At 53.2% G+C, this 55,766-nt stretch carries 59 protein-coding genes (1 of these 59 running past the window's edge); 41 read left to right on the forward strand and 18 right to left on the reverse strand.

What is annotated here, in order from left to right; genetic code table 11:
- The 3 genes from IQ22_RS06325 to garD form a co-directional block, all read left to right on the forward strand.
- Positions 1-340, forward strand: a 340-nt coding sequence (locus IQ22_RS06325; protein ID WP_208733610.1) for a dihydrodipicolinate synthase family protein, incomplete at its 5' end; no start/stop codon positions are given.
- Between the two features lie 157 nt (positions 341-497).
- Positions 498-1,538 (forward strand): LacI family DNA-binding transcriptional regulator, encoded by a 1,041-nt coding sequence (locus IQ22_RS06330; protein WP_145139765.1) that lies wholly within the window; start codon positions 498-500, stop codon positions 1,536-1,538.
- A 254-nt stretch (positions 1,539-1,792) separates the two neighbouring features.
- Positions 1,793-3,349: a galactarate dehydratase gene (gene garD / locus IQ22_RS06335; protein WP_145139768.1), complete on the forward strand. Its 1,557-nt coding sequence runs from the start codon at positions 1,793-1,795 to the stop codon at positions 3,347-3,349.
- Between the two features lie 67 nt (positions 3,350-3,416).
- Here the strand turns inward: garD and IQ22_RS06340 are convergent, their stop codons facing one another.
- Genes IQ22_RS06340 through gatC form a run of 4 tightly spaced genes read right to left on the reverse strand, consistent with a single transcriptional unit; the run spans position 3,417 to position 7,127 of the window.
- Positions 3,417-3,854, reverse strand: coding sequence for a septal ring lytic transglycosylase RlpA family protein (locus IQ22_RS06340; protein WP_145139771.1), 438 nt, complete (start codon positions 3,852-3,854; stop codon positions 3,417-3,419).
- A gap of 49 nt (positions 3,855-3,903) precedes the next feature.
- Positions 3,904-5,349 (reverse strand): Asp-tRNA(Asn)/Glu-tRNA(Gln) amidotransferase subunit GatB, encoded by a 1,446-nt coding sequence (gene gatB / locus IQ22_RS06345; RefSeq protein WP_145139774.1) that lies wholly within the window; start codon positions 5,347-5,349, stop codon positions 3,904-3,906.
- Positions 5,350-5,367: 18 nt separating this feature from the next.
- Positions 5,368-6,825, reverse strand: coding sequence for an Asp-tRNA(Asn)/Glu-tRNA(Gln) amidotransferase subunit GatA (gatA, locus tag IQ22_RS06350; protein WP_145140654.1), 1,458 nt, complete (start codon positions 6,823-6,825; stop codon positions 5,368-5,370).
- Between the two features lie 14 nt (positions 6,826-6,839).
- Positions 6,840-7,127, reverse strand: a complete 288-nt coding sequence (gatC, locus tag IQ22_RS06355) for an Asp-tRNA(Asn)/Glu-tRNA(Gln) amidotransferase subunit GatC (RefSeq protein WP_145140655.1) — start codon at positions 7,125-7,127, stop codon at positions 6,840-6,842.
- Positions 7,128-7,350: 223 nt separating this feature from the next.
- On the opposite strand from gatC, the gene mreB reads away from it, so the two are divergent.
- The 8 genes from mreB to tldD all read left to right on the forward strand — a co-directional run bounded on the left by mreB (position 7,351) and on the right by tldD (position 18,583).
- Positions 7,351-8,388 (forward strand): rod shape-determining protein MreB, encoded by a 1,038-nt coding sequence (gene mreB / locus IQ22_RS06360; RefSeq protein WP_145139775.1) that lies wholly within the window; start codon positions 7,351-7,353, stop codon positions 8,386-8,388.
- Positions 8,389-8,505: 117 nt separating this feature from the next.
- A complete protein-coding gene (gene mreC, locus IQ22_RS06365) occupies positions 8,506-9,561 on the forward strand; it encodes a rod shape-determining protein MreC (RefSeq protein ID WP_244309014.1) in 1,056 nt (351 codons plus the stop codon).
- Positions 9,561-10,049 carry a rod shape-determining protein MreD gene (gene mreD / locus IQ22_RS06370; protein ID WP_145139778.1) on the forward strand — a complete coding sequence of 163 codons (489 nt, stop codon included), beginning with the start codon at positions 9,561-9,563 and terminating at the stop codon, positions 10,047-10,049. The genes mreC and mreD overlap by 1 nt, the downstream gene beginning before the upstream one ends.
- A 50-nt stretch (positions 10,050-10,099) precedes the next feature.
- Positions 10,100-10,693 (forward strand): Maf family protein, encoded by a 594-nt coding sequence (locus IQ22_RS06375; protein ID WP_145139781.1) that lies wholly within the window; start codon positions 10,100-10,102, stop codon positions 10,691-10,693.
- 60 nt (positions 10,694-10,753) lie between these two features.
- On the forward strand, positions 10,754-12,211 hold the full coding sequence (gene rng / locus IQ22_RS06380) for a ribonuclease G (RefSeq protein WP_145139784.1): 1,458 nt from the start codon (positions 10,754-10,756) through the stop codon (positions 12,209-12,211).
- A gap of 18 nt (positions 12,212-12,229) precedes the next feature.
- Complete coding sequence (locus IQ22_RS06385; RefSeq protein WP_145139787.1) at positions 12,230-16,096, forward strand: YhdP family protein; 3,867 nt, start codon at positions 12,230-12,232, stop codon at positions 16,094-16,096.
- A 62-nt stretch (positions 16,097-16,158) separates the two neighbouring features.
- Positions 16,159-16,998: a carbon-nitrogen hydrolase family protein gene (locus tag IQ22_RS06390; protein WP_145139790.1), complete on the forward strand. Its 840-nt coding sequence runs from the start codon at positions 16,159-16,161 to the stop codon at positions 16,996-16,998.
- A 142-nt stretch (positions 16,999-17,140) separates the two neighbouring features.
- On the forward strand, positions 17,141-18,583 hold the full coding sequence (gene tldD / locus IQ22_RS06395) for a metalloprotease TldD (protein WP_145139793.1): 1,443 nt from the start codon (positions 17,141-17,143) through the stop codon (positions 18,581-18,583).
- Between the two features lie 33 nt (positions 18,584-18,616).
- Here the strand turns inward: tldD and yjgA are convergent, their stop codons facing one another.
- Complete coding sequence (gene yjgA, locus IQ22_RS06400; protein WP_145139796.1) at positions 18,617-19,141, reverse strand: ribosome biogenesis factor YjgA; 525 nt, start codon at positions 19,139-19,141, stop codon at positions 18,617-18,619.
- Positions 19,142-19,233: 92 nt separating this feature from the next.
- Between yjgA and pmbA the strand changes: the two genes are divergently transcribed.
- From pmbA to IQ22_RS06415, 3 genes are all read left to right on the forward strand, one after another.
- Positions 19,234-20,583 (forward strand): metalloprotease PmbA, encoded by a 1,350-nt coding sequence (gene pmbA, locus IQ22_RS06405; RefSeq protein WP_145139799.1) that lies wholly within the window; start codon positions 19,234-19,236, stop codon positions 20,581-20,583.
- 303 nt (positions 20,584-20,886) lie between these two features.
- Complete coding sequence (locus IQ22_RS06410) at positions 20,887-21,507, forward strand: superoxide dismutase (RefSeq protein ID WP_145139801.1); 621 nt, start codon at positions 20,887-20,889, stop codon at positions 21,505-21,507.
- Positions 21,508-21,581: 74 nt separating this feature from the next.
- Positions 21,582-22,463, forward strand: coding sequence for a ZIP family metal transporter (locus tag IQ22_RS06415; RefSeq protein WP_244308992.1), 882 nt, complete (start codon positions 21,582-21,584; stop codon positions 22,461-22,463).
- A gap of 4 nt (positions 22,464-22,467) precedes the next feature.
- On the opposite strand, the gene IQ22_RS06420 is transcribed toward IQ22_RS06415, so the two are convergent.
- The 9 genes from IQ22_RS06420 to IQ22_RS06460 all read right to left on the reverse strand — a co-directional run bounded on the left by IQ22_RS06420 (position 22,468) and on the right by IQ22_RS06460 (position 29,049).
- A complete protein-coding gene (locus tag IQ22_RS06420; RefSeq protein ID WP_145139804.1) occupies positions 22,468-22,740 on the reverse strand; it encodes an HPr family phosphocarrier protein in 273 nt (90 codons plus the stop codon).
- 14 nt (positions 22,741-22,754) lie between these two features.
- On the reverse strand, positions 22,755-23,624 hold the full coding sequence (gene rapZ, locus IQ22_RS06425; RefSeq protein WP_145139808.1) for an RNase adapter RapZ: 870 nt from the start codon (positions 23,622-23,624) through the stop codon (positions 22,755-22,757).
- 1 nt (position 23,625) lies between these two features.
- On the reverse strand, positions 23,626-24,090 hold the full coding sequence (gene ptsN, locus IQ22_RS06430) for a PTS IIA-like nitrogen regulatory protein PtsN (RefSeq protein WP_145139813.1): 465 nt from the start codon (positions 24,088-24,090) through the stop codon (positions 23,626-23,628).
- A 16-nt stretch (positions 24,091-24,106) separates the two neighbouring features.
- Positions 24,107-24,415: a ribosome hibernation-promoting factor, HPF/YfiA family gene (gene hpf, locus IQ22_RS06435; RefSeq protein WP_145139815.1), complete on the reverse strand. Its 309-nt coding sequence runs from the start codon at positions 24,413-24,415 to the stop codon at positions 24,107-24,109.
- Positions 24,416-24,536: 121 nt separating this feature from the next.
- The gene (locus tag IQ22_RS06440) at positions 24,537-26,033 is read right to left on the reverse strand and encodes an RNA polymerase factor sigma-54 (protein ID WP_145139818.1); all 1,497 of its coding nucleotides are present in this window, start codon (positions 26,031-26,033) and stop codon (positions 24,537-24,539) included.
- A 106-nt stretch (positions 26,034-26,139) separates the two neighbouring features.
- Complete coding sequence (gene lptB / locus IQ22_RS06445) at positions 26,140-26,868, reverse strand: LPS export ABC transporter ATP-binding protein (RefSeq protein ID WP_145139821.1); 729 nt, start codon at positions 26,866-26,868, stop codon at positions 26,140-26,142.
- A complete protein-coding gene (lptA, locus tag IQ22_RS06450; RefSeq protein ID WP_145139824.1) occupies positions 26,865-27,410 on the reverse strand; it encodes a lipopolysaccharide transport periplasmic protein LptA in 546 nt (181 codons plus the stop codon). The genes lptB and lptA overlap by 4 nt, the downstream gene beginning before the upstream one ends.
- Positions 27,397-27,969, reverse strand: a complete 573-nt coding sequence (gene lptC / locus IQ22_RS06455) for an LPS export ABC transporter periplasmic protein LptC (RefSeq protein WP_145139827.1) — start codon at positions 27,967-27,969, stop codon at positions 27,397-27,399. Before lptC ends, lptA begins: the two co-directional genes overlap by 14 nt.
- Positions 27,970-28,074: 105 nt before the next feature.
- Positions 28,075-29,049 carry a KpsF/GutQ family sugar-phosphate isomerase gene (locus IQ22_RS06460; protein ID WP_145139830.1) on the reverse strand — a complete coding sequence of 325 codons (975 nt, stop codon included), beginning with the start codon at positions 29,047-29,049 and terminating at the stop codon, positions 28,075-28,077.
- 206 nt (positions 29,050-29,255) lie between these two features.
- Here IQ22_RS06460 and IQ22_RS06465 point away from each other — a divergent pair, with 206 nt between their 5' ends.
- The 10 genes from IQ22_RS06465 to hisC all read left to right on the forward strand — a co-directional run bounded on the left by IQ22_RS06465 (position 29,256) and on the right by hisC (position 37,068).
- Positions 29,256-30,065: an ATP-binding cassette domain-containing protein gene (locus tag IQ22_RS06465; RefSeq protein WP_145139832.1), complete on the forward strand. Its 810-nt coding sequence runs from the start codon at positions 29,256-29,258 to the stop codon at positions 30,063-30,065.
- Entirely contained in the window at positions 30,065-30,859 is a 795-nt protein-coding gene (gene mlaE, locus IQ22_RS06470) for a lipid asymmetry maintenance ABC transporter permease subunit MlaE (protein WP_145139835.1), read from the forward strand. The genes IQ22_RS06465 and mlaE overlap by 1 nt, the downstream gene beginning before the upstream one ends.
- On the forward strand, positions 30,859-31,332 hold the full coding sequence (mlaD, locus tag IQ22_RS06475; protein WP_145139838.1) for an outer membrane lipid asymmetry maintenance protein MlaD: 474 nt from the start codon (positions 30,859-30,861) through the stop codon (positions 31,330-31,332). Before mlaE ends, mlaD begins: the two co-directional genes overlap by 1 nt.
- Positions 31,333-31,342: 10 nt before the next feature.
- Entirely contained in the window at positions 31,343-31,990 is a 648-nt protein-coding gene (locus tag IQ22_RS06480; RefSeq protein WP_145139842.1) for an MlaC/ttg2D family ABC transporter substrate-binding protein, read from the forward strand.
- Positions 31,987-32,295, forward strand: a complete 309-nt coding sequence (locus IQ22_RS06485; protein WP_145139845.1) for an STAS domain-containing protein — start codon at positions 31,987-31,989, stop codon at positions 32,293-32,295. The genes IQ22_RS06480 and IQ22_RS06485 overlap by 4 nt, the downstream gene beginning before the upstream one ends.
- 99 nt (positions 32,296-32,394) lie before the next feature.
- A complete protein-coding gene (locus IQ22_RS06490; protein WP_145139848.1) occupies positions 32,395-32,634 on the forward strand; it encodes a BolA family protein in 240 nt (79 codons plus the stop codon).
- Between the two features lie 22 nt (positions 32,635-32,656).
- On the forward strand, positions 32,657-33,922 hold the full coding sequence (gene murA, locus IQ22_RS06495) for a UDP-N-acetylglucosamine 1-carboxyvinyltransferase (RefSeq protein ID WP_145139851.1): 1,266 nt from the start codon (positions 32,657-32,659) through the stop codon (positions 33,920-33,922).
- A gap of 6 nt (positions 33,923-33,928) precedes the next feature.
- Complete coding sequence (hisG, locus tag IQ22_RS06500) at positions 33,929-34,564, forward strand: ATP phosphoribosyltransferase (protein WP_145139854.1); 636 nt, start codon at positions 33,929-33,931, stop codon at positions 34,562-34,564.
- A 124-nt stretch (positions 34,565-34,688) separates the two neighbouring features.
- Positions 34,689-35,999 (forward strand): histidinol dehydrogenase, encoded by a 1,311-nt coding sequence (hisD, locus tag IQ22_RS06505; protein WP_145139857.1) that lies wholly within the window; start codon positions 34,689-34,691, stop codon positions 35,997-35,999.
- Between the two features lie 4 nt (positions 36,000-36,003).
- Positions 36,004-37,068, forward strand: a complete 1,065-nt coding sequence (hisC, locus tag IQ22_RS06510; protein ID WP_145139860.1) for a histidinol-phosphate transaminase — start codon at positions 36,004-36,006, stop codon at positions 37,066-37,068.
- A gap of 21 nt (positions 37,069-37,089) precedes the next feature.
- On the opposite strand, the gene IQ22_RS06515 is transcribed toward hisC, so the two are convergent.
- Positions 37,090-38,262, reverse strand: coding sequence for a S1C family serine protease (locus IQ22_RS06515; RefSeq protein ID WP_145139863.1), 1,173 nt, complete (start codon positions 38,260-38,262; stop codon positions 37,090-37,092).
- A gap of 128 nt (positions 38,263-38,390) precedes the next feature.
- On the opposite strand from IQ22_RS06515, the gene IQ22_RS06520 reads away from it, so the two are divergent.
- The 3 genes from IQ22_RS06520 to cysN all read left to right on the forward strand — a co-directional run bounded on the left by IQ22_RS06520 (position 38,391) and on the right by cysN (position 42,084).
- The gene (locus tag IQ22_RS06520; RefSeq protein WP_145139865.1) at positions 38,391-39,149 is read left to right on the forward strand and encodes a Nif3-like dinuclear metal center hexameric protein; all 759 of its coding nucleotides are present in this window, start codon (positions 38,391-38,393) and stop codon (positions 39,147-39,149) included.
- Positions 39,150-39,266: 117 nt separating this feature from the next.
- The gene (cysD, locus tag IQ22_RS06525; RefSeq protein ID WP_145139868.1) at positions 39,267-40,184 is read left to right on the forward strand and encodes a sulfate adenylyltransferase subunit CysD; all 918 of its coding nucleotides are present in this window, start codon (positions 39,267-39,269) and stop codon (positions 40,182-40,184) included.
- 1 nt (position 40,185) lies between these two features.
- Entirely contained in the window at positions 40,186-42,084 is a 1,899-nt protein-coding gene (cysN, locus tag IQ22_RS06530; RefSeq protein ID WP_145139871.1) for a sulfate adenylyltransferase subunit CysN, read from the forward strand.
- Positions 42,085-42,145: 61 nt separating this feature from the next.
- Here cysN and IQ22_RS06535 read toward each other — a convergent pair whose 3' ends face one another.
- Positions 42,146-42,583, reverse strand: a complete 438-nt coding sequence (locus tag IQ22_RS06535) for a Z-ring associated ZapG family protein (RefSeq protein ID WP_145139874.1) — start codon at positions 42,581-42,583, stop codon at positions 42,146-42,148.
- Between the two features lie 135 nt (positions 42,584-42,718).
- On the opposite strand from IQ22_RS06535, the gene IQ22_RS06540 reads away from it, so the two are divergent.
- The 4 genes from IQ22_RS06540 (at position 42,719) to nfi (ending at position 46,765) form a co-directional block, all read left to right on the forward strand.
- Complete coding sequence (locus tag IQ22_RS06540; RefSeq protein WP_145139877.1) at positions 42,719-43,351, forward strand: alpha/beta hydrolase; 633 nt, start codon at positions 42,719-42,721, stop codon at positions 43,349-43,351.
- Positions 43,352-43,441: 90 nt separating this feature from the next.
- Positions 43,442-44,794, forward strand: a complete 1,353-nt coding sequence (locus IQ22_RS06545; protein WP_145139880.1) for a tryptophan--tRNA ligase — start codon at positions 43,442-43,444, stop codon at positions 44,792-44,794.
- Between the two features lie 105 nt (positions 44,795-44,899).
- Complete coding sequence (gene zapE, locus IQ22_RS06550) at positions 44,900-45,994, forward strand: cell division protein ZapE (RefSeq protein ID WP_145139883.1); 1,095 nt, start codon at positions 44,900-44,902, stop codon at positions 45,992-45,994.
- A gap of 90 nt (positions 45,995-46,084) precedes the next feature.
- Positions 46,085-46,765, forward strand: coding sequence for a deoxyribonuclease V (gene nfi, locus IQ22_RS06555; RefSeq protein WP_145139885.1), 681 nt, complete (start codon positions 46,085-46,087; stop codon positions 46,763-46,765).
- 151 nt (positions 46,766-46,916) lie between these two features.
- Here the strand turns inward: nfi and IQ22_RS06560 are convergent, their stop codons facing one another.
- A complete protein-coding gene (locus IQ22_RS06560) occupies positions 46,917-47,954 on the reverse strand; it encodes an NADP(H)-dependent aldo-keto reductase (RefSeq protein ID WP_145139888.1) in 1,038 nt (345 codons plus the stop codon).
- A 223-nt stretch (positions 47,955-48,177) separates the two neighbouring features.
- Between IQ22_RS06560 and rplM the strand changes: the two genes are divergently transcribed.
- The 7 genes from rplM to IQ22_RS06595 all read left to right on the forward strand — a co-directional run bounded on the left by rplM (position 48,178) and on the right by IQ22_RS06595 (position 52,832).
- A complete protein-coding gene (gene rplM / locus IQ22_RS06565) occupies positions 48,178-48,606 on the forward strand; it encodes a 50S ribosomal protein L13 (protein ID WP_145139891.1) in 429 nt (142 codons plus the stop codon).
- 15 nt (positions 48,607-48,621) lie between these two features.
- The gene (gene rpsI, locus IQ22_RS06570) at positions 48,622-49,014 is read left to right on the forward strand and encodes a 30S ribosomal protein S9 (RefSeq protein ID WP_145139894.1); all 393 of its coding nucleotides are present in this window, start codon (positions 48,622-48,624) and stop codon (positions 49,012-49,014) included.
- A gap of 132 nt (positions 49,015-49,146) precedes the next feature.
- Positions 49,147-49,785, forward strand: a complete 639-nt coding sequence (gene petA, locus IQ22_RS06575) for a ubiquinol-cytochrome c reductase iron-sulfur subunit (RefSeq protein WP_145139896.1) — start codon at positions 49,147-49,149, stop codon at positions 49,783-49,785.
- The gene (locus IQ22_RS06580; RefSeq protein WP_145139899.1) at positions 49,782-50,993 is read left to right on the forward strand and encodes a cytochrome b; all 1,212 of its coding nucleotides are present in this window, start codon (positions 49,782-49,784) and stop codon (positions 50,991-50,993) included. The genes petA and IQ22_RS06580 overlap by 4 nt, the downstream gene beginning before the upstream one ends.
- A complete protein-coding gene (locus IQ22_RS06585) occupies positions 50,993-51,715 on the forward strand; it encodes a cytochrome c1 (protein ID WP_145139902.1) in 723 nt (240 codons plus the stop codon). The genes IQ22_RS06580 and IQ22_RS06585 overlap by 1 nt, the downstream gene beginning before the upstream one ends.
- 79 nt (positions 51,716-51,794) lie before the next feature.
- Positions 51,795-52,412 carry a glutathione S-transferase N-terminal domain-containing protein gene (locus tag IQ22_RS06590; protein ID WP_145139905.1) on the forward strand — a complete coding sequence of 206 codons (618 nt, stop codon included), beginning with the start codon at positions 51,795-51,797 and terminating at the stop codon, positions 52,410-52,412.
- Positions 52,413-52,424: 12 nt separating this feature from the next.
- Entirely contained in the window at positions 52,425-52,832 is a 408-nt protein-coding gene (locus IQ22_RS06595; RefSeq protein ID WP_145139908.1) for a ClpXP protease specificity-enhancing factor, read from the forward strand.
- Positions 52,833-52,870: 38 nt separating this feature from the next.
- Here the strand turns inward: IQ22_RS06595 and suhB are convergent, their stop codons facing one another.
- A complete protein-coding gene (suhB, locus tag IQ22_RS06600; protein WP_145139911.1) occupies positions 52,871-53,686 on the reverse strand; it encodes a type III secretion system regulator SuhB in 816 nt (271 codons plus the stop codon).
- A 136-nt stretch (positions 53,687-53,822) separates the two neighbouring features.
- On the opposite strand from suhB, the gene trmJ reads away from it, so the two are divergent.
- The 3 genes from trmJ to IQ22_RS06615 form a co-directional block, all read left to right on the forward strand.
- The gene (gene trmJ / locus IQ22_RS06605; protein ID WP_145139915.1) at positions 53,823-54,596 is read left to right on the forward strand and encodes a tRNA (cytosine(32)/uridine(32)-2'-O)-methyltransferase TrmJ; all 774 of its coding nucleotides are present in this window, start codon (positions 53,823-53,825) and stop codon (positions 54,594-54,596) included.
- A 121-nt stretch (positions 54,597-54,717) separates the two neighbouring features.
- Positions 54,718-55,215 carry a Fe-S cluster assembly transcriptional regulator IscR gene (gene iscR / locus IQ22_RS06610; RefSeq protein WP_145139918.1) on the forward strand — a complete coding sequence of 166 codons (498 nt, stop codon included), beginning with the start codon at positions 54,718-54,720 and terminating at the stop codon, positions 55,213-55,215.
- 29 nt (positions 55,216-55,244) lie between these two features.
- Positions 55,245-55,766 carry the beginning of an IscS subfamily cysteine desulfurase gene (locus tag IQ22_RS06615; RefSeq protein ID WP_145139921.1) on the forward strand. Its footprint extends 693 nt past the window's final position, so only the first 522 of its 1,215 coding nucleotides appear in the window; its start codon is at positions 55,245-55,247; the stop codon falls past the right edge of the window.

The following is a 55,766-nucleotide window of genomic DNA, read 5'->3' on the forward strand; positions in this document are numbered from 1 at the left end:
CGGCCTGCCGACCGCTGAAGTTTATGCTGCAGCCTACAAGGCCCTGGGCGTACCGGTGTATTCCTCGGCAGTGTTTAACTTTATTCCCAAGACCGCTATGGACTTCTACAAGGCCATCGCCGCGGACGACCACGAGACCGTGGGCAAGTTGATTGATGACTTCTTCCTGCCGTATCTGGACATCCGCAACCGCTGCTCCGGTTATGCCGTAAGCATTGTCAAAGCCGGTGCGAAGATCGTAGGCCATGATGCCGGCCCGGTGCGTGCACCGCTGACCGATCTCAAGCCGGACGAGTATGAGCGCCTGGCGGCTCTGATCGATAAGCTCGGCCCGCAGTAATTTTTGGGCTCGGCGACAGCCCCCATGCAAACTGTCATTTACGCTGAGCCATTTTATCCTCAGGGGTAGCAACCGCTACCCCTGATGCTTTTCGTTGGATGCACGAGTGGGTCAGGGTCGGTAAGATGATGACATTCATTGACCACTGCGGCTCTCCATGGCGAAAAAGTCCAGTTCAACCGTTGACCGCTCTACGGCCGGTATTTCCAATCCAACCCTGATCGATGTTGCCAAAGTGGCTGGCGTATCGCCGATTACTGTGTCGCGCGCCTTGCATCGCCCCGAAGTTGTTAGCGAAAAAGCCCGAGAGAAAGTGCTGGAGGCGGTACGGCTGACAGGCTATGTACCTAATATGCTGGCTGGAGGCCTGGCTTCTAATAAAAGCCGTCTTGTCGCTATTTTCGTCCCTACAATTGCGCATTCGATCTTTGCCGATACCATTCAGGCTCTTATGGACCGGCTGGCAGCTGCTGGCTATCAGGCTTTGATCGGCCTGACCGGTTATTCGGCAGAGCAGGAGGAGCAATTGCTTGGCGCTGTCCTGGGACGTCGTCCGGACGGTATCGTACTTACTGGAACGCTGCACACCGAGCAAAGCAGGCAGCGCTTGCTGCAGGCAGGCGTGCCTGTGGTCGAGGCATGGGACCTCAGTGATAGCCCCATCGACATGCAGGTGGGCTTCTCACACGAAAAGGTTGGTCAGGCCATGGCCAGGCATCTACATGACCGAGGCTACCGACACGTCTCCGTTATATCCGTAGACGATCCACGGGCGTTGCGGCGCAGCCGTGCCGTAGTGGCTGAACTGGAAAAGCTTGGTATAACCAAGGCTCCCCTTGAAGCATTAAGCGCGCCAGCCACGTTACTGAGCGGGCGCACGGGCCTGAAACAGTTACTGGCTAAGGGCATACAGCCGGACGCGATTGTTTGTAGCTCGGATACGGTGGCCCAGGGCGTATTGGCCGAGGCAGCCAGTCAGGGGATCGCTGTACCAGAGGCGCTAGCTGTGCTGGGCTTCGGTAATCTCTCTGCAGCTGCCCACGTCTATCCCCCATTGTCTACTGTAAGCGTCGATGGCACCCGAATAGGGACTCTGGTAGCCGAAGCGTTACTACAGCGATTCCAAGGGAAAGAACCGTTGCGTGAATCCATATGCATCGATACAGGGTTCAAGATCATCGACCGCTCGACAACCTGATAAGAAGATTGAGATGAGTAGATGCTTGGCCGCTTGAATGATTGCGCAATCAGAGTAAGCTGCATGAGTCATGCAGTTTCCTGTACACAGCTATTTATTTTTGATTGCGCAATCATTGGTAGGTGAGTGTATAGGGCAACATAAAAAGGCGTAAAGCATGAGCGGTTGTCGGTTATGGCTGTGATTTCTCAGACATAGGCCTTTGCTAAGCCAGAACATCGTGATCAGTCTGAATATAAAAAAGGGTTAACCTCATGCACTTGATCGAACACCAGGATTCGCCGCGTTATATCCGACTACATGCTGACGATAACGTCGCTATTGTCATCAACGAGCAAGGAGTTGCAGTGGGTGGGCAATTTCCAGATGGCCTTGTAACCGTTGAAGCCATACCGCAGAGTCATAAAGTGACACTGGTCGATATTCCAGAAGGTGGTGCCGTACTGCGTTATGGCACAGTCATTGGTTACGCGCTCAAGCCTATTGCACGTGGCTCCTGGGTGAAGGAAGAGTTGCTCAGCCTGCCTTCGCCACCACCGCTGGATGACTTGCCGTTGGCGACCGATGTTCCGCCCATGCAGCCACCGCTGGAAGGATATACCTTTGACGGCTTTCGTAATCCTGATGGCAGTGTAGGGACGCGCAATATTCTGGGCGTAACCACAACGGTACAGTGCGTAACCGGCGTGCTTGATCACTGTATCGAGCGAGCCCGCAAGGAGCTGTTGCCTAAGTATCCGAATGTAGACGATGTGATTGCGCTAACGCATAGCTACGGATGTGGCGTTGCGATCAATGCGCCGGATGCCATCGTGCCTATTCGTACGCTACGAAATATCAGTCGTAACCCCAATCTGGGCGGGCAGGCCTTGGTTATTAGCTTGGGTTGCGAAAAGCTCCAGGCCGGGCAAGTTATGCCAGACGATGAGTTGCCTGCCGGTATTGCTGAGGAGGACTGGCTGTTCCGTCTGCAGGACTCCAGCAACGGTTTCACTGGTATGGTCGAGCAGATCCTCGAAATGATCGAAGATCGTCTGATGGTATTGAACGAGCGTCGCCGGGAGCCCTGTCCGGCTTCCGAGCTGGTAGTGGGAATGCAGTGCGGGGGCAGTGATGCCTTTTCTGGCGTGACGGCCAACCCGGCGTTAGGTGTCGCAGCGGACCTGCTGGTCCGAGCCGGTGCTACTGTGATGTTTTCCGAAAACACGGAAGTGCGTGATGGTATCCATCTGCTGACGTCTCGTTCTGCAACACCTGAGGTGGCAAAAGCATTGATTCATGAAATGGATTGGTATGATCGTTACTTGGATCGCGGGATGGCTGATCGTAGTGCCAATACCACGCCAGGCAACAAAAAGGGTGGTCTGAACAATATCGTCGAAAAGGCAATGGGCTCGATTGCCAAGTCAGGCTCTAGTGCCATTTCCGGCGTGGTTGCACCAGGTGAGCGGGTGAAAGGTAAAGGCTTGTACTACTGCGCCACACCTGCCAGTGACTTTATCTGCGGTACGTTGCAGCTGGCAGCCGGTATGAACCTGCATATTTTTACTACGGGACGTGGAACGCCGTATGGGCTGGCCATGGTTCCGGTAATTAAGGTATCTACCCGAACACAGCTGGCGGAACGCTGGCCTGACCTGATTGATGTCGATGCCGGGCGAGTCACGTCCGGGAGGCTAAGTCTGGAAGAGCTAGGTTGGGAAATTTTTCAGTTGTATCTGGATGTAGCCAGCGGTCGGAAGAAAACCTGGGCGGAAACGCACAAGCTGCATAACGATCTGGTTCTGTTTAATCCGGCACCGGTAACCTGAATCATGGGCGTGGCGGCCTTCGAGCGCTGCCACGCCGAATTGACCAACGAGTCTATGCGGTGAGTTCTCATCGTTTCGTTACATCCTGGTCACTGCTGGCCGTGTCGATGTTGGCGGCTGGCTCAAGCCGGACACGTGCAGTGCCCTGGTTGCGCATGCCAATGGATGCGGCGGCCTGTTCTGATAGATCGATGATTCGCCCCCGCGTATGAGGTCCGCGATCATTGATACGAACCGTCACGCTTTTTCTATTGCTCAGGTTGGTTACGCGAACCTGGCTGCCGAACGGTAGGGTGCGGTGAGCAGCAGTTAAAGCCCTGGGATCAAAGCGCTCACCACTGGCCGTTCTTCGGCCCGCATGGCGTGCACCGTAGAAGGAGGCCACTCCTTCAATGGAGTAGCGACTACCTGGCTGCAAGGGCTCCTGCGTACGAACAGCAGAGCATCCAGCCAATAAGCTCAGCAGAGCAGTGATCGCAATGATATGGAGTGCAACCTTGTGCATGCATCGATCCCTCTTATGAAAACGCCGGAGAGGCTCCGGCGTTTACTCATCAACCTTCCAGTTTCTTTTTCAACAGCTCGTTGACCTGCTGAGGATTGGCCTTGCCTTTGGAAGCCTTCATCGCCTGACCCACGAAGAAGCCAAACATTTTTCCGCGCTTGGCCTCGTCACTGGCGCGATACTGCTCAACTTGGGCTGCATTGGCTGCCAACACTTCACCCAGCATCGATTCGATCGCGCCGGTATCGGTGACCTGCTTGAGACCTTTTTTCTCGATGATCTCGTCGGCAGAACCTTCACCTGCGGCCATGGCTTCAAACACCATCTTGGCGATCTTGCCGGAAATGGTATTGTCCTTGATACGCAGAATCATGCCGCCCAGGTGCTCGGCGGAAACCGGCGAGTCGACGATGTCTAGGTCCTGCTTGTTGAGCAGGCTGGAGAGCTCACCCATCACCCAGTTAGCCGCCAGCTTGGCATCGCCACTGACATGCTGGACCTGTTCGAAGTAGTCCGCCATCTCACGGCTGGCCGAAAGTACTGTTGCATCATACGTAGACAGGCCGAAGTCACGCTCGAAGCGTTCACGTTTCTGCTGCGGCAGTTCCGGCAGCAGGCCGCGAGTTTCTTCAAGGAAACTGTCTTCGATCACCACAGGCAGCAGGTCAGGATCAGGGAAGTAGCGATAGTCATTGGCCTCTTCCTTGCTGCGCATGGAGCGCGTCTGATCCTTATTCGGGTCGTATAGGCGGGTTTCCTGTATGACCTTGCCACCATCCTCGATCAACTCGATCTGGCGCTGGACCTCATAATTGATCGCCTTTTCGATGAAGCGGAACGAGTTGACGTTCTTGATCTCGGCACGAGTACCAAACTCGGCCTGACCTTTTGGGCGGACCGAGACGTTACAGTCGCAGCGCAGCGAACCTTCGTTCATGTTGCCGTCGCAAATGCCCAGATAGCGCACCAGGGCATGGATGGCCTTTACATAGGCCACGGCTTCCTTGGCGCTACGGATGTCCGGTTCGGAGACGATTTCCAGGAGCGGCGTACCCGCGCGGTTCAGGTCGATGCCGGTCATGCCGTGAAAGTCTTCATGCAGGCTCTTGCCGGCATCTTCTTCCAGGTGAGCCCGGGTAATGCCGATACGCTTGACGGTACCGTCATCCAGCGTAATGTCCAGATACCCTTTGCCCACGATGGGCAATTCCATCTGGCTGATCTGATAACCCTTGGGCAGGTCTGGGTAAAAGTAGTTTTTACGCGCAAATACGTTGCGCTGGCCAATGTGCGCGTCGATGGCCAAGCCAAACTTGACCGCCATACGCACCGCTTCCTGGTTAACTACCGGCAGCACGCCTGGCATGCCCAGGTCAATCAGGCTGGCCTGGGTATTAGGCTCAGCACCAAAGGTGGTGGAGCTACCGGAAAATATCTTTGATTTCGTGGAGAGCTGTGCATGAATTTCCAGCCCGATCACGGTTTCCCATTGCATGTGAGTGTCCTCTGCCTTTTATTCCAGGAACCCTGTCGGGGCTTTCGTGTGCCAATCAGTTGCTTTCTGGTACTGATGGGCAATATTGAGCAGGCGGCCCTCCTGAAAATAGGGTGCCAATAGTTGGACGCCAACGGGCAGCCCATCGACGAAGCCAGCCGGCATGGACAGACCGGGAACACCCGCAAGATTGGCCGTGATGGTATAGATATCCATCAGGTATTCAGCCACGGGATCGTTGTTTTTCTCGCCCAGTTTCCACGCCACACTGGGCGTTGTTGGGCCAAGAATGACATCTACCTCATTGAAGGCAGCCATGAAGTCGTTCTTGATCAGGCGGCGGATACGTTGAGCTTTCAGGTAGTAGGCATCGTAATAGCCAGCAGACAGGGCATAGGTGCCTACCATTATGCGGCGACGTACTTCGTCACCAAAGCCTTCGGCACGGGAGCGCTTGTACAGGTCGGTCAGGTCTGCAGGGTCTTCACAGCGATAGCCGAAGCGCACGCCATCATAGCGTGAGAGGTTGGAGGAGGCTTCTGCTGGCGCGATCACATAATACGCAGGGATAGCGTGCTGCATGTTTGGCAGGCTGATTTCCTTGACGGTTGCGCCCAGTTTTTTCAGCTCTTCAACCGCCTTGAGGGTAAGGTCCGCGATACGGCTGTCCAGTCCTTCGCCAAAATATTCCTTTGGCAGGCCAATGCGCAGGCCGGCAAGTGGCTTCTCCAGGCTGGCCAGGTAGTCATCGACCGGCTGGTCCACACTGGTAGAGTCCTTGGGATCGAAACCAGCCATAGCCTGTAGAAGAAGAGCGCAGTCTTCAGCGTTGCGAGCCAGCATGCCCCCCTGATCAAGGCTGGATGCATAAGCGATCATGCCCCAGCGGGAGATGCGCCCATAGGTTGGTTTGAGGCCGGTCAGGTTGGTCAGTGCGGCAGGCTGACGGATCGAGCCGCCGGTGTCGGTGCCCGTGGCCGCAGGCACCAGTCGTGCAGCAACGGCTGCAGCCGAACCACCTGAGGAGCCGCCCGGGATACGGCTCGTGTCCCAGGGATTCCTGACCGGGCCGTAGTGGCTGGACTCGTTGGCCGAGCCCATGGCGAACTCGTCCATGTTCAATTTGCCCAGGCTCACTACCCCGGCATCGGCCAGCTTCTGGACAACTGTGGCGTTGTAAGGCGCGATAAAGTTGTCGAGCATTTTCGAGCCGCAGCTGGTGCGTACGCCTTGGGTGCAGAACAAATCCTTATGTGCAATGGGCGCACCAAGCAGGGCGCCGGTCTCGCCTTGAGCGCGACGCTGGTCAGCGGCTTTGGCCTGTTCGATGGCCTGTGCTTCGGTCACGGTGATGAAACTGTTAAGCTGCGGATCGACCTGAGCAATGCGGGTCAGCAATACACGAGTCAATTCCTCGGCAGAAAATTCCTTTGCCGAAAGCGCACGGCTGATCTCGGCCAGGGTCAACATATGCATAGGGGTGTCCTTCATTACTCAATCACCTTGGGCACCAGGAACAGGCCGTTTTCGACGGCTGGGGCAATGGTCTGGTAAGCATCGCGCTGATTGGTTTCGGTGACTTCATCGGGCCGCAGACGCTGCACGGCCTCCAGCGGGTGTGCCAGGGGTTCGACATGATCAGTGTTGACGGCCTGCATGTGATCGATGAGGCCAAGGATGTCATTCAACGTCCCGGTAGTTCGTTCAATATCCGCCTCGTTAAGGCCCAAACGGGCCAGGTGGGCGATCTTTTCGACGTCGGAGCGTTCGAGCGCCATCAGATTCTCCAGAAAATCGGCTTGACCATAAAAAAGGGCAGAAAGTCGAGTTACCGCACGCGAGCGGTCAAGCACCGCATTGAGAAAGGCCATAAAGGGCCACAGAAACGAGCAATCTAGCACATCACTGCCTTGCCCAAAATCCCTGCCGTTGTTAGAGTCTGCCGCAATTTTTCCCACGCGTTTCATCAGCGTGTCTGACGCCACCGTCTAGGGTCACCTCATGTTCAAAAAGTTGCGTGGCATGTTCTCCAGCGATCTATCGATCGATCTGGGTACTGCTAATACCCTTATTTATGTCCGGGACCGCGGTATTGTCCTGGATGAGCCATCCGTTGTTGCCATCCGTACACATGGCAACCAGAAGAGCGTTGTTGCCGTCGGTACCGATGCCAAACGCATGCTGGGCCGTACGCCGGGTAACATCTCGGCGATTCGTCCCATGAAGGATGGCGTGATCGCCGACTTCAGCGTTTGCGAAAAAATGTTGCAGTACTTTATCAACAAGGTGCATGAGAACAGTTTTCTCCAGCCCAGTCCGCGTGTGTTGATTTGCGTTCCGTGCAAATCGACTCAGGTCGAGCGGCGAGCGATTCGCGAATCCGCTCTGGGGGCGGGGGCACGTGAGGTCTTCCTGATCGAAGAGCCCATGGCTGCGGCCATTGGTGCGGGTTTACCCGTGGAAGAAGCACGTGGCTCCATGGTTGTCGATATTGGTGGCGGAACCAGCGAGATCGCCCTCATATCGTTGAACGGAGTGGTGTATGCCGAATCCGTTCGCGTGGGTGGTGACCGGTTTGACGAAGCTATTGTGACCTACGTTCGTCGGAATTACGGCAGCCTGATCGGCGAGGGCACGGCCGAACGTATCAAACAGGAAATCGGCACAGCTTACCCAGGCGGCGAACTGCGTGAGATTGATGTACGTGGCCGTAATCTGGCCGAAGGCGTACCACGCAGTTTCACCCTTAATTCGAACGAAGTGCTGGAGGCACTCCAGGAATCCCTGGCTACCATCGTTCAGGCAGTCAAGAGCTGCCTTGAGCAGTCCCCGCCAGAGCTGGCTTCCGACATTGCCGAGCGTGGCTTGGTGTTGACGGGTGGTGGTGCTCTGTTGCGTGATCTGGATAAGCTGCTGGCTCAGGAAACCGGTTTGCCGGTGATCGTGGCGGAAGATCCTCTGACCTGTGTTGCCCGAGGGGGCGGCAAGGCGCTGGAGATGATGGATCGGCACGCTATGGATCTTCTTTCCACCGAATAAGTCGCAAGCATGTCCCTAGGGGTTGTTTCAGGCTCTTAGGGACTCTTGGCTTGGCGCTTCGAGGACGAGACCATCAAGCGTATATTTTCCAAAGGTCCTTCGCTTGGCGTCCGTTTGCTGGGGCTGGCCGTTTTGTCGGCCAGTCTAATGGTGGTGGATGCTCGCTTCGACTATCTAAAGCCCGTGCGCAGTGAGTTGGGTCTGATTCTGACGCCTTTGTATTGGGCTGCTGATCTTCCCATGCGCGCATGGGAAACTGTGCATGATCAGTTTTCCAGCCGTACAGAAATCATCGCTGAAAATGAGCGGCTCAAGGCTGAGGCCTTGCTTATGCAGCGTCGACTGCAGAAGCTGGCGGCGCTAACCGAGCAGAATGTACGTCTCCGGGAGCTATTGAATTCTGCAGCCCTGGTTGACGACAAGGTGCTAGTAGGAGAGCTTATTGGTGTTGACCCTAATCCCTTTACACACCGCATTCTGATCGATAAAGGTGCCAAAGATGGCGTTTTCGTCGGTCAGCCTGTACTCGATGCCAGTGGTCTAATGGGGCAGGTGGTCGAGGTCATGCCCTATGCCGCCCGAGTGCTGCTTCTGACCGATGTAACGCATAGCATCCCTGTTCAGGTCAACCGTAACGGGCTACGGGCCATTGCCGTTGGAACGGGTAATCCGGAGCGGCTGGAACTGCGCCATGTGGCAGATACGGCGGACATCAAGGAGGGTGATCTGCTGGTAAGCTCTGGTCTGGGGCAGCGCTTTCCTGCCGGCTATCCCGTTGCTACCGTAACCGATGTAGTGCATGACTCTGGACAGCCGTTCGCTATTGTTCGTGCGGTGCCTACGGCCAAGTTGAATCGCAGTCGTTATGTATTACTTGTCTTTAGCGATCCGCGTACACCAGAGGAGCGCGCAAACGATGCCGCTCAGGCTCAGGAGGAGGCTGATCGCAAGGCTGCGGCGTCCGGTACGCCAGCAGCGCCTGTATCACCGGGTAGTGCTGGAACAGCGCAGCCTGGAGCTGGCGCACCTGCTGGGCAGGCTCCGGTAAAGCCGGGTACTACTTCTGTCTCTGCACCAGAGATATCACCGGCGACGCAAAAGAAACCGGCGGCGCCAGTGCAAGCGCCTGCCGCTTCTCCCGCGCCGGCAGAGCGCAGTCAGGGAGGTCGCTAATGGGCTGGCGTATTGGGCATAACGGCTGGGTTATCTGGCTGACCCTGATTCTCGGTCTGTTATTGTCCATTGCGCCTATGCCTGATTTCATGGAGATCGGACGGCCACTCTGGCTTGCCATGTTTCTGACATTCTGGACGCTGGCCCTACCGCATCGGGTTGGACTCAGTACAGCCTGGCTGTTGGGGCTGGCTGAGGATGTGCTGTATGGCAACCTGCTGGGTCAGAATGCCGTTGTGCTCAGTCTGGTCGTTTTCCTGGTTCAGTCGCTTCAGCAGAGGCTACGGGTTTTTCCGATCTGGCAGCAAAGTGGTGTGCTGCTGGTTGTTTACGGGCTTGCTCAGCTGGTGCAACTCTGGCTTAACACCCTGACGGGGAACCGTCCGCCTACGCTAGTATTTCTCATGCCGTCTCTGGTCAGTGCCTTGCTGTGGCCTTGGGTCTATCTGGTTCTGCGTGATTTGCGCACTCGTTTCAATGTCAGTTGATGTGCCACTGGGAGCCATCCTGTCGGCGCATGCATGTTCAGGAGACTTCCATGCCTCGTCTTTACCTTGCTTCCGGATCCCCTCGTCGCCGCGAGTTACTTGAGCAAATCGGAGTATCTTTCACGCGCGTTGCGGCCACTGTCGACGAATCCATTCTTCCCGGCGAAGCACCAACGGCATATGTCGAGCGTTTGGCCAGAGCCAAGGCGTTGGCAGGACTTGCCGCTCTTCCGGCTCATACCGACGCCTGCGTGTTAGGAGCCGATACGAGCGTAGTGCTGGACGGGAGAATACTAGGCAAACCCCGTGATCGCGGCGACGGTCTCGACATGCTGGCGCAACTCAGCGGTCGAGCGCATCAAGTTTTGACCGGCGTCGCTCTGGCGCATGGCGACCAGTGCGTTGTCCGGGTCGTTTCCAGCGATGTGCATTTTCGGGTTATCGATGAAGCCGAGCGTATAGCCTATTGGGCCAGCGGTGAGCCCATAGACAAGGCTGGCGGCTACGCTATCCAAGGATGGGGGGCCGTCTTCGTGAAGTACATCCAGGGTAGCTACAGCGGGGTAGTGGGCCTTCCGTTATGCGAAACGGCGGAGCTATTGTCTCTCTTTGCAATACCTTGCTGGCAAGTAGCTGCCAACTAGCGTGCTTCCACCCTCCGGTCCCGATAAGCTGGTAGCCCCCGAATAAAAATGGATATGTCTATGAGTGAAGAAATCCTGATTAACATCACTCCCATGGAATCGCGGGTGGCGGTCGTGGAAAACGGTGTCCTGCAAGAGGTCCATGTTGAGCGGACGCTGCGGCGAGGAATTGTAGGCAATCTGTATCAGGGGAAGGTGGTCCGGGTGTTGCCCGGCATGCAGGCTGCCTTTGTAGACATCGGATTGGCTCGTGCGGCGTTTATTCATGCCGCCGAAATCTCAACCCGAGAGGGGAGCGCAGTTGAAAGCATTACAGCGCTGGTTCATGAAGGGCAGAGTTTGGTCGTACAGGTTACCAAGGACCCGATCGGCACCAAAGGCGCTCGGTTAACTACGCACTTGTCCATTCCATCACGCTATCTCGTTTACATGCCACGTACTAGCCATGTGGGCATTTCCTTGAAAATCGAGGATGAAGCTGAGCGTGAGCGCCTCAAGAGCCTTGTGGAAACCTGTATATCGCGGGAGTGTATCGAGGAAAAAGGGGGGTTTATCCTGAGGACGGCCGCGGAAGGTGCGCGGGAAGATGAAATCATGGCGGATATTCGCTATTTGCGTCGTCTTTGGGCGCAGATTTCTTCTCAAATGAATGCAGTTCCTGCGCCGACTACGATCTATCAGGATCTTGATTTACCGTTGCGAACCCTGCGTGACCTTGTTAATCCACGCACTGAAAAGATCCGGGTCGATTCACGAGAAAACTTTCAGCGTATTGGCCAATTCGTCTCGGAGCTTATGCCTGAAGTGGCGGATCGGCTGGAACATTATCCTGGTGAGCGTCCTATCTTCGATCTGTACGGTATCGAAGATGAGATTCAGAAAGCCTTGGAGCGCAAGGTGGTTCTCAAATCGGGCGGTTACCTGATTATCGATCAGACCGAGGCGATGACGACGATTGATGTTAATACCGGTGCGTTCGTCGGGCATCGCAATCTGGAAGAAACCATTTTCAAGACCAATCTTGAGGCAGCAACAGCCATTGCCCGGCAACTGCGCCTGCGCAACCTGGGGGGCATCATCATTATCGACTTCATTGACATGGAGGATGAGGATCATCAGCGACAGGTGCTGCGCAACCTGGAAAAACAGCTCGAACGCGACCATGCCAAAACCAACATCATTGGTATCACTGAGCTTGGCTTGGTACAGATGACCCGCAAGCGGACCCGGGAAAGTTTGTCTCAGGTACTCTGCGAGTCCTGTCCTGCCTGTCAGGGGCGTGGCATGCTGCGGACGGCAGAAACGATCTGTTATGAGATTTTTAGAGAAATCCTGCGTGAAGCACGAGCTTATCAGGCCAATTCCTATCTGGTCTTGGCCAATCAGAAAGTGGTGGATCGTCTATTGGACGAGGAATCAGGCAACGTAGCGGATCTCGAGGCATTCATTGGGCGGACGATCAAGTTTCAAGTCGAACCCATGTATTCTCAGGAGCAATACGATGTCGTCCTGCTATAAGCCACTGGTTCTATCTTAATGAAGGGCACTGGGATCATTACCAGCAGGTTTCTGCGCGTTGCATTCAGCCTTGTGGCACTGGTTGTGGTCCTGCTGGCCTCGTACGTTAGTCTTGGGCGAGTCCTTATCCCTGGCATAGCCGAATACCACGATGATGTGGAGGCGCGGCTGAGCGCTGCGCTAGGTCAGCCCGTACGCCTGGGTATGTTGTCTGGCAAGTGGCAGCGGTTGAGTCCGGTTATAGAACTGCAGGATCTGGAGGTAGGGGAAGACCATCAAGCCTTGCATCTTGAGCGGGTTCGTGTCGTGCCGGATGTCTTCTCTAGCGTACTCCATCAGGAGCCACGAATAGGCGGGGTCGACCTGGAAGGTATTCGCCTGACGCTGGCCGAGCAGGCCGATGGGCGTTGGCAAGTGGTCGGTTTACCTACGCGTCAGGATAAGAAGAAACCTTTCGATCCAGGCCCGGCACTTATCTGGATGTCGCGTTTTAGCCAGGTGAACCTGCAGGGTGGTCAACTTACATTGATTCCGCAGCAGGGGAAAACATTCAGCGTTCGCTATGTTGAAGCAACGCTGCGTACCTCTCCCAATGGCGATGTGCGCCTGGACGGGCGTGCAAGCCTGCCTGACGGCCAACCACTGGCATTGAATATTCAGGGGCACGTCGAGGCCTCACGGTGGAGCGATAGTCGTTTGCGAGGTTATCTCAGCCTGCCGCAAACCGACTGGGCCCAGTGGATACCCGGTTCTCTGACTCGACAATGGCGTCTGGATGAGTTGCATGCCGGGGGCGAGCTCTGGCTGGAATGGGAAAATGGTGCTCTAGCTCAGGCCACCGCCCGGCTCAATGCTTCATCATTCATGGCTGCCTATGGAAACCGAGAGCCGATGCAGTTGAGTGATATCGCGCTGGATGTTGCGTTTGGACGAGATACTTCCGGTTGGCATGCTGTCGGCTCCAATCTGGCAGTCAGCATGGGTGAGCGGCGCTGGAGCGGCGTGACATTAGCGGTACAGCGAGATGAGGCCGCTCAGGCCTGGCATGTCCGTGCCGACCGCCTAAATCTAGTGCCGCTAAGTGCAGCCGTGCAGTCTTTGGCCCCGCTACCTGAGCAGGCGGCAGACATCATCACAGCTCTTCAGCCGCAGGGAGCCTTGCGCAATATTCGGATCGATTATTTCCCTACGCGGCCTAAACCACAGCAGCTTGTCTATACCGCCAATTTGGATAGCGTGGGGGTCTCGGCCTATCACGGTGCTCCTGCACTCGAGAATGTTACGGGCAGCCTGAGTGGCGGGCTCGAAGGAGGTGAGCTACGGCTCGACACGCGTGATTTCTCCTTGCACCTAAGTACTCTTTTTCCTGAGCCGTGGCGTTACCGGACGGCTCGGGCGCGTCTAACCTGGGCCTTGAGCGACAATAGCTTCACATTGTCGAGCCCACTGATGCGTGTATCCGGTGACGAAGGTGATGCCAGCGGAGACATATTCATCCGTCTGGCCCGCAAGCCTGGCGTCGAAAGTTACATGGATTTACGGGTCGGCCTGCGCAACGCTGATGCTCGCTTCGCTGAAAAATACCTGCCTACGCGGACGCCGGCCATGAGCAAGCCGCTGGCTGATTGGTTGAAAACGGCGATCAAGGCCGGCCATATTGAGGAAGGCTTCTATCAGTATCAGGGCTCGCTGATGCATGAAGCGCCACCTGGAGCTCGTACGATGAGCCTGTTCTTCCGGGTCAGAGAGGCGCAGTTGGCCTATCAGAAAGGCTGGCCGGCGTTGCAAAAGGCACACGGCGACATCGTCATTGAGGATAACTCCGTCAATATTCAGGTGGCTGAAGGAAGTATTCTCGATAGTCGTGTGAGTGATATGAAGGTGTCTATTCCATTGCATCATGATGGGCGTACGCCGCACCTATATCTCAATAGCAAGCTGGACAGTTCTGTTCGAGATGCCTTGAAAATCCTGCAAGACACGCCGCTTCCCACGGCCACGATCTTCAAGGGATGGCAGGGGGGCGGGGATTTACATGGGCAACTGGACTTGGATCTGCCGTTGGGGCATGACCAGGTTCCTAAGGTCATTGTTGATTTCTCGACGACTAACTCCTCGCTCAAGCTGTCTAAGCCTCGGTTGGATATCAATGCTATTCAGGGCACCTTCCGTTATGACACGACACAAGGCCTGAGCGCACCGGATATCCAGGCTCAGGTATTCGGTAAAGCCATACGGGGCAAGGCCTTGGCTGAGGGCACCGCCAAGGGCCCAAAGACGCGCTTGGTGGCGGAGGGGAGTGTTTCTGTCGACCGGCTGGCGCAGTGGCTGGAGTTGGACAAACGTCCGTTGCCTTTTTCAGGAACCTTACCCTACCAGATAGGCTTGACGCTCGCCGAGGCCAACAGCGAGATCGTGGTGTCGTCGCCCTTGAGGGGGGTAACTATCGACTTGCCAGCCCCATTCGGTAAGCCTGCCGAGACAGCGCACAATGGCTTCTTCCGGATGGAGCTCAATGGACCTGAGCAGCGCTACGAGGTGACCTATCAAGGTGTGCTTGATGCTGTACTGGCGGCCCCGCCCGCCCGCTTTGACGCTGTTCGAGGTGAGATTGTCCTGGGTGAGGGGACGGCAAACCTGCCGACAGAGCGTGGCTTGCGCATTCAGGGTGCGTTGGATCGGTTGGTTTTAGAACAATGGCAGGTTGCCCTGCAACAATATCGCCTACAGCAGGCACCTGCGGCTGCGGACAGTAATGCCGGTAGGCCAGGGGCATGGGAAGATGCGCTGCAGTGGCTGTCTGTAGGGCAAGTCAAAATAGGGCGTTTCGAGGGATTCGGACAGGCCGTGGATAATCTGGAGGTCCGGCTGGAGCCTCTTGAACAGGGTTGGTCGTTGCAGCTTGGTAGCGCCATTATTGGAGGTCAGATTACAGTTCCCCGTAATCCAGTCGATCCGATTGAGGTCGCGCTTAAGCACCTGAGCATACCGGCTTCACCTCCTGTACCCGAAAATACTTCAACCGTCAGCGCGCCTGATCCGCTTGCCCAGATAGATCCGCATGGTTGGCCAGCGATGGATGTATCCATCGATCGCTTCTCGTTAGGCAACGATCCGGTAGGTGCACAGCGCTTCAAAATCAGGCCGTCCAGTACCGGTGTACGATTTTCCGAGCTGAATCTTCAACTACGCGGGCTGAAGGTGGCCGGCACACTGGATTGGGAAGGCCAGCCTCAGGCGACACGAACGCACTATGTTGGACGGTTGGCAGGTGAGAATGTGGCCGATGTTCTCTTGGCCTGGAAGTTTGCCTCCAGTGTGACTAGTCAGCAGTTTCGTCTCGACGCTGATGTCAATTGGCCTGGCTCACCTGCCTGGGCCAGCCTTAATCGATTGTCCGGCGCGCTGGATGCCCGGTTGGATAATGGGCAGTTACGCCAGCTTGAAGGGTCAGCCTCTGCGCTTAGGGTGTTCGGCCTGTTGAATTTTGAAGCAATTCGACGGCGCTTGCGCCTGGATTTCTCTGACCTTTTTGGTCGAGGATTAAGCTATGACCGTATCAGTGCCCTGCTGGATGCCCGTGAGGGCGCCTATACGACACGTCGACCTATTACGCTCGAAGGGCCTTCATCGGACATGCGTATGAATGGCATGCTTGACCTGGCCAACGACCGCGTCGATGCCCGCTTGCAAGTTGGCCTGCCAGTAACCAACTCACTGCCAATTGCTGCCCTGATCGCCGGTGCGCCAGCAATTGGAGGTGCTCTGTTCATTGTGGATCGTTTGATTGGTGATCGGCTAACCCGAATGGCCAGCGTTAATTATCACGTCCATGGACCCTGGCAGAACCCGCAGATCACCTTGGGCAAGCCGGAAGGTCAATAGCTGTTGGCATTGAATTTGAGGGCAGGGGGTGCGTAGCATGAATGATCAATCGGGAGGTCGCCATGACATTCGCGGTAATACAAATGGTCAGTCAAGCGGACGTACGCGCCAACTTGTCCGCTGCTCGTCGGCTACTTGAGCAAGCCGCTGAGCAGGATGCTCGCTTGGCGGTGCTGCCAGAGAACTTTGCGGCCATAGGTCATCGTGATCCAGGAAGCATTGGACAAGCCGAAGCGCATGGAGAAGGCCCTATTTTGCCTTGGCTAGCTCGGACTTCACGCGAACTAGGGCTTTGGTTGGTAGGCGGCACCCTGCCGTTGCCGCCTGACAACGAGCCGGATGCCAAACCTTGTGCCTGTTCTTTGTTATTTAATGATCAGGGCGAACGGGTAGCTCGCTATGACAAGCTTCATCTATTCGATGCCAGCGTTAATGACATCCAGGGTCGCTATCGTGAGTCCGCTCAATATGCGGCAGGCGAACAGGCGGTCGTAGTTGAGACACCTATAGGTCGGGTTGGACTGACAGTCTGTTACGATTTGCGTTTTCCCGAGCTTTATACCGCGCTGCGAGAGGCCGGCGCTGAACTCATTACAGCACCATCCGCGTTTACGGCCGTGACGGGCGAGGCTCATTGGGCGATTCTCATCCGGGCCCGTGCGATCGAAACGCAGTGCTATGTTCTGGCGGCTGCACAAGGCGGACAACATGCTCAGGGGAGAGAAACCTGGGGCCACTCAGCCATTATCGACCCTTGGGGACGTGTGTTGGCCGAATGTGAGCGTGGCGAGGCCGTTCTTCTTGGGCAGCGCAACGAGGCTGGTCAACAGGCTGTACGTGAACAGATGCCGATCACCCAGCATCGCCGTTTCACGTCGTCCCGTACACCCTTGTCACTCTGAAGAGGCCCAATTACAAATCGGAGTAATTGGGCATTTCCATTAAGCACAATGCACAGGACGCGCTAAGGTCAATAGTGAAGAATTGTCTTGATTCAATGTGTTGTGCACATTTAGCAAAAATCTCACGGCTACTGGAGTACGCATGAGCCAATACCTGACTTCCGTCAGTCAACATCTTCTAAGTCCGGGCGGGCTTGAGTTAGACGCCTTGCCCACAGTGCTGCATCAATTGGCCGGGCCCGGCATCGATGCGGCCGATTTGTATTTTCAAAGCATGGTGTCCGAGTCTTGGCTTCTGGAAGACGGTATTGTCAAAGAAGGCGGTTTTCATCTAGACCAGGGCGTTGGGGTGCGCGCGCAATCTGGAGAGAAAACTGGCTTCGCCTATAGCAATGCCATCACCCTTGATGCCTTGAATCAGGCAGCCCAGGCTGCACGTTCCATTTCCCGAAGCGGTGTAAGTGGACAAGTCCAGGTCTTCGGCGCGGTCGAGCCGACCCGTTTGTATGGCGAAGACAATCCACTGGATGTTCTAAGCCGTGCAGAGAAGGTCGAGCTGCTCAAGAATATTGACGTAGCGACACGTGCGCTTGACCCACGTATTCAACAGGTGACGGTTAGCTTGTCAGGTGTTTGGGAGCGTGTTCTGGTGGCGGCTAATGATGGCACTCTAGCAGCCGATATACGCCCGCTGGTGCGCTTTAATGTCAATGTTGTTGTCGAGCAAAATGGGCGACGCGAGCGTGGTAACAATGGTGGCGGAGGTCGAACCGATTACCGGTACTTTCTGCGTGAAGACCGAGCTATGAGCTATGCCCGCGAGGCTGTGCGCCAAGCTCTGGTCAACCTTGAAGCGGTAGCGGCACCAGCAGGAACGTTTCCAATCGTTCTCGGTTCGGGGTGGTCCGGTGTACTGCTTCATGAGGCCGTAGGGCATGGTCTGGAAGGCGACTTCAACCGCAAGGGCAGCTCCGCCTATAGTGGGCGTGTCAATGAGCGGGTGGCCTCGCCACTCTGTACTATTGTTGACGACGGTACGATTCCAGATCGACGCGGTTCGGTTTCTGTAGACGACGAGGGCACGCCGGGCCGGTATAACGTGCTGATCGAAAACGGTATTCTCAAAGGTTACATGCAGGACAAACTCAATGCTCGCTTGATGGGAGTCGCTCGTACCGGAAATGGTCGGCGTGAGTCCTATGCGCATCTGCCCATGCCGCGCATGACCAATACCTACATGCTGGCTGGTGAGAGCGATCCGGCCGAGATCATCGCCTCCGTAGAGAAGGGCTTGTATTGCGCCAGCCTGGGCGGTGGCCAAGTAGACATCACGAGCGGCAAGTTCGTCTTCACGACTAACGAGGCGTACCTCATCGAGAATGGCAAGGTAACCCGCCCGGTTAAGGGGGCAACCCTTATCGGTAACGGGCCGGACGTCATGACGCAGGTTTCAATGGTCGGTAATGACCTTTCGCTAGATAACGGCGTAGGAACCTGCGGCAAAGAAGGGCAGTCCGTCCCGGTTGGTGTAGGTCAGCCCACCCTTAAGATTGACGCTATCACCGTAGGGGGAACCGGCGCATAACCGTGAGCGGGTAAGAGGAGTGGGGGACGCGTATCAACGCAGTCCCCGCTTGGTATCGTCCAGCTCGCGAATGTACTTGAACAACTTACGTGCAGCAGTAGGCGGCTTGTTATGCGCCTGCTCATGTTGAGCGTGGCGAATTAACTGTCGCAGGTGCTGGCGATCAGCTTCCGGGTAGTCTTCAACAAACGCCTGTAGTGCTTCGTCGTCACCTCCCAGCAAACGATCCCGCCAACGCTCAAGCGCATGGAAACGTTCGTTGTACTGGCGCGTAGACGAGTCGACTTGGTCGATCAATACCATGATCGCATCAATGTCCTGATCGCGCATCAGTTTACCCAGGTACTGGACGTGCCGTTTACGAGCCACATTAGCCTTATGTTTAGGCGCTTCGGCCAAGGCACGGCGAAGTGGTTCGGTTAACGGTAGACGATCAAGCAAGTCGGGGCTCATTCCGGCGAGACGTTCACCGAGTTCTTGCAGGGCAAGTAGTTCGCGCTTGATCTGCGATTTGCTCTTCTCTCCGGAGAAGGCGTCGTCATCAAGAAAATCAGACATGAGGGCGGTCCATAACTAAAGGTCGCCATCATAACGAGTCAGAGGTCGGTTGTCCGGTCCGCCGGGCTGCCAACGCTGTATAGGAGAGAAGCATGAGTCAATCCGTAGAAGCTGTCGGCCCGGCGGCTTTGCCCGCCTTACGCGATCAGGTAGAGCGCATTCTGGCCGAGGCGCGCCGGCAGGGTGCCAGTGCTTGCGAAGTGTCAGTGTCTGTTGAGCAGGGCCTGTCTACGACAGTACGCAAAGGGGAAGTGGAAACAGTTGAATTCAATCGTGACGAGGGATTTGGAATAACCTTGTATCTGGGGCAACGCAAAGGCTCGGCCAGTACTTCGGCCACCGGCGAAGATGCGATACGAGAAACCGTTGCCGCCGCACTAGCCATCGCTCAGCATGCGTCTGAAGATGAATACTCCGGTTTGGCCGATCCGGAGAAAATGGCAAAAGATCTACCGGATCTCGATCTGTTTCACCCCTGGGCTATTACGCCCGACGAGGCAATTGAAAAGGCATTGATTTGCGAGGCCGCTGCTTTCGCGGCTAATGCCAAAGTGACCAATGCAGATGGGACGAGCCTGAATACCCATCAAGGCTGCCGTATCTATGGGAACAGCCATGGTTTTATCGGTGGGTATGCGAGCAGCCGCCACAGTTTGAGCTGCGTTATGATCGCGGAAAGCGAAGGCCATATGCAGCGGGACTATTTTTATGACGTAAATCGTCAGGCCGGTGAATTAATGAATCCCGAGCTGATTGGTCGTCGCGCCGCCGAACGGGCCGTAAGCCGACTGGGAGCTCGTCCCGTGCCGACTGCCCAGGTTCCGGTACTCTTCGCTCCCGAGCTGGCCTCAGGTTTGTTTAGCAACTTCCTGGCGGCGATTTCGGGTAGCAATCTTTATCGCAAAACCACGTTTCTTGAGGGTGCCTTGGGGCAACAGCTATTTCCCGAGTGGTTGACCATTGATGAACGGCCCTTGTTGCCGCGAGCACTGGGTAGCGCATCGTTTGATAACGAGGGTCTGGCCACCTATGCCAAGTCTTTTGTCGATAAAGGTGAATTGGTTTCGTATTTGTTGAGTACTTATTCGGCTCGCAAATTAGGTATGCAGAGCACTGCCAATGCAGGCGGCGTACATAATCTCTTCGTTAGTCATGGTGACGAGGACCAGGCTGCTCTCATTCGCCGTATGGGGCGCGGTCTGCTGGTGACTGAACTCATGGGGCAAGGGGTTAATCTGGTCACAGGCGATTACTCCAGAGGCGCTGCAGGCTACTGGGTAGAAAATGGAGAAATTCAGTTTCCTGTCCAAGAGGTCACCATCGCCGGGTGCCTGCGCGATATGTTCCGTGACATCGTAGCGATTGGCAATGATGTCGACACCCGCGGAGGTATTCGTACCGGCTCAGTACTGATCGAGTCCATGATGCTGGCTGGGCGCTAGCCTTACTAGTCTGGTAAGGCAACAAACAAGCGGGGCGGTGGAATGAATCCCCCCTTTAGTTTGTCGAAGCTTAATATATGTTTTTGATAGAAAATATCATTTGATATTAGTTCTTACTTGGATGTTCTTTTGATAGGCTGCTGTGAGACCTTTTAAAAGCCCAGTGAAGGCACCATTTGTGATAAGCGTGTGTGCTATGGCCGCGCTTTTCACTGGCAGTAATAAGGTGAATGTTTGAAGCAACCAAAGCCTGCCTCTCGCCAGAGCTGGCAGGCGAAAGCCACTCTCAAAGGAGATGACAACATGCCCCATACACTTCCCCAGCTTCCATATGCCTACGATGCGCTTGAGCCTCATATCGACGCACAGACAATGGAGATCCACCATACCAAACACCACCAGACCTATATCAACAACCTGAATGCTGCGCTTGAAGGTAGTGGGCTTGAAGATCTGCCAGTCGAGCAGTTGTTGACTCAGTTGGACAAGGTTCCCCAAGACAAGCGCGCCATGGTCGTCAACAATGGCGGCGGACACGCTAACCATTCGCTATTCTGGACAGTCATGACTCCTCAAGGCGGCGGTAACCCTGACGGAGCGCTGGCTGAGGCCATCAACTCCCAACTGGGTGGTCTGGACGCTTTCAAAGAGGCTTTCACCAAGGCTGCCGTGTCTCGTTTCGGCAGCGGCTGGGCCTGGCTGAGCGTAACGCCAGAGAAAAAACTGGTGGTAGAAAGCACATTGAATCAGGACAGTCCTATTATGAATGGCAATACGCCCATTCTGGGGCTAGACGTTTGGGAACACGCCTATTACCTGCGTTACCAAAACCGTCGCCCTGAATACATTGGTGCTTTTTATAACGTCATCAACTGGCCTGAAGTAGCTCGCCGCTATCAAGCAGCGATGGGCGGAGCCGCCTGATTCACTACTAAACAGACGGTGCAGCTAGTTCTGCGCCGTCGTCATGACTTTTTCTCTCCCGCCTAAGAAGTTTTATGCGCGCCTTTCAAGCCTTCCTGACTACCAATATTCGCTGGGCCCTGCTGTTTACACTGTTATGTGTGACTGTATTTCTTGTTCAGCTCGAGGAGCTCAGGCAGCTTTTTCAAGCTGCTCCCATGCGCGCAGCTTTACAAGGTGGATTGCTCTGTGCTCTTGGTACCGCTCTAGGGGCTCTTCCGGTTCTTGCGCTGGCTCGTGTTTCAGAACGCTTTTCAAATGCCCTGCTGGGATTTGGCGCAGGTGTCATGCTGGCTGCTACAGCCTTTTCGCTATTGATTCCTGCTTTGGCGGCCAGTGGCGACTTAGGGTATTCCAAATGGGGTAGTGGAGGCTTGGTCAGTGCGGGGCTGTGTTTGGGTGTAATGGGCATGCTTGCACTTGAGCGTATAATGCCGGCTCAGGAATTAAGCGAAGGGGAGAGGACCTCAATTGTCTCTCCGCGCATCCTTTTATTTGTCGCAGCGATTGTCTTGCATAATATTCCAGAGGGAATGGCTGTCGGCGTAGCCGAAGGGGCCAGTTTGGAAGGTGCTGACAGCCTAGCACTAGGTATCGCCTTGCAAGATTTTCCAGAAGGTATGGTCATTGCCTTAGTGTTGGCAGGCGCTGGTGTCAATCGTTTCAAAGCTGTTGGTATCGGTGCGGCATCTGGGTTGGTTGAGCCGCTGTTTGCCGTTATTAGTGCTTGGCTGGTCAGTATCAGCCAACTACTGTTGCCTTGGGGGCTGGCTCTGGCGGCTGGTGCCATGTTGTTTGCCGTTACCCACGAAGTTATTCCTGAGACGCATATTCGAAAGGGTTACAAAACCTCGGCTACTGTAGGGCTTGCTATAGGCTTTTGTTTGATGATGGTCATGGACACAGCGCTGGGGTAGGTAGTTACTCACCCTCGTCAAAGCGATTGTTGATTAGTTCAAGCAACGCCTGTAAAGCCTCTTCGCTCTGTTCGCCTTCAGTAGTGAGATGAAGTACCGTACCTTTGCCTGCTGCAAGCATCATGACTGACATGATGCTTTTGCCATCGATCTGGCTTTCGGGGCTGCGTCCTACCTTGACTTCACAAGGATAGCGTCCCGCCACGCCGACGAATTTAGCGGCTGCACGGGCATGCAGACCCAGCTTGTTGATGATGGTTATTTCTTGGGCGGGCATTGCGTCTAACATCCTTAGTGGTGATGTCCAGAAATATCTCGATGACGAATCTGGACTTTTTTCAGTTTGGATTTAAGGGCCGTTCCCAGGCGTTGAGCCAGGTAGACCGAGCGGTGATGTCCTCCCGTGCAACCGATGGCAATCGTGACGTAGGAACGATTGTTGGCTGCAAAGCTGGGGAGCCATTTGATTAGATAATTATAGATGTCCTGATAGAGTTCTTCGACTTCAGGCTGCTCTTCCAAATACCGGATAACGGGCTGATCCAGTCCGGACAGCTCTCTCAAATCGGCCTTCCAGTAAGGGTTAGGCAAAAAGCGGATATCAAACACCATGTCGGCATCTACCGGGATGCCTCGCTTGAATCCAAACGACTCGATAAGAAAGGCAGTACCAGGCTCGGGGGCATTAAGCAGCCGAAGCTTTACCATATCCTTGAGTTGATACAGGTTGAGACTGGTAGTGTCGATCTTTAGATCGGCCAGATCGGCAATAGGCATGAGCAGCTGCTTCTCGTCCTCTATCGCTTCAGCCAAAGAGCGATACTCGCTGGTCAGCGGATGGCGCCTACGCGTCTCCGAGAAGCGCTTGAGTAATGTTTGATCGTCAGCATCAAGATACAGTACGTCGACCCGTATATGCCGAGCACGCACTTGCCCGAGTAAATCCGGGAAACGTTGTAGCTGGCTTGGTAGGTTACGTGCATCGATGGACAGTGCCACCTTGGCCTGAATTCCTTCTGAACCCAGCAGTGTACGCTCCGCCAGTTCAGGTAAAAGCCCGGCGGGAAGGTTGTCAATGCAGTAGAAGCCATTGTCTTCTAGCACATTAAGCGCTGTGCTCTTACCAGAGCCGGAGCGTCCGCTAACGATAATCAGATGCATATCATTGACCGCTTTGGGCGTCGATGACTATTTGATGGAGCTCGCGGCTGGTAGTTGCATGACGCAGATGATCACGCATGTCGGCTTTATCCAACATGGCAGCGATCTGACGAAGCAGTTCCAAATGCTGTTCGGTAGCTGCTTCTGGCACCAATAATACAAAAATTAAGTCGACAGGAGCGCCGTCGAGCGAGTCGAAATCGACTGGTGTCTGTAGGTGACACAGTACACTAAGCGGTTCCTTGGATCCGCTCAGACGGCAATGAGGAATAGCAATACCATTGCCGAATCCTGTAGAGCCGAGCTTTTCCCGAGCTAGAAGGCTTTCAAAGATGGACTGGGCATCGTGCCCAGGCAAGTCAGCAGCCGCAATCTCGGCAATGTGCTGGAGCACGGCTTCTTTACTGGTACCCGGCACACTCACGTGTGAGCGGCCGGGGGTCAGGATGGTTTCTAATCGAATCATAAGGTGGTTACAGGTCTCAACGGACGCCCAACCCCTGCTGCCGCTCGAGCTGCTTCTCTTTGTGCTTGATCAATTGGCGGTCGAGCTTGTCGGCAAGCAGGTCAATGGCAGCATACATGTCATCGTGCTCGGCATTTGCAACGACCGAGGCGCCTGCTACATGCAAGGTGGCTTCAACTTTTTGCTTGAGTTTGTCGACCTGCATGATCACCTGCACATTGGTGATACGGTCGAAGTGACGTTCGAGTCGGACGAGCTTCTCTCCAATGTAGCTGCGTAGGGAGTCGGTAACATCCAGTTGATCACCACTGATGTTGACTTGCATACCGCGTTCTCCTTATTGCCGTGGTGTAACAGGCAGGCAAGGTGCCTGCCTCGGTAACACGTCGAGCCTGGCTGCGCCGTACAAGCCGACGCCTTGAAGAGGCTCTGGCAGCGTTGCGCCGCTAGACCAGTCGCTTGCGTTCGCTTGATGGGGCTATGCCCAGCGATTCGCGATATTTGGCAACGGTACGGCGGGCAACTTGTATGCCCTGTGACTCCAGTAAACCAGCGATCTTGCTGTCACTCAATGGCTTTTTTGCATTTTCCGCAGCAACTAGCTTCTTGATGATTGCGCGAATGGCTGTAGACGAGCATTCTCCACCCTCCGCCGTATTCACATGACTAGAGAAAAAGTACTTTAGCTCATAAATACCACGTGGCGTATGCATGAATTTCTGCGTGGTAACACGCGAAATGGTTGATTCATGCATACCTACAGCTTCGGCAATATCATGTAGCACAAGAGGCTTCATTGCCTCCTCGCCATACTCTAAAAAACCACGCTGATGCTCGACAATCTGTGTTGCCACCTTCATCAACGTCTCGTTGCGGCTTTGCAAGCTCTTGATGAACCAGCGCGCCTCCTGCAATTGGTTACGCATAAAGGTGTTGTCAGCACTGCTATCAGCGCGTCGGACGAAGCCGGCATACTGAGCATTTACGCGTAGCTTGGGAACAGCTTCCTGATTCAGCTCAACGAGCCAGCGGTCATTATGTTTGCGAACGATAACATCGGGTATGACATATTCCGCCTCGCCAGACTCGATTTGTGAGCCGGGGCGTGGGTGTAGGCTTTGGATGAGCTCGATAACTTGGCGGAGCTCATCTTCCTTGAGTTTCATGCGGCGCATCAGCTGGCTGTAATCACGGCTACCTAGAATATCCAGGTAATCGCTGGCCAGCCGCTTGGCTTCGGTAAGCCAGGGAGTCTTTGCAGGAAACTGATTGAGTTGCAGCAGCAGGCATTCGCGTAGATTGCGAGCCCCAATTCCTGCCGGCTCGAATTGCTGGACGCGCCGTAATACAACTTCGACTTCGTCGAGCTCTACCTCAAGCTCCGGGTCGATCGAGGAGAGGATATCTTCAAGAGACTCTTCCAGATATCCATCATTATTGATGCCATCAATAATTGACAGGGCAATAACGCGATCGGTATCAGACATCGGTGCCAGATTCAGCTGCCACAGCAGATGACTCTGTAGACTTTCCCCCACTGAAGTGCGTGCGGTGAAATCCCATTCATCATCTTCCGAACTAGGCAGGTTGCTGGCGCTCGTCTGATAGACATCCTCCCAGGCAGTATCTACTGGCAGTTCACCAGGAATACGATCGCTCCACTCGGACTCATCCACATCCGGCATATCCACCGTCGTGGTCGTATCCTTGAAAGTAATTTCCTGATTGCCGGGGGTAGGCAACTCATCACCATTGGCAAGCGGGTCGACATGATCGAAATCGTCACCTTCCTCTTGCCGCTCGAGCATTGGATTGGATTCCAAGGCCTCCTGAATTTCCTGTTGAAGATCCAGCGTAGAAAGCTGTAGTAATCGAATGGCCTGTTGCAGCTGAGGGGTCATGGTCAGCTGCTGGCCCATCTTTAAGACTAACGATGGTTTCATGGCTGCGGGCTTAGCACCTTATCTACAGACGCGAACTGCGCCACGGAGCCCACCAGATAACTTGGCAGGGATGAGCAAATTATATGCCTGGTTTTTGCCTTTTTGCCTAGAGGCGGAATTCATGCCCCAAATACACGTCTTTAACGAGTGAGTTGGCCAGTACGCTTTCGGCGTCCCCCTCGGCAATGAGTTGGCCATCGCTCACGATGTAGGCGGTTTCGCAGATTGTAAGTGTTTCACGTACGTTATGGTCTGTGATTAGAACCCCAATTCCTTTGGCTTTCAAATGGCGAATGATCTGTTTGATATCGCCAACAGAAATGGGGTCAACCCCGGCAAAAGGCTCGTCCAGTAAGATGAACTTAGGAGCAGTCGCCAACGCTCGGGCGATTTCCACACGACGACGCTCGCCTCCCGAGAGACTCATTCCCAGATTGTCCCTAATATGGGTGATATGGAACTCTTGGAGGAGAGATTCAAGCTCTTGGGCGCGGCCATGACGATCTAAGTCTTTACGCGTCTCCAGAATAGCCATGATGTTATTGGCTACGGTCAGCTTACGAAAAATTGAAGCTTCCTGAGGTAAATAACCAATCCCAGCCCGTGCGCGGCCATGCATAGGGAGGTGAGTTACATCAGTATTGTCAATTAATACGCGGCCATGATCAGCCTTGACCAGCCCTACTATCATGTAAAAGCAGGTGGTTTTCCCAGCTCCGTTAGGGCCAAGCAAGCCAACAATCTGCCCGCTTTCGATCGTAAGGCTAACGTCCCGCACTACCTGCCGGTTCTTGTAGCTCTTGGCCAGGTGCTGGGCTTTGAGCGTCACTGTCATTGGGCTTGTTCCGAGGACTGATTTCGATTCTTGGGCTGAATGACCATGTCGATACGTGGTCTGGGCGTAGTGATCTGATTGCCATTGGCACGTCCAGCGTTTACAACCTGACGCTGTGTATCGTAGACAATCTTCTCACCTTCAAACGTGTTGCCTTGTTGTACAACTTTGGCCTGATCAATCAGGATAATGCGGTTTTGATCAGCATAATATTGAATCGTCAGGCCATAAGCCTGAACTATATCTTTATCAGCTGAGGGTTTCTGCTCGTAGTAGGCAGGCTTACCTACAGCAGTAGCTACCTTGATATTGCCATCGGCATCTTGTGTGATGGTAACGGTATTGCCGGTAATCCGCATCGAGCCCTGGGTAATGATGACGTCGCCACGGTAAACCGCTACATGCTGCTTGTCGTCCAGTTCAGCACTGTCCGCCTGTACGCGGATGGGCTGGTCTCTATCGGAAGGCAGTGCCCAAACATTCGCGCTGCCCAAGGTAGCGGTCAGGGACAATAAAAAAGGAAGGGATTTAACGAACCTCATGCTGGCCTCTTACTTTGGACAGCAGGAGCATTCTGCCGTCGTTCAGGTACGCTTTCATTCCTAGCGCCGTGGTCACGCCATTGGCGGCCTCGATTCTAACGGCTTGCTCGGTTTGAGCATAATCTTTATCGGGAAAAACGGTGAGTCGTGTAGTCGTGAGAACAGTCGATCGGCCCTTGGCATCCGTTCGCTCGACACGCACATCATCGATCAGTTCGGCCTGACTGCCTCCTGGTGCCACTTCGGCACGGACGCTACGCATATGCCAGGGCAAATCAGTGCCTCGATAGGCCAGCACGTCGGGACGCGTCACGTGAGTAATATCAGTCGCTTCCACATGGTCTAATCGCTCGGAGGTCATTTCATATTGCACTTTACCGTCGGGGCGATACTGTATTGCACGTGCATTAATAGCAAAGGCATCAATCCTGCTGTCGGACACGCTCGTCGTTTCAGCTGGATTGATAAAGCGTTGCGGCAATAGATTCCAATAACCTATAGCTGCTAAGACAAGGGCAATAAGTCCATATGACAGTGGTTTTCGCAAGGTGCGGAACATAAGTTAAGGCCTATATAAGCCGGGCATATGAAGTGCCCCTGTGGTGCCTGAGCAGACAATGACATGCCGGGCAGAATATTGGATCATGCTGGTGTCTGCTCATGCCTACATGACCCCTGCACGTAGCAGGTCGTGCATATTCAGTGCACCTACAGGTCGGTCTGTTTCGTCCACAACAACCAAAGCGTTTATCTTGTGATCCTCCATGATCTTAAGTGCTTCGGCCGCAAGCATGTGAGGTTTTGCTGTTTGTCCATGAATCGTCATGACATCGTCAATTAGAGTCGAGCGAATATCGATTCCCCGATCCAGTGAGCGGCGTAAATCTCCATCGGTAAAAATGCCGGCTAAGGTTCCGTCCGCCTTCTGAACGACCGTCATACCAAGGCCCTTGCGCGACATTTCGAGTAGGGCTTGGCTTAATGAGGTGCCTGTCATTACGCAAGGAAGACGGTCGCCTACATGCATAACATTTTCTACCTTCAAAAGCAGTCGTCTGCCTAGTGCCCCGCCAGGATGGGAAAAGGCAAAATCTTCGGCCGTAAAACCGCGGGCTTCTAAAAGGGCTATTGCGATTGCATCGCCAAGAACCAAGGTGACCGTGGTAGAGGAGGTTGGGGCAAGATTCAGTGGGCAGGCCTCCTGGGCAACACTGGTGTCCAGGTTCACGGTTGCAGCCTGCGCAAGCGGTGAAGAGGGATTGCCTGTCATGCTGATCAGGGTAAGGCCCATGCGCTTGATTAATGGCAACAGGGTAATGATCTCTGGTGTCGACCCTGAATTGGACAGCGCTAACACAATGTCATCACGAGTGATCATGCCCATGTCGCCATGGCTCGCTTCAGCCGGATGTACGAAAAAGGCTGGTGTTCCGGTGCTGGCCAGAGTGGCAGCGATTTTATTGCCGATATGGCCGGATTTTCCCATCCCTAGCACGATCACACGGCCTTTAGACGCTAGCATCAACTCGCAAGCGTTCACGAAGCGGCCGTCGATACGTGAGCGAAGCGCATTTACCGCCTCAACTTCATTCTTAATCGTACGGTTGGCGGACTCTATGAAATTTGAGAAGGATGACATCGGTCTGATAAAGGCGCTGATAAGAGTTAAAAGGATGAAAGTATAACGTTAAACCGCGAGTTCCTCCTATGGAAACGCTTGGAATTATCCTTTGATTGGGGGGCAGGTGACGTAATGTTATAGTTCTTCCCTTATCGGGCGGACCTGAACGTGCCTTGATCGTAGATTGGAGCGTCTTTTAGGGATGCGATTAGCTAGGAGTTTAGATGAGCACCGATAGCACGTATGCCGTCGAGCTTAGAGGTGTGACCTTCAAGCGTGGCGAGCGTACTATCTACGACAATGTTGATATACGGATTCCACGCGGCAAGGTGACTGGAATCATGGGGCCCTCAGGCAGTGGCAAGACCACGCTATTGCGGTTGATTGCCGCTCAGCTTCGTCCCGATCGTGGTGAAGTCTGGGTTAATGGTGTCAATTTGCCTACCTTGACTCGAAGTGAGTTGTTCGATTTGCGCAAGCAGATGGGCGTACTCTTTCAGAGTGGAGCGTTGTTTACCGATCTTGACGTTTTTGAGAATGTAGCCTTTCCCTTGCGGGTCCATACGAAGCTTCCCGATGAGATGATTCGGGACATTGTATTGATGAAGCTGCAAGCCGTGGGTCTGCGTGGCGCGCTTGATCTGATGCCGGATGAGCTGTCGGGCGGTATGAAGCGTCGTGTGGCTTTAGCGCGTGCCATTGCCCTGGATCCGCAAATTCTTATGTATGACGAGCCGTTTGTAGGACAAGACCCTATTGCTATGGGCGTTCTGGTACGTCTGATCCGCTTACTAAACGATGCGTTGGGGCTGACTAGTATTATCGTTTCCCATGATCTGGCTGAGACAGCCAGTATCGCGGACTATCTCTACATCGTAGGTGATACGCAGGTTCTGGGGCAGGGAACGCCTGCAGAACTCAAGGAGTCCACGGACCCTAGGGTTCGTCAGTTTATCAAGGGCATACCTGACGGACCTGTCCCATTTCACTTTACGGCTGCCGATTACCGTGAAGACCTGCTAGGGAGGCGTTGATGCGTCGAAATTCCTTACTTGAGCGTATCCGCCTTGTTGGTCGCGCCGGCCTCGATGTGCTGGCCGCGTCTGGCCGCTCGTCCATTATGTTGGGGCAGGCCCTGGTCGGGCGCTCCGGTGCTGGCAAGGGCTGGCAGTTGTTGGTCAAGCAACTCTATGCGGTTGGTGTGCTCTCGTTGCCGATTATCCTGGTGTCTGGATTTTTTATCGGCATGGTGATCGCGCTTCAAGGTTACAACATCTTGGTAACCTACGGCTCTGAGGAAGCGGTGGGGCAGATGGTTGCCTTGACCTTGCTGCGGGAGTTGGGCCCTGTCGTTAGTGCCTTGCTGTTTGCAGGGCGTGCCGGTTCAGCGTTGACCGCCGAGATTGGCAACATGAAATCCACCGAGCAGCTTTCTAGTCTTGAAATGATCGGTGTAGACCCGCTTAAGTACATCGTAGCGCCACGGCTGTGGGCAGGGTTTATCTCGCTGCCCTTGCTGGCTGCCATTTTTAGCGTGGTTGGCGTGTGGGGGGGCGCAATGGTAGCCGTAGATTGGCTAGGCGTTTTCGAAGGATCGTTCTGGGGCAATATGCAGAACAGTGTCCAGATGACGGACGTGATCAATGGTGTGATTAAGAGCCTAGTCTTTGCCTTCGTTGTTACCTGGATTGCCGTGTTTCAGGGATATGACTGTGATGCCACGTCCGAAGGCATCAGTCGTGCTACGACTCGTACCGTTGTTTATGCCTCGCTTGCCGTGCTGGGCCTTGACTTCATTTTGACTGCTTTGATGTTTGGAGATATTTGATGCAAACCCGCACCCAGGAAATTGGTGTTGGCCTCTTTCTGCTCGCTGGACTGCTGGCCTTGTTGCTATTGGCGCTGCGTGTGAGCGGGTTGACGGTTGGTCAGCATGATGACACGTATAAGGTCTATGCCTATTTCGATAATATCGCCGGGCTGTCTGCTCGGGCTAGGGTCACTATGTCTGGTGTGACGATCGGAAAGGTCACGGCTGTAGATTTGGATCGCGATAGCTATATGGGTCGGGTAACGATGCAGATTGATAAGCGGGTTGACAATATTCCCGTTGACTCAACGGCCTCAATTCTCACGGCAGGCCTGCTTGGTGAAAAGTACATCGGCATTAGCGTAGGGGGCGATGAAGAGGTCATTAAGGAGAATGGAACTATTCGCGACACTCAATCGTCGCTCGTACTGGAAGATCTAATTGGAAAGTTCCTTCTTAACTCGGTCAATAAAGACTCTAGCGACAAGTAAGGATTTAACAATGCTTAAAATGATGCGTAAGGCTTTGCTCGTGATGCTAGCGGCGCTGCCTTTGGTAGCAGCTGCGGCTCCCTCGGCTCATGATGTGATTCAGCAGACTACTGAGAAGCTGTTGGCGGATCTGCAAGCTAACAAGGAAACCTATCGGACTAATCCCGATGCGTTTTACACCTCATTAAACAATATCTTGGGACCGGTTGTAGATGCTGAAGGTATCTCACGCAGCATCATGACCGTTAAGTACAGTCGAAATGCAACACCGGAGCAAATGACACGCTTCCAAGAAAATTTTAAGCGTAGCCTTATGCAATTCTATGGCAATGCTTTGCTGGAATATGACAATCAAAGCATCAAGGTCCTACCGGCGGGTAATCAGGCCCCCGAGCGCACAAGCGTTGGAATGGAAGTGCGTGATAGTAGAGGTACCGTTTACCCGGTGTCCTATACGATGGTCAACCAGGGCGGTCAGTGGAAGGTTCGTAACGTAATTATCAATGGCATCAATATCGGTAAGTTGTTCCGTGACCAGTTCACGCAGTCGATGCAGAATAATGGTAACAATCTCGACAAGGTTATCGATACATGGGCCAGTACCGTAGCTCGTGCCAAGGATTCGCCTGAAGCTCAAAAGGCGAAGGTCGGCTCATGAGCCGTTCAACGCTGAGCGAAAAGGTTCCAGGTGTCTATGCTCTATCAGGCGTTCTGGATCATGACAGCGTAGTAGAGTTGCGTAAGGAGGGGCAACGGTTGCTGACAGCAAGCACCGCTTCTTCCATTGTCATTGATTGTGAGGACGTCGAGCATGCAAACAGTGCTGGGCTGTCTTTATTGTTAGCTTTTCAGCGTGATGTGTTAAGCGCCAGCAAGACGCTCGAAATCTGGCATCTGCCTGATGAAATGAAGCAGATTGCGGGTGTATGCGGATTGCTAGATATCCTGCCGCTTTCCCACTGAAGTGATTGATAGGCCCTCCGCTCGTACCTTGGGGTTCGCAGGTGGAGGGCTTTTTTGTATGATGTCCGGCTACGGGCATAGACTGCCAGGAGGTTGTGCATGCAGGCTGAAGAGGTTAAGCGCCTACTGGAGGCGAAATTAACTAATACCCAGGTCGAAGTAGAAGGCGAAGGCTGCAATTTCCAATTGAATCTGATCGGAGATGAGCTCGCTGCGCTTAGCCCCGTGAAGCGCCAGCAAAGCGTCTATTCCCACCTCAATTCATTAATTGCAGACGGCAGCATTCATGCTGTCACGATGAAATTCTATACGCGCGCCGCTTGGGCAGAACGAGCTTGAGTTCGGCGCCGCCGAGATACCTATGGATAAATTAATTATTACCGGTGGCGCCAGCCTCAACGGAGAAATCCGTATTTCAGGCGCCAAAAACTCTGCATTACCCATTCTGGCAGCCACTCTGTTAGCCGACACGCCTGTAACGGTTTGCAATCTGCCACATCTGCATGACATCACTACGATGATCGAGCTTTTCGGGCGCATGGGTGTTCAACCTGTTATCGACGAAAAGCTTAACGTCGAGGTCAACGCCTCCACGATCAAGACGTTGATTGCTCCTTATGAGCTGGTTAAGACCATGCGCGCCTCTATTCTGGTGTTGGGGCCTATGCTGGCTCGCTTCGGCGAGGCCGAGGTGGCTCTTCCTGGCGGCTGCGCGATTGGCTCTCGCCCGGTTGACCTGCACTTGCGTGGTCTGGAGGCGATGGGCGCTAAAATCGAGGTAGAGGCTGGCTATATCAAAGCCCGGGCGCCTGAAGGCGGTTTGCGCGGCGCGCATTACTTCTTTGATACTGTCAGTGTAACCGGTACCGAAAATATTCTGATGGCCGCTACGTTAGCTAAGGGACGTAGCGTAATTCAAAATGCTGCACGCGAGCCTGAAGTCGTTGACTTGGCTAATTGTCTGATAGCAATGGGTGCCAATATCCAAGGTGCCGGAACAGACACTATTATTGTCGAGGGTGTTGAACGCTTGGGCGGTGCTCGTTATTCGGTACTGCCAGACCGTATCGAAACGGGTAGTTACCTGGTGGCTGCTGCTGCCACCCGTGGGCGGGTGAAACTCAAAGATACCGACCCTACTATTCTAGAAGCTGTTCTGCTTAAGCTTGAGGAAGCAGGCGCTCATATTTCAACTGGTTCGAACTGGATCGAGTTGGATATGAAGGGTAACCGTCCCAAAGCCGTCAATTTGAGAACAGCGCCTTACCCGGCGTTTCCTACCGATATGCAGGCTCAATTCATTTCGATGAATGCTGTAGCGGAAGGTACCGGCACGGTTGTCGAGACGATTTTTGAAAACCGTTTCATGCATGTATACGAAATGACACGTATGGGGGCCCAGATTGCGGTTGAGGGAAATGCCGCCATCGTGACGGGTATTCCGCATCTTAAAGCGGCTCCGGTCATGGCCACAGACCTGCGTGCATCGGCCAGTCTGGTTATCGCTGCGTTAGTGGCTGAGGGCGATACGCTAATTGATCGGATCTACCACATCGATCGTGGCTACGAGTGCATCGAGGAAAAGTTACAACTGTTAGGTGCGAAAATCCGCCGTGTTCCGGGTTGAACCGCTATGTTAACTATTGCGTTATCGAAAGGACGCATTCTGGATGATACGCTGCCCTTGTTGGCAGCGGCCGGAATTGTTCCCACGGAAAATCCAGATAAGAGTCGCAAGCTGATTATCCCTACTAGCCTGGACGATGTACGTTTGCTCATCGTGCGGGCCACGGATGTGCCTACTTATGTAGAGCATGGAGCAGCGGATCTGGGAGTCGCTGGCAAGGATGTCCTTATGGAATATTCCGGCCAAGGGCTTTATGAGCCTCTGGATTTGCGTATTGCCCAATGCAAGTTAATGACGGCCGGAGCGGTAGGCGCGTCTGAGCCCCGAGGCCGACTGCGTGTGGCGACTAAGTTCATTAATGTTGCCAAGCGTTACTATGCAGAACAAGGGCGTCAGGTCGACATCATTAAGCTGTATGGCTCTATGGAATTAGCCCCGCTCGTAGGTTTGGCAGATAAAATCATTGATGTGGTCGATACTGGCAATACCTTGCGGGCCAATGGTTTAGAGCCTCAGGAACTTATCGCTCATATCAGTTCGCGACTGATCGTTAACAAGGCGTCGATGAAAATGCAGCATGCCCGTATTCAGGCATTGATTGATGTGCTGCGTATAGCAGTTGACGCACGACACCAGGCATAACTCATTACGCGGCCTATGTCGCGTCCGCCTATCCGTGTCATAGCCAAATTCTCAGGTACCCACACGGCAGGGCTGGTAGTCTAGCGGTGCCTGAGAATAGCCATTATCGACAAGAGGCTCCGCTATGACTGCTCCGATTGCACTTCGCCGACTCGACGCTGCCGATCCTGATTTCGCTCGTCATCTGGATCATCTGCTGAGCTGGGAAAGTGTTTCCGATACCAGTGTCAATCAGCGGGTGCTGGGCATTATCGAGGCAGTGCGTACTCAAGGTGATGCCGCACTGGTCGAGTTTACCCAGCGTTTCGATGGTCTTAATGCCGCCTCGATGGCTGAGCTGATTCTGCCTCGTAAACGATTGGAGCTGGCACTTGATCGCATCAGTGCTGAGCAGCGTGCTGCGTTGGAGACGGCCGCGGCTCGAGTCCGCCGTTATCATGAAAAGCAGAAGCAGGATTCCTGGCGCTATACCGAGGCCGATGGGACTGTTTTGGGACAGCAGGTTACCCCTCTGGATCGTGCTGGTCTGTATGTTCCAGGAGGCAAAGCATCTTATCCGTCGTCTGTTTTGATGAATGCGATACCGGCTAAAGTAGCTGGAGTGGCAGAAGTCGTTATGGTAGTACCGACTCCTCGTGGTGAGATCAATGAGCTAGTCTTGGCGGCTGCGTGTATTGCAGGCGTAGATCGGGTCTTCACTATTGGAGGTGCCCAAGCTGTTGCGGCCTTAGCGTACGGCACGGAAAGCGTACCGCGTGTAGATAAAATCGTTGGCCCAGGTAATATCTATGTTGCGACGGCTAAGCGCCATGTATTCGGGCAGGTAGGTATCGACATGATTGCTGGCCCCTCCGAAATTTTGGTGGTATGCGATGGGCAGACCGATCCCGACTGGATTGCCATGGATCTGTTCTCTCAGGCCGAGCATGATGAAGATGCTCAGTCGATTTTAGTGAGTCCTGATGCAAGTTTTCTGGAGTGGGTCGCCGAAAGTATTAATCGGTTACTACCGACGCTAGAGCGAAAGGAGATTGTCCGTACTTCGCTGGAGTCGCGTGCTGCCTTGATCCATGTTGCGGATATGCAGCAGGCATGTACGGTGGTCAATCGCATCGCTCCTGAACATTTGGAACTTTCGGTAGCTGATCCCGAGTCTTGGCTGCCTCATATCCGACATGCAGGTGCCATTTTTATGGGTCGTTATACCGCTGAGGCTTTGGGTGATTATTGTGCAGGCCCTAATCACGTATTACCAACTTCTGGAACGGCGCGCTTCTCGTCTCCATTGGGAGTTTATGATTTTCAGAAGCGTTCTTCGCTGATTTTCTGTTCGCCGGACGGCGCCTCGGAGTTAGGTAAGACTGCTTCGGTGTTGGCGCGTGGGGAATCGCTGACTGCACACGCACGTAGTGCAGAATACCGGATCAAGGAGTGATGAGATGAGTGATTTCTGGAGCCCCTTCGTTAAGAATCTGGTGCCTTATGTGCCAGGTGAGCAGCCAAAGATTGCCAATTTGGTCAAGCTCAATACCAATGAAAACCCTTACGGCCCCTCTCCTCAGGTCATAAGTGCCATTCAGGCTGAATTAAACGATAGCCTGCGCCTGTACCCTGATCCCGATGGGGAGCGATTGAAGCAAGCGATTGCCAAGCATTATTCGGTAACGGCGGAGCATGTTTTTGTAGGTAATGGATCGGATGAGGTGCTAGCGCATATCTTTCACGGCTTGTTTCAGCATGAAGGACCGCTGCTGTTCCCTGATATTTCGTACAGCTTCTATCCTGTTTATTGTGGGCTTTATGGGATTCCTTTTGAGGCTATCCCACTAAATGATGAATTCCAGATTCAGGTAGAAGACTATCAACGTCCTAATGCTGGCATCATCTTTCCCAACCCCAATGCGCCTACTGGCTGTCTATTGGCACTTGACGCCATTGAGGCGCTACTCAAGGCCAATCAGCGCTCGGTTGTAGTAGTCGATGAAGCCTATATCGACTTTGGTGGCGAAAGCGCGATTGCGCTGGTAAATCGCTATCCCAATCTTTTGGTCACCCAGACATTGTCTAAGTCACGATCCCTAGCTGGGTTGCGGGTAGGTTTGGCGGTGGGACATCCAAGGTTGATTGAAGCATTAGAGCGGATCAAAAACAGTTTCAATTCTTTTCCGCTGGATCGCTTGGCTCTCGCTGGCGCTACGGCTGCGTTCGAGGACCAGGATTACTTTGAGAAAACATGTCAGGCAGTTATCGAGAGCAGAGCCTGCCTTGTAGCGGATCTTCAGGCGCTTGGGTTCGACGTTCTGCCTTCTGCAGCCAATTTTGTCTTTGCTCGTCATCCTCACTATGTAGGTGAAGAGTTAGCAGCTGCGTTGCGTGAGCGTCACGTACTGGTTCGCCACTTCAAGCGACCTCGCATTGATTCGTTCTTGCGTATTACCATAGGTACTCCCGAGCAGAATGCTGCGCTGGTTGCAGCACTCAAGGACTATGGCGTTCATCAATAATTACTCCTGATAAAACGGCGCTTATGAAGCGCCGTTTTTCGAAGACTCGGGGGTTGGAGGTTCAGCAGGCTCCACAGGCGGGCGTAAACCGATAATGGCAGTTAGCGTCAGGGGTTTGCCGTTACGAAGGACTTCAATAGCAATATTGTCCCCAGGACGCTTGCGTGCCACCTGATTCATAGACTGACGACCATCCTGGGCAGGCTCGTCGCCAAGCTTGAGAAGAATATCGCCGGGTTGCAATCCAGCACGTTGTGCTGGGCCGTTGGGGTAGACGCCTGATACCACTATCCCGTCTTCGCCTGGCAGGTTGTAAGAGGCTGCCAATTCGGGAGTAAGTCTCTCTACCTCCACGCCAAGCCAGCCACGGATAACCTGACCATGTGCGATGATGGATTGCATAACGTCAACAGCCAGTTGAATAGGGATTGCAAAGCCGATTCCTTGCGATCCTCCTGAGAGAATGGCTGTGTTGATACCAATCAGATTCCCGTTGGCATCGATCAACGCGCCGCCTGAGTTTCCTAAATTGATAGCCGCGTCGGTTTGTATGAAGTCTTCATAAGTATTCAGCCCTAACTGGTTACGCCCGGTAGCGCTGATAATTCCCATGGTGACGGTTTGGCCTACACCGAACGGGTTGCCGATTGCCAATGTGATATCACCAATACGGATTTTTTCGGAGTGGCCGAGAGAAATGGCCGGTAAATTGGCCAAGTCGATTTTGAGTACGGCCAAGTCTGTATCCGGATCGCTGCCGATAAGACGCGCTACGGTCTGGCGACCGTCCTGAAGTGCAACCACGATGGTATCGGCATTCGCTGTAACGTGGTTATTGGTGAGCAGATAGCCCTCGTGGCTCATGATAACGGCTGACCCAAGGCTAAGTTCTTCGTTGCCTTGGGGAGGGTTCCTGTTGAAGTAGTGTTTGAAAAGCGGGTCGTCCTGAATAAGCGAATGGGGTTTCTGGCTATGTTTGGTTGAGCGTAGCGAGACAACAGCTGGCGCGGCCTTGCTAGCAGCATCTGCATAGGATACCGGGCCTTGCAGACGGCTCATTGAAGGTTGAGCCTCTTCGAGACGAACCTGCTGTCGTGGCAAGCCGACCCATTCGGGAAACCGGAGAATAACAATCGTCGCGAGCAGTAGCCCTGCCACGATGGGCCAGCTGAAAGAGCGCAAGGCCTTGTACATTATATTGCGAGTCCTTGTTGCGAGGCCGAAAAGGGAGCGATAAGGTGCGGCCATTATACATACGGGTCTTGTCTGCTCTATACGCGTGATACGTGGACAGCGGACCCCGCCCGGTTAAGGAGTAGATGATGACTTTGCCGTTGATGACTCTGGTAAGGGAAACGGATCGTTATTTGGATGTAGCTTCTATCAAAGACTATTGCCCTAATGGTCTACAGGTCGAAGGCCGCTCTACTGTAAGCAGGATTGTTACTGGGGTAACGGCTAGTCAGGCATTGCTAGACGCTGCGGTAGAGGCGAAAGCGGATGCAGTATTGGTCCACCATGGGTATTTCTGGAAAAACGAAGACGCGCGAATCATTGGAATGAAGCAGCGTCGTCTAAAGACCTTGTTGGCTCACGATATCAGTCTACTGGCGTATCACTTGCCTCTGGATCTGCACCCGGAAGTAGGTAACAACATTCAGCTGGCCAGGCGATTGGGTATAACAGTCCACGAGGGGCTGGAGCCTGGTAATTCACGGTCTATTGTCTTGCGCGGCTCGCTTGCCGAGCCTATAGATGCCGCTGCGTTTGCCCGTCATGTCGCCTCTATACTGGGACGTGAGCCCTTGGTCATTGAAGGAACAAGACCGATCGAGCAGATTGCTTGGTGTACAGGAGGTGCGCAAGGGTATATCGATCAAGCGATTGCGGCCGGAGTTGATGCCTATCTAACAGGGGAGGTATCGGAGCAAACTGTCCATAGTGCTCGGGAAAGCGGAATAAGCTTTTTCGCTGCGGGGCACCATGCTACTGAGCGATATGGTGTGCAAGCTTTAGGAGAGTATTTGGCTGCACAGTTCGATCTTGAGCATTTGTTTATCGATATACCAAATCCTGCTTGAATATATCTATATATAATTTGGTTCTAAGCAAGGGCCTGATTATAAGAGTAATGCTGTGGTATCGTGAGTATTCGTCTACGGCCCGCTGGCCGTCCCTCCGCAATTCCGTGAGTAGCCATGCTCGATAAACTGACTCATCTGAAACAGCTTGAGGCGGAAAGCATCCACATCATTCGTGAAGTGGCCGCCGAGTTCGATAATCCAGTGATGCTGTATTCCATCGGTAAAGATTCCGCTGTGATGCTGCACTTGGCACGTAAGGCCTTTTTTCCGGGCAAACTGCCGTTCCCAGTGCTGCACGTTGATACTGGATGGAAATTCAAGGCCATGTATGAATTCCGTGACCGTATGGTCAAGGAAATGGGCCTTGATCTATTGGTGCATCAGAACCCGGAAGGGGTGGCCCAAGGGATTAATCCGTTCACTCATGGCAGCGCCAAGCATACTGATATCATGAAAACCCAAGGTCTCAAGCAGGCGTTGGATAAATACGGTTTCGATGCAGCCTTCGGTGGTGCTCGGCGTGATGAAGAGAAGTCACGTGCCAAAGAACGTGTCTATTCGTTTCGTGATACCAAGCACCGCTGGGATCCTAAGAATCAACGTCCTGAGCTCTGGAATATCTATAACGGCAAGATCAACAAAGGCGAATCCATTCGTGTATTCCCTTTGTCCAACTGGACCGAGCTAGATATCTGGCAGTACATCTATCTAGAAGGTATCCCAATCGTTCCGCTGTATTTTGCGGCTGAGCGCGAAGTCATCGAAAAGAATGGCACCCTGATCATGATCGATGATGAGCGTATTCTTGAACACCTCTCAGATGATGAAAAGGCGCGCATTCGTAAGCAGCAGGTCCGTTTCCGTACGTTGGGCTGCTACCCATTGACGGGAGCGGTCGAATCCTCTGCCGCTACGCTGCCAGAGATTATCCAGGAAATGCTGCTGACTCGAACGTCCGAGCGCCAGGGTCGTGTTATCGATCATGATGGTGCCGGTTCGATGGAAGAGAAGAAACGTCAGGGGTATTTCTAATATGTCGCACCAATCCGATCTGATCGGCCAGGACATCCTGGCTTACTTGGCCCAGCACGAGCGCAAGGAGCTTTTGCGCTTCCTGACGTGTGGCAATGTTGATGACGGCAAGAGCACCCTGATCGGCCGCCTGTTACATGACTCCAAGATGATCTACGAAGATCATCTTGAAGCGATTACACGCGATTCGAAGAAAGTCGGAACTACAGGTGAAGAGGTTGACCTTGCTCTGCTGGTAGACGGTCTACAGGCCGAGCGGGAACAAGGCATCACTATCGATGTGGCCTACCGCTATTTCTCGACGGCCAAGCGCAAGTTCATCATTGCCGACACGCCTGGTCATGAGCAGTACACTCGCAACATGGCGACCGGTGCGTCGACTTGTGATCTGGCGATCATCCTGATCGATGCACGATACGGTGTGCAAACTCAGACGCGTCGTCATAGCTTTATTGCCTCGCTGCTAGGTATCAAGCATATCGTTGTCGCTGTGAACAAGATGGATCTGCTGGGCTTCGACGAGGCTGTTTTCGATAGAATCCGTGCGGACTACCTATCTTTTGCCGAGCGTATCAACCTGGGCGCCAAAGACATACATTTCGTGCCGATGTCTGCCCTGAAGGGTGACAATGTGGTCAATCGCAGCGAGCAGACGCCGTGGTACACCGGCAAGCCGCTGATGGAAATTCTGGAAACGGTGGAAATCGCGGCGGACCGTAACGTTACCGATATGCGTTTTCCGGTCCAGTACGTCAATCGGCCTAACCTGAACTTCCGTGGATTTGCCGGTACGCTGGCGTCCGGTATTGTCCATAAGGGTGATGAAGTTGTGGTTCTGCCGTCCGGCAAAAGTAGCCGGGTGAAGTCCATTGTCACTTACGAAGGCGAGTTGGAGCAGGCCATCCCTGGGCAGGCTGTAACCTTGACGCTTGAAGATGAGATAGACATTTCCCGCGGGGACTTGTTGGTTCATCCAGATAACCGTCCGCAGGTTAGCGATAGTTTTGAGGCTATGTTGGTCTGGATGGCAGAAGAGCCAATGCTGCCAGGTAAAAAATACGACATCAAGCGCGCTACCAGCTATGTGCCTGGCTCGCTGCCTAGCATTGTTCACACAGTTGATGTGAATACCCTTGAAAAAGGACAGGCTAGTCAGCTGAAGCTTAATGAGATCGCTCGCGTTAAGGTCAGTCTGGATGCGCCCATTGCATTGGATAGTTACGAGCGTAACCGTACAACGGGTGCCTTCATTGTCGTTGATCGTCTTACCAATGGTACCGTAGGCGCGGGGATGATCATTGCGGACTCGAGTGCATCTGGCACAGGTACTCTGCTCGGTCATCAGCTGCATGTGGCAACGGAGGAGCGTGCTGCCCGTTTTGGTCAGCAGCCAGCTACAGTTTTGTTCACAGGCCTATCGGGCGCTGGCAAGAGTACGTTGGCCTATGCTGTCGAGCGTAAACTATTCGATGCGGGTCGGGCGGTTTATGTGCTGGACGGTCAAAATCTTCGACATGACCTTAATAAAGGATTGCCGCAGGATCGAGCCGGGCGTCGCGAAAACTGGTTGCGTGCGGCTCATGTGGCACGTCAGTTCAATGAGGCGGGCTTACTGACCTTGGCGGCTTTTGTGGCGCCAGATGCTGAAGGGCGTGAGCAAGCCAAAGCTCTGATTGGTGCCGAACGGTTTATAACCGTATACGTCCAGGCATCTCCCCAGGCCTGTCGTGAGCGGGATCCTCAGGGACTATACGCTGCCGAAGGCGACAATATCCCAGGAGAGTCCTTCCCTTACGATGTTCCGCTAGACGCTGATCTGGTCATCGATACGCAAAGTGTGTCGGTTGAGGAGGGCACGCGTCAGGTGTTGGCCTTGTTAAAGGCTCGCGGCGTAATCTAATCCGGCGAAAAGAAAAAGCCCGGCTACGATGCCGGGCTTTTTTATGGATCGAATTTATTGATCAAGGGCGGTTTTTTAAGCCGTAGGTTTCGTCTAGCGTGCTACTGCCATCTTCGCCTTTAGGCGCGTAGTCTTTAGGCGCTTCTGCCGGAGAATCCAGGCGATCACGGGACGATGGATAGCTATTTTGATTGTGCAGGGCTGCCAGCAGGCGCTGACGGGTTAGTTCATCCAGGGCGAGACGGCTGGCGCCATCGGACAGATGTTCCTGCACGTCCTGGTAGTTCTGGGTTAGCTTCTTGACCAGGCCAGCCGTAGTGCTGAAGTGGCTCGTTACTTCGCGCTGATAGGCATCGAAGCGTTCCTGGAGATCGTCTAGTTGGCGTTGAACACGGCTGGGGGCGGCACCGGGTAGTAATCGTGCGATCAGAAAGCCAATGCCTATCCCTACGATCAAGGCAATGACAGGCAGTAACCAAGTAGTCAGGGACTGTTCCACAAATCTTCCTCTTTTAACGGCTTTTGCATTACGGTAACGGCTTCATGCTGCGCTTGTATACTCTCCTATAGTAAATAAGCCGCGCATTCAGCGAGCTAGACGAATCGGCTCGATACCGGGTCACGGAGTTCAAGTTTGTCCGCACGAGAAATCCCTCTTATGATCGAAGGCCCCGCAGGGGCTCTGGAAGGCTTGCATTACCACCATCCTGAGGCTAAGGGGTTGGCTATTATCTGCCATCCCCATCCTTTGTTTGATGGAACCATGCATAACAAGGTCGTTTCAACCTTACAGCGCACTGCTCGGGATGCAGGTTTCTCTACCTTGCGCTTTAATTTTCGCGGCGTTGGGCAAAGTGCCGGGCAGTATGGCGAAGGGCAAGGGGAAATTGATGACGCGTATGCTGCTGCTCATTGGCTTTTAAAAAATCATGCCGAATTGCCATTGACGGTTCTGGGCTTTTCATTTGGTGGGTGTGTTGCCGGATGCCTGGCTGGACGCCTTGAGAAAGAAGGCGCTTCCCTGGCCCGCTTGTTTATGTTGGCCCCATCGGTAGAACGCTTCGATGTTGAGAACAAGCTGCCCTTGGCCTGTCCGATAACAATTATTCAGCCGGATGCTGATGAAGTCGTCACGCCTGCTCGCGTGTATGCCTGGGCAGAAACTCTTGATCAGTCACATGAGTTGATCAAAGTGCCTGAGTGCAGCCACTTTTTTCATGGCAAACTGACCGACCTCAAAGCCTTAATCCAGCCGCGTTTGGAATAGCAGGCGGACTCGTCTTTCGGATAGATTCCGGACACCCTTAACCGGCAGCTGTAGCAAGCGGTTGCCTTGGATGAGAATGCATTTTACGCCATGACTACACGTATTCTTACCGGTATTACTACCACCGGTACGCCCCATCTCGGTAACTATGCCGGTGCCATCCGCCCCGCTATTGTGGCAAGCCGGGCGGCCGATGCCGATTCTTTTTATTTTTTGGCTGACTATCATGCCTTGATCAAGTGTGATGATCCGCTGCGTATTCAGCGTTCCCGTTTGGAAATTGCTGCCACTTGGCTGGCTTGCGGTCTGGATCCAGATAAGGTGACTTTTTATCGTCAGTCAGATATTCCGGAAATTCCTGAACTGACCTGGCTTTTAACGTGCGTAACAGCCAAAGGGTTGCTGAACCGTGCTCATGCCTACAAGGCTTCCGTGGATAAGAATGTGGCCGCAGGAGAGGATCCAGATGCTGGTGTGACCATGGGACTTTATAGCTATCCGGTCCTCATGGCTGCGGATATTCTTATGTTTAATGCGCATCGAGTGCCGGTCGGGCGGGATCAAATCCAACATGTAGAAATGGCACGGGACATTGCCCAGCGTTTTAACCATTTGTTTGGTGCTGGCAAAGAATTCTTCGCGCTGCCCGAGGCCCTAATCGAGGAGACTGTAGCGACATTGCCAGGTCTTGATGGCCGTAAGATGTCGAAGAGCTACGACAACACCATTCCATTGTTTGGAACATCCAAGCAGCTTAAGGATGCTGTTAACCGTATCGTGACGGACTCGCGTCAGCCTGGTGAGCCAAAGGACCCGGATAATGCTCATCTTTTCACGCTTTACCAAGCCTTCGCTACGCCTGAGCAGGCCGCAGTATTTCGCGCTGATCTTTTGGATGGTCTGGCTTGGGGGGAGGCTAAGCAACGCCTGTTCCAGCTACTGGAAGCCGAGCTGGGCGAAGCGCGTGAGCATTACATTGCATTGATTAGTCGGCCCGACGATATCGAGGATATTTTGCTAACTGGTGCGGCCAAGGCACGAAAAATCGCTACGCCATTCCTGGGCGAGCTGCGTGAGGCTGTCGGGCTGCGCTCCTTGAGCGCACAGGCCGGTGCTGGAAAAGTTAAGAAAAAAGCCGATAAGCGAGCTCGTTTTGTCAGCTTCCGTGAGGAGGATGGTAGTTTCCGTTTCCGTTTCCTGGCAGCTGATGGTACCCAGCTACTACTCTCCAAGGCTTTTATGGACCCTAAGGCCGCCGGACAGATGACTCAGCGCTTGCAGGCAGAAGCAGACACACTTGAGCTGCAGCCTGGCGACGCACAGTTTACGGTAGGCCTGAAAGGAGAGGTTATTGCTCAGAGTCCATCCTTCGATACGATGGAAGAGCAGCAGCAGGCTATGAGTACCTTGCGTAAAGCGCTTGCCGAATTGGTTGCTGAGTAAGGCGCGTGGTGAGGCGACTGTCTGAAACGCATAGTTGCCTCGTTCATTGTCAATCTTGGAGCTCGTCGCTAAAGTGAGCTCCCCTTCGAATCTATGCAGCTTGTCATGACACCCTTAGAGCGCTACAAGGCTGACCTCGAACGCCCCGATTTCTTTTATGATTCAGCTCAAGAGCAGGCGGTTAAACACCTCCAGCGTCTGTACGATGAGTTAGTCAATCAAGCGGACCCAAAGCCTGGCTTGTTTAGCCGTCTACTCGGCAAAAAGCCTTCAGGTCCTGTAAAAGGATTGTACTTCTGGGGAGGGGTAGGGCGTGGCAAGACTTATTTGGTCGACACGTTCTACGATGCGTTGCCCTTTGATAGGAAGATGCGTACCCACTTTCACCGCTTCATGAAACGAGTCCATGAAGAGCTTAAGACTCTTAAGGGTGAAAAGAATCCGCTAACTATCATCGGTAAGCGTTTCGCTGACGAGGCTCGGGTTATCTGTTTCGATGAGTTTTTCGTGTCAGATATTACCGACGCGATGATCTTGGCCACACTTCTCGAAGAGCTGTTCAAAAATGGGGTAAGTCTGGTCGCTACGTCGAACATCGTCCCTGATGGTCTTTATAAGGATGGTTTACAGCGAGCCCGCTTCCTTCCTGCTATTGAATTACTCAAGCAACACACTGAAATCGTCAATGTTGACAGCGGCATCGATTATCGATTGCGCGCCTTGGAGCAAGCGGAGCTGTACCACTGGCCACTGAGCGAGCGCGTTGAGGCTGAAATGGCCAAGAGCTTCAAGTCGCTTACGATCGAGTGCGGAAATGCTTCAGTGGGTGAGCCCTTGATTATTGAGAATCGGGAAATCAAGCCACGAAAGACATGCGATGATGTCGCCTGGTTCGAGTTTCGTGAGCTGTGTGATGGGCCGCGAAGCCAGAACGATTACATTGAGTTGGGCAAGATTTTCCAGGCGGTGCTGATTTCCAATGTCGAGCAGATGAATGCGACAAAGGACGACATGGCGCGCCGCTTTATTAACTTGGTCGACGAATTCTACGACCGCAACGTCAAGCTGATCCTGTCGGCCGAAGTCGAGCTTAAAGATCTGTATAAAGGGGGACGTCTTGAGTTCGAATTTCAGCGCACCCTAAGTCGACTTCTTGAAATGCAGTCTCACGAGTACCTGTCGCGAGCACACAAACCGTAACCCAAAGGCCGCTTCTGCGGCCTTTTTGTTTTTGGAACCGGGCCGATTACTCTGGGTTCAAATGAGGGAACAGTAGGTGCTGGAGTAAATGTGAGCACGTCACCTTTCATCGATTGGGACGGTACCCCGGCTGCGGCGCGCAAGCAGCAGGTTGAGCTGGCCAAACAGGTCAAGCTTTATGATGATTTCCTGCCGCTTCGACTGATTGCGGGGGTCGATGTAGGCTTCGAAGAAGGAGGAGCTATCACGCGTGCAGCGGCGGTTCTTCTGAATGCCGAAACGCTTGATCCTATTGCCCAAGCGCTAGCGCGTATCCCCACCACTATGCCCTATATACCAGGACTGCTCTCTTTTCGAGAGCTGCCAGCTATCCTGCAGGCGCTGTCTGAGCTTCCCCATACGCCGGACCTAGTCTTTTGCGACGGGCATGGCATTGCGCATCCGCGACGGTTAGGTATTGCTGCGCACTTGGGGGTTGTAACTGGATTACCCACCATCGGTGTAGCAAAAAAAATTTTGACTGGTAGTCATGAGCCTTTAAGTGACTTAAAAGGCAGTTGGGTGGATCTGTTGGTTAAAGGTGAAGTAATTGGTACCGTTTTGCGTAGCAAGGACAAAGTGAAACCCTTGATCATATCGCCAGGCAATCGGGTTAGCCTTAAAACTGCTCCCGAGCTTGTCATGGCCTGTGTTCGAAAGCATCGTCTACCTGAACCGACCCGGCTGGCCGACCGGTTGGCGTCGCGCCGGGGGATAGCAGTCGATACATAGGGACAAGGAGAACTGTTTATCTCCTAGTACATAAAGTCGTATATGTAAATTGGTTCATCTGCATGGGGTGAGGAGCTAGCGTACACTGCGGTATGGTAGCTCCTCGGTCCCTGAGCATCTGGTTAGCGCTTTTGGAAAGGCGCTATAAAAGTCACGGGGCTGGGTTAGGTTGGGTCTTGTGAATAGACTCGATTCCAGCAATGACTTCTTCTGGTAACGTCAGGTCAATGCTGTCCAGATTACTTTGCAACTGCTCTAGTGATGTTGCGCCAATAATGTTGCTAGTAACGAACGGGCGCCTCGTGACATAGGCCAGTGCCATCTGAGCAGGGTCCAGATTGTGCTGTTTTGCCAGCTGCACATACTGTTCACAGGCTCGTACGGTTTCGGGATTGTTATAGCGTGTGAAACGGCTAAACAGGCTCAGGCGAGCGCCGTCAGGCTTGGCACCATTGGCATACTTACCCGTTAACATGCCGAACGCCAGAGGAGAATAGGCCAGCAGGCCGCATTGCTCGCGAATGGCAATCTCAGCGAGGCCTACTTCGAATGAGCGATTCAGCAGGTTATAAGGATTCTGTATAGAGACCGCGCGTGGCCAGCCACGTTGTTCGGCTAGCTGAAGGAAGCGCATTGTGCCCCATGGCGTCTCGTTGGATAATCCAATATGGCGAATCTTGCCAGCCTTGACTTGGTCATCCAGTACTTCGAGCGTTTCCTCCAGGGGGGTAAAACTATTATCGTTATGGATATAACCGAGCTTGCCAAAAAAATTGGTTTCCCGGTCCGGCCAATGCAATTGATACAAGTCGATTCGGTCAGTTTGCAAGCGCTCAAGGCTACCATCAAGGGCCGCAACGATGTGTTGACGATTGTGCTTTAGGTTACCGTCGCGAATGTGCGTAATGTTATTGCCCGGGCCGGCTACTTTACTGGTCAGGATCCACTGGTCGCGTGTGCCGCGTTTTTTGAAATAATTGCCGATTATTCGCTCCGTTTGCCCATAAGTTTCGGCGCGAGGCGGAACCGGATACATTTCTGCGGCATCCATGAAATTAATACCGGCATCGGCTGCATGATCAATCTGAAGAAATGCATCGTCCTGTGTATTTTGCTCGCCCCAGGTCATTGTGCCCAGGCATAGTGCGCTAACAGTAATATCGGTACGGCCAAGTTTACGGTAATACATTAAATTGCCTCGTTTGGAATTTAAGTGGTTGCTATTTTCGCAGTAATCGTCATAATTCCGCACCTTTATCGACGGGGGATGCCTAGCCTGTCGATTCGCCGTGGCGGACGCGCTGACCCGAGCCCCCGATAGCGTCTGTTTCCGGCTGCCCTTGACTTGTCAAGGATCGTACTGTTCTGTAAGATTTGCCGTCTTTTTTCAGGCGGCCCTGAGGCCATAACGAATGAAAACCTTCACAGCAAAACCGGAAACTGTTAAGCGCGACTGGTATGTCGTCGACGCTGCCGGCCAGACCCTGGGTCGTCTGGCTACTGAAATTGCTAGCCGTCTGCGCGGTAAGCATAAGCCGGAATACACCCCGCATGTTGATACTGGCGATTATATCGTTGTTATCAATGCCGAGCAGGTACGTGTAACTGGCGCCAAAACTACCGACAAGATGTACTACCACCACTCCGGTTTTCCGGGTGGTATCAAGTCGATCAACTTTGAAAAGCTGATCGCTCGTGCTCCTGAGCGTATTATTGAAACCGCAGTTAAAGGTATGTTGCCGAAGAACCCGCTGGGTCGCGACATGTACCGTAAGCTGAAGGTTTATAAGGGTGGCGTTCACCCGCATACCGCTCAGCAGCCTCAAGAACTGAAGATTTAAACGGGATAGTACATCATGTCGGCGACTCAAAATTACGGTACTGGCCGTCGTAAGACAGCTACCGCTCGCGTTTTCCTGCGTCCGGGTACTGGCCAGATTTCCATCAATAACCGCACTATCGACGTATTCTTTGGTCGTGAAACTGCTCGCATGGTTGTTCGTCAGCCGCTCGAGCTGACCGAAACCCTCGAAAAGTTCGATGTATACGTGACTGTAGCGGGCGGCGGTGTTAGCGGCCAGGCTGGTGCAATTCGTCATGGCATTACTCGTGCACTGATCGAATATGATGAGACCTATCGCAGCTCCCTGCGCAAGGCGGGTTATGTTACCCGTGATGCGCGTGAAGTCGAGCGTAAGAAGGTCGGTCTGCGTAAAGCGCGTAAGCGTCCGCAGTACTCCAAGCGTTAAGCCAAACAGCTTCGCCTGCAAAAACCCAGCTTCGTTGCAGAAGCTGGGTTTTTTTTTGTCAGTTTTATTGTTTTATTTCAAATTGGCTTCTGCTTGCCGCAAAAACGGGTAAATGCATGGCTGAGGGTAAGCATGGCGGCATGTAATGGTAAGAATCCTGGAGAAAAATGTGACACTAAAGTTGCAGGCGTAAATGAGGGGCGTAGGCGCTTCCTTGTTGCGACTACTTCAATAGTGGGCGTGGTGGGCGTGGGGGGGGCTTCGGTGCCTTTTGTAAGGGCCTGGTTACCAAATGCCAAGGCAAGAGCTGAGGGGGCTCCGGTACGAGTCAATATCGATAAATTAGAGCCAGGTCGCCAGATTGTTGTGGAATGGCGTGGGCAGCCGGTTTTTGTGACGCGGCGTAGTGCAGAGATGATCGGTGCGTTGAGAGCGCTGGAAAAGGATTTGGCTGACCCAGAGTCTCATCGCTCTATTCAGCCTGTTTATGTTGATCCGAAGCGGCGTTCTATCAGGCCAGATATATTAGTGGTAGTCGGTTTGTGTACGCACTTAGGTTGCTCGCCCTCCTATCGGCCTGAAGTTGCGCCTGTTGATCTAGGGGAGGCTTGGTTGGGCGGCTATTTTTGTCCGTGCCACGGTTCTCGTTTTGATTTGGCCGGACGAGTATATAAAGGGCAGCCAGCTCCTACGAATTTGTCGGTGCCGCCACATGCCTATGAATCGAGCCATGTGATTGTCATCGGTGTTGATCAGAGGGAGGGAGTATGAGTAGGTTGCGGCTATGGATCGACCATCGGTTTCCTTTAAGTCGATTGCTGAAAGAGCACCTTACCCATTATTACGTCCCTAAGAATTTTAACGCCCTGTATTTGTTCGGGTCGTTAGGTTTATTGATATTGGTTAATCAGATGCTGACCGGAATCTGGTTGGCAATGAGTTATACGCCTACAGCTGAGGGCGCATTCGCCTCGGTCGAGTACATCATGCGCGATGTTGAATACGGATGGCTTATCCGTTATTTGCATTCAACGGGAGCCTCGGCTCTTTTTATCGTCGTCTATCTGCATGTGTTCCGTAGCTTACTGTATGGCTCCTATCAGCAGCCTCGGGAGCTGGTTTGGATTTTCGGCATGCTGCTATATCTGATCATAATGGCTGAGGCATTTGCTGGTTATTTATTGCCTTGGGGGCAGATGTCCTATTGGGGCGCTCAGGTCATTCTTTCCTTGTTTGGCGCTATTCCTGTCATTGGTGAGGATATCGCGCAGTGGCTTCGAGGTGATTACCTGGTTTCAGGGATCACGCTTAATCGTTTCTATGCCTTGCATGTAATTGCGCTGCCTCTGATGTTGCTGGGGCTGCTGGTGCTTCATGTCTTTTCACTGCATGAGGTAGGGTCAAATAATCCTTTAGGAGTAGATATCAAGAAGTGTCGGGACGAGAGAGGTTATCCATTGGACGCTATTCCCTTTCATCCGTATTACACGTTAAAAGATCTAGTCGGTGCGGTGATTTTTCTTTTTGTATTTTGTGCGGTGGTTTTTTTCTTTCCGGAATTGGGCGGATACTTTCTTGAGCCTTCAAATTTTGAAATAGCTAACCCGCTTAAAACGCCAGAGCACATTGTGCCTGTCTGGTACTTCACGCCTTTCTACGCAATTTTGCGTGCTGTGCCCGATAAGTCATTGGGAGTAATGGCTTTGGCTGCCTCGATTGCTGTCCTGTTCGTATTGCCTTGGTTGGATAGAAGTCCTGTTAAGTCGATGCGTTATAAAGGATTGCCAAGTCGGCTCGGTTTGTTGACGTTCTCATTATCGTTTATTGCATTAGGTGTGTTGGGAGGCATGGCGCCTACGCTAGAGCGCATTCTTTGGGCGCGGGTATTTACTGCTTTGTATTTTGCCACTTTCCTGCTTATGCCCTTTTATACGCGTTGGGAAAAGGCCCGCTCTGTACCCGATAGGATTGGCAAGTAATGGCGAGGGGCGTGGCGGTTTTAGTGTTAACGCTGTTATCTGTTCTGAAGGCGTTCGGGCAGGCCCAGATAGGTCCGAGTGAACAGGCTGCGCTTCAGGCAGGTGCTCGTACGTTTGTAAATTACTGCATGGGCTGTCATTCGTTGCAGTACCAGCGCTACGAAAGGGTCGCTAAAGATTTAGGGATACCTGAGGATCTCTTGAAGGGGCGTCTTATTCTGGCTGGTGAGGTGGGTGACGCTATGCGAGCGGCTATGGATCCGAGGGATGCCAAGCGTTGGTTTGGTGTGGTGCCGCCTGATCTGACGCTAGTAGCGCGTGTTCGTGGCGAGCAGTGGCTGCATGATTATCTGCAGGGTTTTTATGAGGATCCGTCGCGCCCGTGGGGCGTCGATAACATAATGTTTCCGGGCGTGGCCATGCCAAACGTCTTGGCCCCTTTACAAGGGCGTCAGGTGCTTATCTGTAGCGAACGAAAGGAAGGCGCTGGCAAAGAGCTAAAGTCTCAGTCATGCAATCAACTGAAGCATCTGCCCGCTACTGGAAGCTTGAGTGAGCAGCAATTCGGTGAGACAGTGGATAATTTAGTGAGTTTTCTGGCTTATTCAGCGAATCCAAACAAGTACCAGGCTAGACAGATAGGCGTCTATGTACTGCTTTATCTGTCTGTTCTTTTCGTACTAGTTTATTTGCTCAAGCGTGAGTACTGGAAAAACGTATAAAGCGCCATCAATTTGTCGTGATAAGCACATTATGTGCATCTTTCTTGTCCTGGCATAGCGGGACGGTTATGAAGGTTATATGGTTAACGTTACGCGTCTTACCTGTTATTCAGATTCCTTTGACCACTATTCGCATCGGGTTCGTCTGGTATTGGCAGAAAAGCAGATACTGGCAGACCTTAAAGTAGTCGATCCGGAGCGTTATCCCTCTGCGCTGGCAGATTTAAATCCTTATCGATCCTTGCCTGTGCTGCTTGATCGAGACTTGATCATCTACGATGTCGCCGTGATCATGGAGTATCTTGAGGAGCGCTATCCGCATCCATCGTTGCTTCCTGCTTATCCAGTAGCGCGTGCTAATAGTCGTCTGTTAATTCATCGTATTCAAAAAGACTGGTGCGATAAGGTAGATGTAGTGCTAGCAAGCGGTAAATCAATTGCTGAGAAGGAGCAGGCACGGAGATTGCTTCGTGAGAGCTTGATGTCGGTAACGCCTCTGTTTTCTGACAAGGCTTTCTTTCTAAGTGAAGAAATGAGTCTCGTTGATTGTTGTTTGTTGCCTTTGCTCTGGCGCTTGCCTGGTTTGGGTATTGAACTGCCACGACAAGCCAAGCCAATTCTTGACTATATGGATCGCCATTTTAATCGCGAGACATTTCAAGCTAGTTTGTCGTCTGTTGAGCGCGAAATGCGCTGAAGGAGAAGTTTAATGAATTCGAGTCGTCCCTATCTCATTCGGGCGCTGTATGAGTGGATCGTGGAAAACGACTGCACACCTCATATTCTAGTGAACGCTGACTATCCTAATGTGCTAGTGCCCCCAGGTTATGCCAGCGATGGGCAAATCGTTCTCAATATTGCACCAGGTGCTATCCGACAGCTGCATATGGGTAACGAGGCGGTAAGTTTTGATGGGCGCTTTGGTGGTGTGGCTCATAGCTTGTATGTGCCGACCCAGGCGGTTCTAGCGATCTATGCACGTGAAAATGGGCAGGGGATGGTGTTCGATTTAGAGCCTTCGTCTCCTGATGACGATCCGGTCAAGACTGATAAGTCGAGCACGCGTCAGGCGCCAGCCAAGCCGGCTGGTCGTCCCAGCTTAAAAGTGGTGAAGTAAAGAAATAGGCCCCGCCCACATTAGTGGGCGGATGACCTTTAACGTTTCAGTGATGTGGGTAAGTGAGGCTGTAGGGTGGTCAGCAGGGCCTTAAAGCATTTCGTATTGCCTGCAACCAGGTGACCTTTCTCCAGGAAATCGTGACCGCCATTAAAGTCGCTGGTTAGGCCACCGGCTTCCTGAATCAGCAGCACGCCTGCAGCCATATCCCATTCTGACAAACCCATTTCCCAGAACGCATCAAAGCGACCAGCGGCGACATAGGCCAGATCAAGCGCTGCGGAGCCGGCGCGGCGAATGCCTGCTGTCTGCATGCTTAACGTTCTAAACATGCCCAGGTAGTTATCTAGGTAGTCAATGTTACTAGAGCGGTAGGGAAAGCCCGTGCCAATCAAGGCGCCTTCCAGGCTTTTTCTAGGGCTTACTCGCAAGCGCCGACCGTTAAGTGCTGCGCCACGACCGCGGCTGGCAGTAAATTCTTCCTGGCGTACAGGATCAAGGACGACGGCATGTTCAATGCGTCCTTTATATTTACAGGCGATGCTAACCGAAAAGTGTGGAACGCCATGGATAAAGTTAGTCGTTCCATCGAGCGGATCGACTACCCACAAATAATCCTTTCCGTCACCTTGACCTTCCAAGAGGCCAGATTCCTCGCCAAGGAAACCATGGTTTGGATAGGCTTTGCGCAAAACGCTGAGAATGGCTTGTTCTGCGGCTCGGTCGACCTCGGTCACGAAATCGTTGGCGCCTTTTTCGTCGATAGCGATGAGATCCAGGCGTTCGATTGAGCGAAAGATCAATTCACCGGCACTACGAGCTGCGCGCAGCGCAATGTTCAGCATGGGCTGCATGGGAAACCACCTGGGTTGTTAAAGAAAGCCGATTATTCTAGCAGAAAAAGACAAGGCGAAGCGGGTGGCTTGTCGGTACGAATGGTTTTGCGTGAAGGGGTTGGGTAAGATTCATTTCTTTCTTAGGGGGTGCTCCTTGCTCGAGAATATACGTGTCGTCCTGGTTAATACCAGTCATCCTGGAAATATTGGTGGTGCTGCGCGAGCCATGAAGAACATGGGGCTTTCGCGGCTTTATCTAGTAGAGCCAGAATTATTTCCTCATGGTGATGCAATAGCACGTGCCTCGGGAGCGACGGACGTTCTCGACAAGGCGTGTGTCGTGGCATCGTTAGAAGAAGCTCTGGTCGGGTGTAGCGTGGTGCTGGGGACTAGTGCGCGGGATCGCCGTATCCCGTGGCCGTTGCTGGATCCCCGGGAGTGTGCTTCAACGTGCCTGCAACATGCTGAGGTAGGAGGAGAGGTAGCGCTGGTCTTCGGTCGTGAATATGCCGGCTTGACCAATGATGAGCTGCAACGTTGCAATTTTCATGTTCATATTCCTTCTGATCCAGAGTTCGGCTCCCTCAATCTCGCTGCAGCCGTGCAAGTGCTTGTATACGAGGTTCGAATGGCTTGGTTAGCAGCCCAAGGGCAGCCCACCAAGATGAGCAAGGTTGAGAGTACGGCCATGTTGAATACTCAATTGGTAACGGTAGAGGAGTTGGAGTTGTTCTACCGGCATCTTGAGCAGACGCTAATTGACATCCGTTTCCTTGATCCTGAAAAGCCGCGGCATCTCATGTCTCGCTTGCGCAGGTTGTATGGGCGTAGCGCTGTGACCAAGCTAGAGATGAATATTCTGCGAGGCATCCTTACAGAAACGCAGAAAGTAGTCCAAGGGCATAAAAGCAAATTGGAGGACTTGTAGGGCTTTGCTCCGTTACGAGGTTGATAAGGGAAATGGTTGACTGTATTGATAGGGTTTATAGTTGACTTAAATAGTCAGGAATTGCATACTGGACCTATCTAATGCACACCGTGGTTTCGCCATGAGATTAACAACCAAGGGACGATATGCCGTCACCGCCATGCTTGACCTGGCGCTGCATGCACAGCGTGGGCCGGTTTCTCTGGCGGATATTTCGGAGCGGCAAGGCATCTCTTTATCCTACCTCGAACAGCTATTTGCCAAGTTGCGTCGCGGCACGCTCGTGACAAGCGTTCGAGGTCCTGGTGGCGGTTATCAACTTTCTCGTGCCATGCAAGATATTCATGTCGCGCAAGTTATTGATGCAGTCAATGAGTCCGTCGATGCGACCCGCTGTCAGGGCCAGGGAGACTGTCACTCTGGTGATATTTGTCTAACGCACCATTTGTGGTGTGACCTGAGCGATCAGATTCATGCCTTCTTGAGTGGTATTACCCTCGCGGATTTAGTTGCACGTAACGAGATCCAGGCGGTAGCCCATCGTCAGGACAAGCGGGTCTGTACAAGTCGAGCTCGTACTTCTGATATCGAAAAGATCGAAGCGTCCGCCATTGAATGAGCCGGTCGCCAGCCTGATAGGAGTTACCGATGAAATTACCAATTTATCTTGATTATTCCGCAACAACGCCGGTTGATCCTCGTGTTGCTCAAAAAATGAGCGAATGCCTCCTGGTGGATGGTAACTTCGGTAACCCGGCGTCACGCTCGCATTTGTTTGGCTGGAAGGCTGAAGAAGCTGTTGAGAACGCACGTCGGCAGGTTGCCGAGTTGGTTAATGCTGATCCCCGGGAAATTGTTTGGACTTCGGGTGCTACTGAATCTGACAACTTGGCTATCAAGGGTGCTGCTCATTTCTATCAGAGCAAAGGCAAGCATCTCATTACATCCAAGATTGAACATAAAGCTGTTCTAGATACGACGCGTCAACTGGAGCGTGAAGGCTTCGAAGTGACTTACCTGGAGCCAAGCGAAGATGGCCTTATCACTCCTGATATGGTCGAGGCGGCTTTGCGGGAAGATACTATTCTAGTCTCTATCATGCACGTCAATAACGAAATCGGGACGATAAATGATATCGCCGCGATCGGTGAGTTGACTCGTTCGCGAGGC

Source organism: Pseudomonas duriflava (genome assembly GCF_007830155.1).
Lineage (GTDB): Bacteria > Pseudomonadota > Gammaproteobacteria > Pseudomonadales > Pseudomonadaceae > Chryseomonas > Chryseomonas duriflava.

Bases quoted from the DNA above. Each gene is read 5' to 3' on its own strand.
- IQ22_RS06330 (WP_145139765.1), top strand. From the start codon at position 498: ATGGCGAAAAAGTCCAGTTCAACCGTTGACCGCTCTACGGCCGGTATT.
- garD (WP_145139768.1), top strand. From the start codon at position 1,793: ATGCACTTGATCGAACACCAGGATTCGCCGCGTTATATCCGACTACAT.
- IQ22_RS06340 (WP_145139771.1), bottom strand. From the start codon at position 3,854: ATGCACAAGGTTGCACTCCATATCATTGCGATCACTGCTCTGCTGAGC.
- gatB (WP_145139774.1), bottom strand. From the start codon at position 5,349: ATGCAATGGGAAACCGTGATCGGGCTGGAAATTCATGCACAGCTCTCC.
- gatA (WP_145140654.1), bottom strand. From the start codon at position 6,825: ATGCATATGTTGACCCTGGCCGAGATCAGCCGTGCGCTTTCGGCAAAG.
- gatC (WP_145140655.1), bottom strand. From the start codon at position 7,127: ATGGCGCTCGAACGCTCCGACGTCGAAAAGATCGCCCACCTGGCCCGT.
- mreB (WP_145139775.1), top strand. From the start codon at position 7,351: ATGTTCAAAAAGTTGCGTGGCATGTTCTCCAGCGATCTATCGATCGAT.
- mreD (WP_145139778.1), top strand. From the start codon at position 9,561: ATGGGCTGGCGTATTGGGCATAACGGCTGGGTTATCTGGCTGACCCTG.
- IQ22_RS06375 (WP_145139781.1), top strand. From the start codon at position 10,100: ATGCCTCGTCTTTACCTTGCTTCCGGATCCCCTCGTCGCCGCGAGTTA.
- rng (WP_145139784.1), top strand. From the start codon at position 10,754: ATGAGTGAAGAAATCCTGATTAACATCACTCCCATGGAATCGCGGGTG.
- IQ22_RS06385 (WP_145139787.1), top strand. From the start codon at position 12,230: ATGAAGGGCACTGGGATCATTACCAGCAGGTTTCTGCGCGTTGCATTC.
- IQ22_RS06390 (WP_145139790.1), top strand. From the start codon at position 16,159: ATGACATTCGCGGTAATACAAATGGTCAGTCAAGCGGACGTACGCGCC.
- tldD (WP_145139793.1), top strand. From the start codon at position 17,141: ATGAGCCAATACCTGACTTCCGTCAGTCAACATCTTCTAAGTCCGGGC.
- yjgA (WP_145139796.1), bottom strand. From the start codon at position 19,141: ATGTCTGATTTTCTTGATGACGACGCCTTCTCCGGAGAGAAGAGCAAA.
- pmbA (WP_145139799.1), top strand. From the start codon at position 19,234: ATGAGTCAATCCGTAGAAGCTGTCGGCCCGGCGGCTTTGCCCGCCTTA.
- IQ22_RS06410 (WP_145139801.1), top strand. From the start codon at position 20,887: ATGCCCCATACACTTCCCCAGCTTCCATATGCCTACGATGCGCTTGAG.
- IQ22_RS06415 (WP_244308992.1), top strand. From the start codon at position 21,582: ATGCGCGCCTTTCAAGCCTTCCTGACTACCAATATTCGCTGGGCCCTG.
- IQ22_RS06420 (WP_145139804.1), bottom strand. From the start codon at position 22,740: ATGCCCGCCCAAGAAATAACCATCATCAACAAGCTGGGTCTGCATGCC.
- rapZ (WP_145139808.1), bottom strand. From the start codon at position 23,624: ATGCATCTGATTATCGTTAGCGGACGCTCCGGCTCTGGTAAGAGCACA.
- ptsN (WP_145139813.1), bottom strand. From the start codon at position 24,090: ATGATTCGATTAGAAACCATCCTGACCCCCGGCCGCTCACACGTGAGT.
- hpf (WP_145139815.1), bottom strand. From the start codon at position 24,415: ATGCAAGTCAACATCAGTGGTGATCAACTGGATGTTACCGACTCCCTA.
- IQ22_RS06440 (WP_145139818.1), bottom strand. From the start codon at position 26,033: ATGAAACCATCGTTAGTCTTAAAGATGGGCCAGCAGCTGACCATGACC.
- lptB (WP_145139821.1), bottom strand. From the start codon at position 26,868: ATGACAGTGACGCTCAAAGCCCAGCACCTGGCCAAGAGCTACAAGAAC.
- lptA (WP_145139824.1), bottom strand. From the start codon at position 27,410: ATGAGGTTCGTTAAATCCCTTCCTTTTTTATTGTCCCTGACCGCTACC.
- lptC (WP_145139827.1), bottom strand. From the start codon at position 27,969: ATGTTCCGCACCTTGCGAAAACCACTGTCATATGGACTTATTGCCCTT.
- IQ22_RS06460 (WP_145139830.1), bottom strand. From the start codon at position 29,049: ATGTCATCCTTCTCAAATTTCATAGAGTCCGCCAACCGTACGATTAAG.
- IQ22_RS06465 (WP_145139832.1), top strand. From the start codon at position 29,256: ATGAGCACCGATAGCACGTATGCCGTCGAGCTTAGAGGTGTGACCTTC.
- mlaE (WP_145139835.1), top strand. From the start codon at position 30,065: ATGCGTCGAAATTCCTTACTTGAGCGTATCCGCCTTGTTGGTCGCGCC.
- mlaD (WP_145139838.1), top strand. From the start codon at position 30,859: ATGCAAACCCGCACCCAGGAAATTGGTGTTGGCCTCTTTCTGCTCGCT.
- IQ22_RS06480 (WP_145139842.1), top strand. From the start codon at position 31,343: ATGCTTAAAATGATGCGTAAGGCTTTGCTCGTGATGCTAGCGGCGCTG.
- IQ22_RS06485 (WP_145139845.1), top strand. From the start codon at position 31,987: ATGAGCCGTTCAACGCTGAGCGAAAAGGTTCCAGGTGTCTATGCTCTA.
- IQ22_RS06490 (WP_145139848.1), top strand. From the start codon at position 32,395: ATGCAGGCTGAAGAGGTTAAGCGCCTACTGGAGGCGAAATTAACTAAT.
- murA (WP_145139851.1), top strand. From the start codon at position 32,657: ATGGATAAATTAATTATTACCGGTGGCGCCAGCCTCAACGGAGAAATC.
- hisG (WP_145139854.1), top strand. From the start codon at position 33,929: ATGTTAACTATTGCGTTATCGAAAGGACGCATTCTGGATGATACGCTG.
- hisD (WP_145139857.1), top strand. From the start codon at position 34,689: ATGACTGCTCCGATTGCACTTCGCCGACTCGACGCTGCCGATCCTGAT.
- hisC (WP_145139860.1), top strand. From the start codon at position 36,004: ATGAGTGATTTCTGGAGCCCCTTCGTTAAGAATCTGGTGCCTTATGTG.
- IQ22_RS06515 (WP_145139863.1), bottom strand. From the start codon at position 38,262: ATGTACAAGGCCTTGCGCTCTTTCAGCTGGCCCATCGTGGCAGGGCTA.
- IQ22_RS06520 (WP_145139865.1), top strand. From the start codon at position 38,391: ATGACTTTGCCGTTGATGACTCTGGTAAGGGAAACGGATCGTTATTTG.
- cysD (WP_145139868.1), top strand. From the start codon at position 39,267: ATGCTCGATAAACTGACTCATCTGAAACAGCTTGAGGCGGAAAGCATC.
- cysN (WP_145139871.1), top strand. From the start codon at position 40,186: ATGTCGCACCAATCCGATCTGATCGGCCAGGACATCCTGGCTTACTTG.
- IQ22_RS06545 (WP_145139880.1), top strand. From the start codon at position 43,442: ATGACTACACGTATTCTTACCGGTATTACTACCACCGGTACGCCCCAT.
- zapE (WP_145139883.1), top strand. From the start codon at position 44,900: ATGACACCCTTAGAGCGCTACAAGGCTGACCTCGAACGCCCCGATTTC.
- IQ22_RS06560 (WP_145139888.1), bottom strand. From the start codon at position 47,954: ATGTATTACCGTAAACTTGGCCGTACCGATATTACTGTTAGCGCACTA.
- rplM (WP_145139891.1), top strand. From the start codon at position 48,178: ATGAAAACCTTCACAGCAAAACCGGAAACTGTTAAGCGCGACTGGTAT.
- rpsI (WP_145139894.1), top strand. From the start codon at position 48,622: ATGTCGGCGACTCAAAATTACGGTACTGGCCGTCGTAAGACAGCTACC.
- petA (WP_145139896.1), top strand. From the start codon at position 49,147: ATGGCGGCATGTAATGGTAAGAATCCTGGAGAAAAATGTGACACTAAA.
- IQ22_RS06580 (WP_145139899.1), top strand. From the start codon at position 49,782: ATGAGTAGGTTGCGGCTATGGATCGACCATCGGTTTCCTTTAAGTCGA.
- IQ22_RS06585 (WP_145139902.1), top strand. From the start codon at position 50,993: ATGGCGAGGGGCGTGGCGGTTTTAGTGTTAACGCTGTTATCTGTTCTG.
- IQ22_RS06590 (WP_145139905.1), top strand. From the start codon at position 51,795: ATGGTTAACGTTACGCGTCTTACCTGTTATTCAGATTCCTTTGACCAC.
- IQ22_RS06595 (WP_145139908.1), top strand. From the start codon at position 52,425: ATGAATTCGAGTCGTCCCTATCTCATTCGGGCGCTGTATGAGTGGATC.
- suhB (WP_145139911.1), bottom strand. From the start codon at position 53,686: ATGCAGCCCATGCTGAACATTGCGCTGCGCGCAGCTCGTAGTGCCGGT.
- iscR (WP_145139918.1), top strand. From the start codon at position 54,718: ATGAGATTAACAACCAAGGGACGATATGCCGTCACCGCCATGCTTGAC.